50 protein-coding genes, 1 tRNA gene and 2 pseudogenes are annotated in these 48,187 nt (G+C 69.5%); 24 read left to right on the top strand and 29 right to left on the bottom strand.

Features of this window, described 5'->3' with window-relative positions; all coding sequences use genetic code 11:
• Positions 1-831 (top strand): IS110 family RNA-guided transposase (locus ACW9J6_RS33085; protein ID WP_457115101.1); only part of this gene is annotated, 831 nt, incomplete at its 5' end.
• Positions 832-1,265: 434 nt separating this feature from the next.
• Here ACW9J6_RS33085 and ACW9J6_RS33080 read toward each other — a convergent pair.
• On the bottom strand, positions 1,266-1,736 hold the full coding sequence (locus ACW9J6_RS33080; RefSeq protein WP_457120576.1) for a YbaK/EbsC family protein: 471 nt from the start codon (positions 1,734-1,736) through the stop codon (positions 1,266-1,268).
• A gap of 7 nt (positions 1,737-1,743) precedes the next feature.
• Positions 1,744-2,022, bottom strand: a complete 279-nt coding sequence (locus ACW9J6_RS33075) for a hypothetical protein (RefSeq protein WP_457120575.1) — start codon at positions 2,020-2,022, stop codon at positions 1,744-1,746.
• A gap of 395 nt (positions 2,023-2,417) precedes the next feature.
• On the opposite strand from ACW9J6_RS33075, the gene ACW9J6_RS33070 reads away from it, so the two are divergent.
• Positions 2,418-2,654: a hypothetical protein gene (locus ACW9J6_RS33070; RefSeq protein ID WP_457120574.1), complete on the top strand. Its 237-nt coding sequence runs from the start codon at positions 2,418-2,420 to the stop codon at positions 2,652-2,654.
• 40 nt (positions 2,655-2,694) lie between these two features.
• Here ACW9J6_RS33070 and ACW9J6_RS33065 read toward each other — a convergent pair whose 3' ends face one another.
• On the bottom strand, positions 2,695-2,946 hold the full coding sequence (locus ACW9J6_RS33065) for a hypothetical protein (protein WP_457120573.1): 252 nt from the start codon (positions 2,944-2,946) through the stop codon (positions 2,695-2,697).
• Positions 2,947-3,238: 292 nt separating this feature from the next.
• Here ACW9J6_RS33065 and fabI point away from each other — a divergent pair, with 292 nt between their 5' ends.
• Together fabI and ACW9J6_RS33055 are read left to right on the top strand one after the other, a co-directional pair.
• On the top strand, positions 3,239-4,099 hold the full coding sequence (gene fabI / locus ACW9J6_RS33060; RefSeq protein ID WP_457120572.1) for an enoyl-ACP reductase FabI: 861 nt from the start codon (positions 3,239-3,241) through the stop codon (positions 4,097-4,099).
• A gap of 191 nt (positions 4,100-4,290) precedes the next feature.
• A complete protein-coding gene (locus tag ACW9J6_RS33055) occupies positions 4,291-5,496 on the top strand; it encodes a pyrophosphate--fructose-6-phosphate 1-phosphotransferase (RefSeq protein ID WP_457120571.1) in 1,206 nt (401 codons plus the stop codon).
• Positions 5,497-5,604: 108 nt separating this feature from the next.
• Here the strand turns inward: ACW9J6_RS33055 and glcF are convergent, their stop codons facing one another.
• The 6 genes from glcF to ACW9J6_RS33025 all read right to left on the bottom strand — a co-directional run bounded on the left by glcF (position 5,605) and on the right by ACW9J6_RS33025 (position 12,130).
• Positions 5,605-6,948 (bottom strand): glycolate oxidase subunit GlcF, encoded by a 1,344-nt coding sequence (gene glcF, locus ACW9J6_RS33050; protein ID WP_457120570.1) that lies wholly within the window; start codon positions 6,946-6,948, stop codon positions 5,605-5,607.
• 181 nt (positions 6,949-7,129) lie between these two features.
• Positions 7,130-7,717, bottom strand: a complete 588-nt coding sequence (locus tag ACW9J6_RS33045) for a hypothetical protein (protein WP_457120569.1) — start codon at positions 7,715-7,717, stop codon at positions 7,130-7,132.
• Positions 7,718-7,719: 2 nt separating this feature from the next.
• Positions 7,720-8,361, bottom strand: coding sequence for a papain-like cysteine protease family protein (locus ACW9J6_RS33040; RefSeq protein ID WP_457120568.1), 642 nt, complete (start codon positions 8,359-8,361; stop codon positions 7,720-7,722).
• A 208-nt stretch (positions 8,362-8,569) separates the two neighbouring features.
• A complete protein-coding gene (gene glcE / locus ACW9J6_RS33035) occupies positions 8,570-9,760 on the bottom strand; it encodes a glycolate oxidase subunit GlcE (protein ID WP_457120567.1) in 1,191 nt (396 codons plus the stop codon).
• A 544-nt stretch (positions 9,761-10,304) separates the two neighbouring features.
• Positions 10,305-10,643, bottom strand: a complete 339-nt coding sequence (locus ACW9J6_RS33030; RefSeq protein ID WP_457120566.1) for a nucleotidyltransferase domain-containing protein — start codon at positions 10,641-10,643, stop codon at positions 10,305-10,307.
• A gap of 53 nt (positions 10,644-10,696) precedes the next feature.
• On the bottom strand, positions 10,697-12,130 hold the full coding sequence (locus ACW9J6_RS33025) for a lipopolysaccharide biosynthesis protein (protein ID WP_457120565.1): 1,434 nt from the start codon (positions 12,128-12,130) through the stop codon (positions 10,697-10,699).
• Positions 12,131-12,170: 40 nt separating this feature from the next.
• On the opposite strand from ACW9J6_RS33025, the gene ACW9J6_RS33020 reads away from it, so the two are divergent.
• Positions 12,171-13,055 carry a DMT family transporter gene (locus tag ACW9J6_RS33020; protein ID WP_457120564.1) on the top strand — a complete coding sequence of 295 codons (885 nt, stop codon included), beginning with the start codon at positions 12,171-12,173 and terminating at the stop codon, positions 13,053-13,055.
• Positions 13,056-13,136: 81 nt separating this feature from the next.
• Here ACW9J6_RS33020 and ACW9J6_RS33015 read toward each other — a convergent pair whose 3' ends face one another.
• The 3 genes from ACW9J6_RS33015 to ACW9J6_RS33005 all read right to left on the bottom strand — a co-directional run bounded on the left by ACW9J6_RS33015 (position 13,137) and on the right by ACW9J6_RS33005 (position 15,600).
• Positions 13,137-13,388 carry a hypothetical protein gene (locus ACW9J6_RS33015; protein ID WP_457120563.1) on the bottom strand — a complete coding sequence of 84 codons (252 nt, stop codon included), beginning with the start codon at positions 13,386-13,388 and terminating at the stop codon, positions 13,137-13,139.
• Positions 13,389-13,397: 9 nt separating this feature from the next.
• Positions 13,398-14,141, bottom strand: coding sequence for a hypothetical protein (locus tag ACW9J6_RS33010; RefSeq protein WP_457120562.1), 744 nt, complete (start codon positions 14,139-14,141; stop codon positions 13,398-13,400).
• Between the two features lie 484 nt (positions 14,142-14,625).
• A complete protein-coding gene (locus tag ACW9J6_RS33005; protein WP_457120561.1) occupies positions 14,626-15,600 on the bottom strand; it encodes a magnesium transporter CorA family protein in 975 nt (324 codons plus the stop codon).
• Positions 15,601-15,775: 175 nt separating this feature from the next.
• On the opposite strand from ACW9J6_RS33005, the gene groES reads away from it, so the two are divergent.
• Positions 15,776-16,063 carry a co-chaperone GroES gene (gene groES / locus ACW9J6_RS33000; protein ID WP_457120560.1) on the top strand — a complete coding sequence of 96 codons (288 nt, stop codon included), beginning with the start codon at positions 15,776-15,778 and terminating at the stop codon, positions 16,061-16,063.
• 102 nt (positions 16,064-16,165) lie between these two features.
• Complete coding sequence (gene groL / locus ACW9J6_RS32995) at positions 16,166-17,806, top strand: chaperonin GroEL (RefSeq protein ID WP_457120559.1); 1,641 nt, start codon at positions 16,166-16,168, stop codon at positions 17,804-17,806.
• Positions 17,807-17,874: 68 nt separating this feature from the next.
• On the opposite strand, the gene ACW9J6_RS32990 is transcribed toward groL, so the two are convergent.
• Together ACW9J6_RS32990 and ACW9J6_RS32985 are read right to left on the bottom strand one after the other, a co-directional pair.
• Complete coding sequence (locus tag ACW9J6_RS32990; RefSeq protein ID WP_457120558.1) at positions 17,875-18,453, bottom strand: PadR family transcriptional regulator; 579 nt, start codon at positions 18,451-18,453, stop codon at positions 17,875-17,877.
• Between the two features lie 35 nt (positions 18,454-18,488).
• Positions 18,489-19,022, bottom strand: a complete 534-nt coding sequence (locus ACW9J6_RS32985) for a DUF1330 domain-containing protein (RefSeq protein ID WP_457120557.1) — start codon at positions 19,020-19,022, stop codon at positions 18,489-18,491.
• 278 nt (positions 19,023-19,300) lie between these two features.
• Between ACW9J6_RS32985 and ACW9J6_RS32980 the strand changes: the two genes are divergently transcribed.
• Positions 19,301-19,639: a hypothetical protein gene (locus ACW9J6_RS32980; RefSeq protein ID WP_457120556.1), complete on the top strand. Its 339-nt coding sequence runs from the start codon at positions 19,301-19,303 to the stop codon at positions 19,637-19,639.
• Between the two features lie 119 nt (positions 19,640-19,758).
• Here ACW9J6_RS32980 and ACW9J6_RS32975 read toward each other — a convergent pair whose 3' ends face one another.
• On the bottom strand, positions 19,759-20,538 hold the full coding sequence (locus tag ACW9J6_RS32975) for an enoyl-CoA hydratase/isomerase family protein (RefSeq protein WP_457120555.1): 780 nt from the start codon (positions 20,536-20,538) through the stop codon (positions 19,759-19,761).
• Between the two features lie 110 nt (positions 20,539-20,648).
• On the opposite strand from ACW9J6_RS32975, the gene ACW9J6_RS32970 reads away from it, so the two are divergent.
• Together ACW9J6_RS32970 and ACW9J6_RS32965 are read left to right on the top strand one after the other, a co-directional pair.
• Complete coding sequence (locus ACW9J6_RS32970) at positions 20,649-20,939, top strand: hypothetical protein (protein ID WP_457120554.1); 291 nt, start codon at positions 20,649-20,651, stop codon at positions 20,937-20,939.
• Positions 20,940-21,138: 199 nt separating this feature from the next.
• On the top strand, positions 21,139-21,705 hold the full coding sequence (locus ACW9J6_RS32965) for a cysteine hydrolase family protein (protein ID WP_457120553.1): 567 nt from the start codon (positions 21,139-21,141) through the stop codon (positions 21,703-21,705).
• Here ACW9J6_RS32965 and ACW9J6_RS32960 read toward each other — a convergent pair.
• The 7 genes from ACW9J6_RS32960 to ACW9J6_RS32930 form a co-directional block, all read right to left on the bottom strand.
• Complete coding sequence (locus ACW9J6_RS32960; RefSeq protein WP_457120578.1) at positions 21,651-22,031, bottom strand: response regulator; 381 nt, start codon at positions 22,029-22,031, stop codon at positions 21,651-21,653. The two genes, ACW9J6_RS32965 and ACW9J6_RS32960, sit on opposite strands and share 55 nt — an antisense overlap.
• Positions 21,923-24,460: a PAS domain-containing protein gene (locus tag ACW9J6_RS32955; protein WP_457120577.1), complete on the bottom strand. Its 2,538-nt coding sequence runs from the start codon at positions 24,458-24,460 to the stop codon at positions 21,923-21,925. The genes ACW9J6_RS32960 and ACW9J6_RS32955 overlap by 109 nt, the downstream gene beginning before the upstream one ends.
• A 222-nt stretch (positions 24,461-24,682) precedes the next feature.
• Complete coding sequence (locus tag ACW9J6_RS32950) at positions 24,683-24,919, bottom strand: hypothetical protein (protein WP_457120552.1); 237 nt, start codon at positions 24,917-24,919, stop codon at positions 24,683-24,685.
• Positions 24,920-25,028: 109 nt separating this feature from the next.
• Complete coding sequence (locus ACW9J6_RS32945) at positions 25,029-25,493, bottom strand: hypothetical protein (protein ID WP_457120551.1); 465 nt, start codon at positions 25,491-25,493, stop codon at positions 25,029-25,031.
• Positions 25,483-26,385, bottom strand: a complete 903-nt coding sequence (locus ACW9J6_RS32940; protein ID WP_457120550.1) for a ParA family protein — start codon at positions 26,383-26,385, stop codon at positions 25,483-25,485. Before ACW9J6_RS32940 ends, ACW9J6_RS32945 begins: the two co-directional genes overlap by 11 nt.
• A 174-nt stretch (positions 26,386-26,559) precedes the next feature.
• Entirely contained in the window at positions 26,560-27,282 is a 723-nt protein-coding gene (locus ACW9J6_RS32935; RefSeq protein ID WP_457120549.1) for a hypothetical protein, read from the bottom strand.
• A gap of 49 nt (positions 27,283-27,331) precedes the next feature.
• Positions 27,332-27,964: a 2OG-Fe(II) oxygenase gene (locus ACW9J6_RS32930; RefSeq protein WP_457120548.1), complete on the bottom strand. Its 633-nt coding sequence runs from the start codon at positions 27,962-27,964 to the stop codon at positions 27,332-27,334.
• Positions 27,965-28,192: 228 nt separating this feature from the next.
• Here ACW9J6_RS32930 and ACW9J6_RS32925 point away from each other — a divergent pair, with 228 nt between their 5' ends.
• The gene (locus ACW9J6_RS32925; protein WP_457120547.1) at positions 28,193-29,986 is read left to right on the top strand and encodes an ABC transporter ATP-binding protein/permease; all 1,794 of its coding nucleotides are present in this window, start codon (positions 28,193-28,195) and stop codon (positions 29,984-29,986) included.
• Between the two features lie 45 nt (positions 29,987-30,031).
• Positions 30,032-31,468 (top strand): DUF5939 domain-containing protein, encoded by a 1,437-nt coding sequence (locus ACW9J6_RS32920; protein ID WP_457120546.1) that lies wholly within the window; start codon positions 30,032-30,034, stop codon positions 31,466-31,468.
• On the opposite strand, the gene ACW9J6_RS32915 is transcribed toward ACW9J6_RS32920, so the two are convergent.
• The 4 genes from ACW9J6_RS32915 to ACW9J6_RS32900 are packed head-to-tail and all read right to left on the bottom strand — an operon-like array spanning position 31,452 to position 33,796.
• On the bottom strand, positions 31,452-32,168 hold the full coding sequence (locus ACW9J6_RS32915; protein ID WP_457120545.1) for an LrgB family protein: 717 nt from the start codon (positions 32,166-32,168) through the stop codon (positions 31,452-31,454). The two genes, ACW9J6_RS32920 and ACW9J6_RS32915, sit on opposite strands and share 17 nt — an antisense overlap.
• On the bottom strand, positions 32,165-32,551 hold the full coding sequence (locus ACW9J6_RS32910) for a CidA/LrgA family protein (RefSeq protein ID WP_457120544.1): 387 nt from the start codon (positions 32,549-32,551) through the stop codon (positions 32,165-32,167). Before ACW9J6_RS32910 ends, ACW9J6_RS32915 begins: the two co-directional genes overlap by 4 nt.
• 10 nt (positions 32,552-32,561) lie before the next feature.
• A complete protein-coding gene (locus ACW9J6_RS32905; protein WP_457120543.1) occupies positions 32,562-33,317 on the bottom strand; it encodes a glutamine amidotransferase in 756 nt (251 codons plus the stop codon).
• Positions 33,314-33,796, bottom strand: coding sequence for a tellurite resistance TerB family protein (locus tag ACW9J6_RS32900; RefSeq protein WP_457120542.1), 483 nt, complete (start codon positions 33,794-33,796; stop codon positions 33,314-33,316). Before ACW9J6_RS32900 ends, ACW9J6_RS32905 begins: the two co-directional genes overlap by 4 nt.
• A 156-nt stretch (positions 33,797-33,952) precedes the next feature.
• Here ACW9J6_RS32900 and ACW9J6_RS32895 point away from each other — a divergent pair.
• From ACW9J6_RS32895 to ACW9J6_RS32845, 11 genes and pseudogenes are all read left to right on the top strand, one after another.
• Positions 33,953-34,028 (top strand) — tRNA-Thr (locus ACW9J6_RS32895).
• Positions 34,029-34,721: 693 nt separating this feature from the next.
• Positions 34,722-35,042 carry a hypothetical protein gene (locus ACW9J6_RS32890; protein ID WP_457120541.1) on the top strand — a complete coding sequence of 107 codons (321 nt, stop codon included), beginning with the start codon at positions 34,722-34,724 and terminating at the stop codon, positions 35,040-35,042.
• Positions 35,043-35,605: 563 nt separating this feature from the next.
• The gene (locus ACW9J6_RS32885) at positions 35,606-37,198 is read left to right on the top strand and encodes a DUF262 domain-containing protein (protein WP_457120540.1); all 1,593 of its coding nucleotides are present in this window, start codon (positions 35,606-35,608) and stop codon (positions 37,196-37,198) included.
• 60 nt (positions 37,199-37,258) lie between these two features.
• A pseudogene (locus tag ACW9J6_RS32880) lies at positions 37,259-38,045 on the top strand (IS5 family transposase).
• Positions 38,046-38,129: 84 nt separating this feature from the next.
• Positions 38,130-39,122 (top strand): adenosine kinase, encoded by a 993-nt coding sequence (locus ACW9J6_RS32875; protein WP_457120539.1) that lies wholly within the window; start codon positions 38,130-38,132, stop codon positions 39,120-39,122.
• A 9-nt stretch (positions 39,123-39,131) separates the two neighbouring features.
• Positions 39,132-39,974, top strand: a complete 843-nt coding sequence (gene ugpE, locus ACW9J6_RS32870; RefSeq protein WP_457120538.1) for a sn-glycerol-3-phosphate ABC transporter permease UgpE — start codon at positions 39,132-39,134, stop codon at positions 39,972-39,974.
• 21 nt (positions 39,975-39,995) lie between these two features.
• A complete protein-coding gene (locus ACW9J6_RS32865; RefSeq protein ID WP_457120537.1) occupies positions 39,996-41,057 on the top strand; it encodes an ABC transporter ATP-binding protein in 1,062 nt (353 codons plus the stop codon).
• A 131-nt stretch (positions 41,058-41,188) separates the two neighbouring features.
• On the top strand, positions 41,189-41,383 hold the full coding sequence (locus tag ACW9J6_RS32860; RefSeq protein ID WP_457120536.1) for a hypothetical protein: 195 nt from the start codon (positions 41,189-41,191) through the stop codon (positions 41,381-41,383).
• Between the two features lie 194 nt (positions 41,384-41,577).
• A complete protein-coding gene (locus ACW9J6_RS32855; RefSeq protein WP_457120535.1) occupies positions 41,578-42,750 on the top strand; it encodes a CaiB/BaiF CoA transferase family protein in 1,173 nt (390 codons plus the stop codon).
• 55 nt (positions 42,751-42,805) lie between these two features.
• On the top strand, positions 42,806-43,468 hold the full coding sequence (locus tag ACW9J6_RS32850) for a coiled-coil domain-containing protein (protein ID WP_457120534.1): 663 nt from the start codon (positions 42,806-42,808) through the stop codon (positions 43,466-43,468).
• Positions 43,469-43,542: 74 nt separating this feature from the next.
• Positions 43,543-45,222: a thiamine pyrophosphate-binding protein gene (locus ACW9J6_RS32845; RefSeq protein ID WP_457120533.1), complete on the top strand. Its 1,680-nt coding sequence runs from the start codon at positions 43,543-43,545 to the stop codon at positions 45,220-45,222.
• A 295-nt stretch (positions 45,223-45,517) separates the two neighbouring features.
• Here ACW9J6_RS32845 and ACW9J6_RS32840 read toward each other — a convergent pair whose 3' ends face one another.
• Genes ACW9J6_RS32840 through ACW9J6_RS32830 form a run of 3 tightly spaced genes read right to left on the bottom strand, consistent with a single transcriptional unit; the run spans position 45,518 to position 47,550 of the window.
• The gene (locus tag ACW9J6_RS32840; protein ID WP_457120532.1) at positions 45,518-46,684 is read right to left on the bottom strand and encodes a glycosyltransferase family 61 protein; all 1,167 of its coding nucleotides are present in this window, start codon (positions 46,682-46,684) and stop codon (positions 45,518-45,520) included.
• Positions 46,685-46,728: 44 nt separating this feature from the next.
• Positions 46,729-47,256, bottom strand: coding sequence for a hypothetical protein (locus ACW9J6_RS32835; RefSeq protein ID WP_457120531.1), 528 nt, complete (start codon positions 47,254-47,256; stop codon positions 46,729-46,731).
• 6 nt (positions 47,257-47,262) lie between these two features.
• A complete protein-coding gene (locus tag ACW9J6_RS32830) occupies positions 47,263-47,550 on the bottom strand; it encodes a hypothetical protein (RefSeq protein ID WP_457120530.1) in 288 nt (95 codons plus the stop codon).
• Between the two features lie 215 nt (positions 47,551-47,765).
• Between ACW9J6_RS32830 and ACW9J6_RS32825 the strand changes: the two are divergent.
• Positions 47,766-48,187, top strand: a pseudogene (locus ACW9J6_RS32825) (IS5 family transposase); the annotation flags it as partial.

The following is a 48,187-nucleotide window of genomic DNA, read 5'->3' as shown; positions in this document are numbered from 1 at the left end:
ACGCTCGCCCGCTTCTGCCGGGACAACCACGTCACCCTCGTCGCCCTGGAGGCCACCGGCGGCTACGAACAGCAGCCCTTCCGCCTGCTCTGGGCGGACGGCCTGCCCTGCGCCCTCCTCAACCCCCGCCAGGTGCGGCGCTTCGCCGAGGCCATGGGCATCCTCGAGAAGACCGACCAGATCGATGCCGGCGTCATCGCGCGCTTCGCCGAGGTGCGCCGGATCAAACCCCGGCCGCCGGCCAGCCCGGCTCAGGAGCGGCTCAGCGCCCTGGTCACGCGCCTGCATCAACTGGTCGAGGCGCGCACCGTCCAGACCAACCAGGGCCGCCTCGTCACCGAGCCGCAGGTGCGCACCTCGGTCGCCGAGATGGTCGAGCTGATCAACCGCCAGATCGCCGCGTTGGAGGAGGCGATCACCGCCCAGCTCAAGGCCGATCCGCTCTGGGTTGCCCTCGATGCGACCTTCCGCACGATCAAGGGCGTGGCCGACCGCACGATCGCCCGCCTGATGGCCGACCTGCCGGAGATCGGCACCCTCTCGGGCAAAGCCATCGCCAAGCTGGCCGGCTTGGCACCCATCGCCCGCGACAGCGGCCAGAGCAGCGGCCGACGCCCCGTGCGCGGCGGACGGGCCGACGTGCGCGCCATCCTGTTCGTGGTCACCAGCTGCGTGCGGCGCTTCGATCCCGACTTCATCGCCTTCGACCAACGGTTGCGCCAAGCCGGAAAGCCCCCAAAGGTCATCCGCATCGCTCTCGCCCACAAGCTGCTCGTGCGCCTCAACGCCAAGGCCCGTGATGTCCGCGCCCAACTCGCCGCCCAGACTTGACACCCCAGACAGTCGCTCACCCTCGCCCTTCGGGCTCGCTGCGTCCCCGACAAGGGGGACGCAGCCCTCTCCCCGCGCGCGGGGAGAGGAGAAACCCGCGCCTCATCCGGCGAAGTGTGAATGAATTAGCCCGGGTGGGAGACGGGCAGGGGTGAGCGTGGCCCGGGTTCAGCAAGAAGTCTGAACCGTTGAACTGCCAGCGGCACAGTCCCGCCTTCTTGCTGAAGCGTCCGTCCCTCACCCCTACCCCTCTCCCACTCGGGAGAGGGGATCCCGCGCCAGACTTGAAGCGCAAGCATCAAGCATTGAACGCATAGGGTTTTTCGTTGATTGCTTCGCAATAAGAAAAACCGGCTTCGGTCAGGCGTGCAGAGCGAAGCTCCGTCGTGCGGGCTCGGTGATACGCCCACCGCTTTGATCGAACCGAGGGCTTATTAGCCCTCCGCAGCCTGGCAGACATCCACCCACTCCGCCCCGACGAGGTCCGCCATCCGCTCCGGCGGCAGGCGCACGGCGCTGTGGGTCGAGCCGGCGGCCGGGATCACCTCCGCGAAGGCGCGCAGCGACACGTCGCAATAGACCGGCAGCGGATCGGGCAGGCCGAACGGGCAGACGCCGCCGACCGGGTGGCTCGTCACCCGCTCGGTCTCCTCGCCGTCGAGCATGCGGCAGCGTCCGCCGAACGCGTCCTTGAGCTTGCGGTTGTCGAGCCGCGCGTCGCCGCGGGTGACGACGAGCAGCACGCGCTCGCCCACCCGCAGGGCGAGCGTCTTGGCGATCTGCCCGGGTGCGACACCGTGGGCCTCGGCAGCGAGCGCGACGGTCGCGGAACTCGCCTGCGTCTCGATGACCTGCAGGTCGGGGGCGCGCGCGGCCAGGAAGACCCGCACGGAGGCGAGGCTCATGGCTGCCTCAGTGGTGGCGCGGCGGGTAGACCGTGTAGGCGCCGCTGCGGATCCGCTGCGGGAAGCCCTCGGCGAAGCGGGCGGTCGCCTCCTCGCCGTAGGTCTGCACCAGTTCCTTGAAGGCCGCGAACAGGGCCGCCTGGGCCATGCAGTCGCCGTCGATCCCGTCGAGGCAGCCCTCGGCGAAGGCCTCGGAGACGTAGGTCAGCGCAACGCGCTTGGCGTCCTGGTCGCTGGCCTCCTGGTCGGCGAAGGGGGAGGGGAGGAAGGTTTCGGTTTCCGACATCGGCAGCGGTTCAACGATTCCGGGCGGGTTCGGGAGTCACCGAGTCATAGGTGCGGGCGGCGCCCCGGGCCAGCAAGGAATTGCGAAGAGGTTAACGCGGCCGGCGCAAGGCCACCGAATCGTGTGGAGCCGCAACACGTGTTGCAGGCCGGTGACATTCGCGGCCAGGCGCGAGCCCCGCGCAACCCTGTCGCGCCCCCTTTCCGCTGGGCTTCGCGGCCCTTCCGCGCCATGTAGAGGGTGATGGCGACCGCCTTCGGCCTCGGCCCCGGCCGGGCGCCCTCCCCAGAGATGCTCCGGCGGCGAGGGACTCGCGCGCCAGACCCGGCCGGTCCGGACGCGCGCCTCGCGGGCGCGAAGCCGCGACCGTCGGCCCCACCACGAGAGATCGACCGATGTTGCGTTCCAAGCAGAAGCCGAAGCCGCAGGACACTGGCTTCGTCATGTTCGACGTCTACTACGAGGACGGCTCGCGCCGCTCGAACCGCCGCGTGCCCCGCTCCGCCCTGAACGGCCTCGACGGCGACGAGCCGGCCCGCCAGATCATCGAGGAGCAGGACCGCGAGATCGCCGAGAAGTCCGGCCGCCCGCCGCTCGCGATCACCCGGCTGGTGCGCTCGACCGGGCGCTGAGGCGCCCGCCTGGGGCGCGCTTGGGCGCGCCCATCCGCGCTCAGGCGCGCCCATCCGCCGCGAAGACCCAGTCCGACAGGGTCGTCGGGAGGGCGAGATGGCGCAGGTCGAGGCCGGAGGACGGCGTGTAGGTCTGTCCGTGCACGAGATGGTCGAGGGCGACCTCGGCGCTGTCGTAGCAGCCGAGCGGCTCGCGCTCGTAGAACAGGACCACCCGATCCCGCCCCGCCCAGCGGGTCATCGCGATGCGGAACTCACCCTGCGGCGTCTCGCAGAACCAGTAGCCGCTCATGGCGCGGTTCCTCCTTTGTCGTCTTTGTTGAGCGACCAACGCCGCGGGGCCGGAACCGGTCCCCGGCGGCCCGGTCGCGGCGGCTGTGTTGACGAAAGATTTACCGGACGGCCCCCGGAGCGGCAATTCGTCTGAACGGATGAGCCGGACCCGGATCCGTCCGGGACGGCGGCCGGACGCCCGCACGGTCTTCCGTCGCCCGCGGGCGTCGGCTAAGGATGCCGGGCGGAGGTCGCAGCCTCGCGCGTCACGGCCCGGCGGGCGCTCCCGCGGCAGCATGCGTTGGTGAACCATGGCGGATTCGAACCGGGCTGAGGTCCAGGACTACGAGCAGGCTCCCGGCGCCAAGCCCGGCCTGCTCGCCGGCAAGCGGGGCCTCGTGCTCGGGGTGGCCAACAACCGCTCCATCGCCTGGGGCATCGCCAGGAGCGCGCGGCAGCACGGCGCCGACCTCGCCTTCACCTACCAGGGCGAGGCGCTGAAGAAGCGCGTCGAGCCGCTCGCCAAGGAACTCGACGCGGCGGTGGTGGGCCATTGCGACGTCACCGATCCGGCCTCCATCGACGCGGTGTTCGAGGAGGCGGGCCGGCATTTCGGCGGCACCCTTGATTTCGTGGTCCATTGCATCGCCTTCTCGGACAAGGACGAGCTGACGGGCCGCTACGTCGAGACCAGCGAGGCGAACTTCACCAAGTCGCTGCTGATCTCCTGCTACTCGTTCACGGCGATTGCCCAGCGGGCCGAGAAGCTGATGCCGCAGGGCGGCTCGCTGCTGACCCTGACCTATTACGGCGCCGAGAAGTGGATGCCCCATTACAACGTGATGGGCGTCGCCAAGGCCGCGCTGGAGGCCTCCGTGCGCTACCTCGCGGCGGATCTCGGGCCCTCGAAGATCCGCGTCAACGCGATCTCGGCCGGCCCGATCAAGACGCTGGCGGCCTCCGGCATCGGCGATTTCCGCTACATCCTGAAGTGGAACGAGTACAACGCGCCGCTGCGCCGGACCGTGACCATCGAGGAGGTGGGCGAGACCGCCGCCTACCTCGTCTCCGACATGTCGCGGGGCATGACCGGCGAGATCCTGCACGTGGATGCGGGCTACCACGTGGTCGGCATGAAGAACCCGGAAGCCCCGGACATGAGCAAGGAGTGATGCGGTTTCCGGACGATCCGTTCGGAAACCGCATCACCAGCCCGCGCGGCGCTTGAGCGAAGCCGGTTTCCGCATCGCGAAGCGATCGATCGGAAACCGCATGAGTGCCGGAGCCTGATTCGAGGGCTTGGCGGGACGCGTCCCCAGGGTCAGTATCCGGGTCCCGGCGCAACGAGACGCGGAGCCGTGCCATGACCACGCCCAAGGTCGCCATGCTGACCGCCGGGGGCCTCGCGCCCTGCCTCTCGGCCGCGGTCGGCGGGCTGATCGGCCGCTACACCGACCTCGCCCCCGAGATCGCGATCATCGGCTACCGCAGCGGCTATTACGGCCTGCTCAAGGGCGAGAGCCTGGCCGTGACGCCGGCCGTGCGGGCGCAGGCCGGCGCGCTGCTGCGCCACGGCGGCTCGCCGCTCGGCAACAGCCGCGTGAAGCTCACCAACGTCAAGGATTGCGTGAAGCGCGGCCTCGTGCGCGAGGGCGAGGATCCGCTCAAGGTCGCGGCCGAGCAGCTCGCCCGCGACGGCGTCACCATCCTGCACACGATCGGGGGCGACGACACCAACACCACCGCGGCCGACCTCGCCGCCTACCTGGAGCGCAACGGCTACCGGCTCACCGTGGTGGGGCTGCCGAAGACCATCGACAACGACGTGGTGCCGATCCGCCAGACCCTCGGGGCCCTCAGCGCCGCCGAGCAGGGGGCGGTCTTCTTCGAGAACATCGTCAACGAGCAGAGCGCCAACCCGAAGATGCTCCTCGTCCACGAGGTCATGGGGCGCAATTGCGGCTGGCTCACCGCCGCCACCGCCCGGGCCTACCGGGAGCGCCTCGCCCGCCAGCCCTTCCTGCCGGAGTTCAACCTCGCCGCGGCCCACAAGGACATCGACGCGGTCTACGTGCCCGAGGCCCCGATCGACCTCGACCGCGAGGCCGCGCGCCTGCGGGCGCGGCTCGCCGAGAAGGATTGCGTGACGATCTTCCTCAGCGAGGGCGCGGGGCTCGACACGATCGTGGCCGAGATCGAGGGGCGGGGCGAGACGCTCGGCCGCGACGCCTTCGGCCACGTGAAGATCGACACGGTGAATGTCGGGGCGTGGTTCGCCGAGCGCTTCGGCCCGCGGCTCGGCGTCGAGAAGACCCTGGTCCAGAAGTCGGGTCACTTCGCGCGCTCGGCGGCGCCAAACGCCGAGGACCTGCGGCTGATCCAGGGCATGGCCGACCTCGCGGTCGAGAGCGCGCTCGCGGGCGTCTCCGGGGTGATCGGCCACGACGAGGAGCGGGACGGGCGCCTGCGGGCGATCGAGTTCCCGCGCATCCGGGGCGCCAAGCCGTTCGACCCGACCACCCCGTGGTTCACCGACCTCCTCGACGCGATCGGCCAGCCCCGGGGCTGAGCCTCGTTCGATGTCCGACCAATCGCTTCGCGATGCGGACATCGGCTTCGCTCAGACGCCGCGCGGGCTCGTGAGACGAATTCCGGACAGCACCTTCCGGAATTCGTCTCACTCCGCGGCGACCGCCACCGGCGCCCGGTCGGGCAGGCGGTCGAGGGCGATCGGGCGCGGGCCGCCGGTCGCCCAGTCGAGGAGTTCGACCGTGTGCACGATCGGGATCGTGGTGCCCTTCCCGATCTGCGTCGCGCAGCCGATATTGCCGGTGGCGATCAAGTCCGGGCTCACCCGCTCGATGTTGGCGACCTTGCGGGCGCGCAGCGCGCCGGCGAGTTCCGGCTGCAGGATGTTGTAGGTGCCCGCCGAGCCGCAGCAGATGTGGCCCTCCGGCACGTCCTTGACGGTGAAGCCCGCCCGCTTGAGCAGCGCCTTCGGCTCGGTGCGGATGCCCTGGCCGTGCTGCATCGAGCAGGCCGAGTGGTAGGCGACCACGAGGTCGGTCTCGATGACGGGCTCCCCCAGGCCGAGCTGCGTCACGTATTCCGTCACGTCCTTGGCGATGGCGGAGACGCGCCGGGCCTTCTCGGCATAGGCCGGGTCGTCCCGGAACATGAAGCCGTAATCCTTGATCGTGGTGCCGCAGCCCGAGGCGGTGACCACGATCGCGTCGAGGCCCGGCCCGTCCATCTCGGCGATCCAGGCGTCGATCGTGCGCTTGGCCAGCGCGTGGGACGAGTCCTCGCGCCCCATGTGGTGGGTGAGCGCGCCGCAGCAGCCCTCGCCCTTCGCCTGCACCACCTCGATCCCGTGACGGTTGAGGAGGCGGATCGCCGCTTCGTTGAAGTCCGGCCGCAGCACCGACTGGGCGCAGCCGCGCAGCATCGCCACGCGTCCGCGCCGCGCACCCGGGGGCGGGAAGGTGCCCGGCCGGTCGGCCGCGGACCGGCCCGGCAGCGCCTCGGGCGCGAGGTCGAGCATGGCGGCGAGGCGGGCGCCGATCCGGGGCAGGCGGGCGACGAGGCCCCGGAAGGGCCGGCCGAGCGTCGCGCCGAGGAGCGCGAGGCGGAAGCGGTGCGGGTAGGGCAGCACCGCGGCGAGCAGCGACCGCAGCCAGCGGTCCGCCGCCGGGCGCGCGTAGGTCTCCTCGATATAGGCGCGGGCGTGGTCGACGAGGTGCATGTAGTGCACCCCCGACGGGCAGGTCGTCATGCAGGACAGGCAGGAGAGGCAGCGGTCGACGTGCTTGACGACCTCCGGAGCCGCGGGCTTCCCGCCCTCCAGCATGTCCTTGATCAGGTAGATGCGCCCGCGCGGGGAATCGAGCTCGTCGCCGAGCAGCAGGTAGGTCGGGCAGGTGGCGGTGCAGAAGCCGCAATGGACGCAGGTCCGCAGGATCTTCTCCGAGGCCGCCATGGCCGGGTCGGCGAGCTGCGCGGGGGCGAAATTGGTCTGCACGACGGTTCCTCGATCGGGCTTTGCCGGGGCGGCTTCTCAGGGGCCGTCCTCGTTCTAGACCAATTCGACGGCGCGTGGGGCACCGTCGTCGCCGCATCCGCGGGGCGGTCGAGGAGGGTGTGCGGCCCTCCGGCGCGTTCATGCCCCGCTCCTCTCCGCGCTGGGCGCGGCGGGACCGAACTCAGCCACCCATCTGCAGGGAGGGTCCCGGGGCCAATCGTGCCAGGGTGTCCCGCATGACCTCGGCCCGCGCGACCAGCGTGGCGAGGAAGTCGTCGGCAACCTCGATCGTCGCACCGCGCCGGCGCTTCACGTCGAGGTAGGGAATGAAGACGTCCCGGGCGCCGGACAACCAGACCGCCGAGGCGTGCAGCGCCGGCACGTCCAAGATGCGGATCTCGTAGTCCTCTGGACTGGCTTCGGCCAAGCTCGCGGCCAGTTCGGCGGCCTCCATCAGCCGCTGCGCCTCGTCGCCCCGCGACAGGCTGGCGAACCGAGTCTCTCCGTCCCGCTCGCCGACATCCGCCACGGCGACGTGGGCTCGGCCGGCTTCCAGGAGGTAGCGCCAGCCGACCGGCGCGGCCTGCTTCAGACACCCGACGTCATCGATCTGGTCGAGGCCGAGGCGGTAGACGGGGATCGGCTCTGCGAGATTGATGGGCGTGCCACCGACCGCGTCGCCGCCCGGATCGCGCGTCCAGAGATCGCGCAGCGCCCGCGTGACAGTGGCGCGGCCCTTGGGTGGGGCGGGCCTCAGGATCAAGGTCATGGTCACGCTCCCAGGAGGTCCGGATCGTCCTGTTCGGCCGTGGCGACGGCTCCGCCGGCGCCGGACGCTCTCGTTAGGTAGGTGTGAGTCCAATCACCCCCGGACTGGTACAAGGACGGGAATTCATCATACGCCACCTCCCTATCCATCCACCAAGGGTCTCCGATGTCGAGGTAGTCGCGGCCGTCCCGGGTGAAATACCCGAACACGACGACGAAATGTCCGCCGCCGCCGTGCCAGCCGATCCGGCATCCCACCACCGCGCCTTGATCGATGCGCGACCGTACCTCGTTGAAGGACAGTGCCGCGCCGGTCATGTCCTCGATGTTGCCCGTGATCTTGAGCACCCGATCGAGGTACCAGGGCGTGTCGCATTTCCCGGGATCGTCGGCCCCATCGCCACAGCAATCCTGACGACCGAGGGCCGTGCAAGCGAGCGCGCATTGCGATCGGGTCCGGGCAGCGTCGTAGAACCGCTCGACGCTCACGCCGACCGCGGACCAGCACCAATTGTCCTGTTCCTGACGCTCAATCCGGAAGGCCGTCCTGCGTTGCCGTCCCGCGCCGGACCCGCCGAGGGCGGCCGATGCGTTCGCTGACCCAAGGGCGATGGGCGCGGGAGATAGGAACTTCGGTATAGGCATCCAATCCTCACAGCGGCGCGATCCGCGTGCAGATCCAGAGACTGCCGACCCTCGATGGCGCCGCGGATATCGACGCGATAAAAATGGAGCGAGTCCCGTTATTCGTCCAGAGACAAGTCTGATTCACGGAAAAGTCTTTTCCCGCAATCGCCGAAATCCGCCGCGGTGGACCTGTCCGCCGTCTTCCTCTGCGAGAGGTCGCGCTCCCCTACACCCCCGCGTACATCCGTCCCGGGTTGAACAGCCCTGCGGGATCGTGCGCGGCCTTGATGCCCGCCGTGAGCCGCATCAGCGGCTCGGAGAGGGGTTCGAAGACCGGCACGGAGGCCCGCACGGCGTCCGGCGCGCGCACCAGGGTCGCGTGGCCGCCGGCCTCGGCGACGGCGGCCCGGATCACCGCGGCGCCCGCGTCGCCGGACGCGTCCGTGCGCAGCCAGATCAGGCCGCCGCCCCAGTCGTAGAACCACTCGGCCGGCCGCTCCCGCGCGATGGCGGCGGTGACGGAGGGGCCGCGGGTCGGGGCGGTGGAGATCCGCCAGACCGCCCCCTCGCCGGCCGCCGCCGCGAAGGGCGCGACATCGCGCAGGCCGGCCCACTCGGCCGCGGCCGCCTCGTCCGCCAGCTCCTCCGCCGCGCCGAAGCGGCGCAGCAGGCGCCGCAATTCGCCGAGGCGGTACTCCACCGACGCCGAGAAGCCCTCGATGCGCAGGAGGGTCCGCGCCTGCGCCCCCCCGATCCCGGCGGGCCGGTGCGCCGCGCCGGTGATCTCGTAGGGCGAGCCGAGGGCGAGGCTCAGCGCCTCCACCGCCCGCGCGTCGTCGAGCCCGGGAAGCGCCAGGGTCGCGGCGCGCTCCGGCACCGGCAGGACCTTGAAGGTGACCTCCGTGAGGAAGCCCAGCGTGCCCCAGGAGCCCGCCATCAGCTTCACGAGGTCGAGGCCGGTGACGTTCTTCATCACCCGGCCGCCGGACTTCACGGCCTCGCCGCGCCCGTTGATGAAGCGCACGCCGATCAGGCTGTCGCGGGCCGCCCCCGCCGCGATCCGCCGCGGCCCGGAGATGTTGCCGGCCGCCACCGCCCCGATGGTCGGCTCGCCCGCCGAGCCGAGGAGCGCGCGGTGGTCCATGGGCTCGAAGGGGAGCATCTGGCCCCCGGCGGCGAGCCGCGCCTCGACCTCGGCGAGGGGCGTCCCGGCGAGCGCCCGGATCACCAGCTCGGCCGGCTCGTAGAGCGTGATGCCGGTGAGGCCTGCCGCCGAGAGCGTCGCCTCGTCCTGGGCCGGCCGGCCGATGCCCGACCGTGTGCCGCCGCCCACGAGGCGCAGGCGCTCCCCGCGCCGCGCCGCCGCCGCGACGATCTCGGCCGCCTCCGCCTCGGTCCGGGGCTGGTGCACGCTCATGGGTGTTTCGTCCCTGGCGGCCTTGAGCGGCCGGTTCGGGAAGGAATGCGGAAAAGGCATGCTGGGTGCAAGCGGTCGCACTCCGGGCGTCGCACGATCACGGAGGTCGGAATGCCCGCGGGGGCGTGGGCGAGCGGGCGGGAACCCGACTGCCGGGAGCCAGATCGACGCCGAATGAGGTCGCCATGTCGGACAGCAACGCGCCAACCGTCTCTATGAGGGCGGTGATGGCTCCTGCGTCAGGCGAGGAGGGAACGCGGCCCGACGCCGTTGGGTATCGGTAGGTCGTGGCGTAAACGGAAACGTGCTCGATCTCGCGCAGCCTGACCTTGTACGGGTTCTCATCAGAAGGTCCGTCATTCGGTCGATCAGATGCGAGATGCTGCGTTCCGCGTGAACCTGCTCGGCGGTCGACAGGGCTTTGACGACCTTCTCGGCCGCTTGAGCGCACAGATATGCGGCATTCCGCGATCCCGTAGGAGCGAGCAGACCGGCGTCGCTGAGATCGGCTGCGGCGATCCGCAGCAAGCTGGCGATGACGGTTTCAGCCGACATCGAGAAGCCGGCCGTGCCGCGCGAGGTCATACCCGAGCGTGTTCGGAACGCCCCATATTTCGGTGAGGTCGGATTGTCGGGTGACGAGGATGTCCGCGCGCACGCCGCCCTGGCGCTGGAACGCCCACGTAGCGGCGGGGTCCAGCAACGCGTCCGGAGCATCGTCCGACACGACGACGAGCGGGTCCCAGTCGCTGTCCGGCCTCGCGTCCCCCCGAGCGTGGCTGCCGAACAGCCAAACGGCGCGTGGCGCCATCTCCCGTGCGATCCGCTCCACCAGCGGGCGCAGGGGCGAAGGGACGGCGAAGGCGGCCTCGTCGCGAGTCATGCGGCGCTCTCGTGCAGAGCATCAGTGTCGCGCAGCGCGCGACCGCGTGCAACTCACTCCGCCGGCACCGCCCGCCGCAGCCGCGGCGCCACGGCCGTCCGCAGACCCGCGATGTCGAACAGCCAGACGGCGGCCCCGTAGACCAGGGCGCCGGTGGCGACGCTCGCCCCGAGCGAAACCCAGGGGCTCAACGCCCGCAGCGGCAGAACGGCGGCCACCATCAGCCCGGCCGCGGCGAGCGAGGCCCCGATGTCGCGCAGCGGCAGGGTCAGGCGCCGCTCCCCCGCCAAGCCCCGCCAGGCCAGGAACAGGCAGGCGGCGATCAGTCCCAGGGACTGCGCCGCCGCGATGCCGGGGCCGCCGAACGCCGGCGCCAGCGCGAACCCGGCGAGCCCGTTGACCCCCGCGCCGGTCAGCGCCGCGGCGATGACCGGCCGCGTCCGGCGGCGGATCTGGAAGATCGGGTTCAGGGCGAAGTTCATCAGCGCGGCCGCGAACAGGCCGGGCAGAAGGATCACCGTATAGCCGGCAAAATGGCCGCGAAAGGCCTCCGGCACCACGATCGCCTCGATCGCCGGCGCCACGAGCCAGAACCCGGCCGCGCAGGGCAGGAGCAGCGCCACCACCACGGCGGCATTCCGCGCCACCTGCGCCTCGCCGGCCTCCACGCCGTGATGCTCCTCGGCCTGCACGGCGAGCTGGAACAGCAGCAGGTCGAGGGCGGCCCCGAGCGTGCTGAAGATGCGCCCGCCGATATCGGCCGCGAGCGAGAAGTAGCCGGATTCCGCGAACCCGGCGGTCGCCGCCAGGGCGGCCCGGTTGGCGAAGGGCATCAGGTGGTAGATCGCGTTCGCGGCGATGAGCGGCAGGCCGTAGCCGAGGAACAGCCGCAGGGTCTCGCGCCCGCGCGTCCGGGCCTGGGGCGGGTCCGCCAGTGCGCGCCGCACCACGAGGACGGCGAGGAGCTGGCTCAGCCCCCCGGCGAACAGGACCAGCGGCGGGGAGGGGAGGAGCCACGCGGTGGCGGTCATCAGGGCCGCGGCGATGAGGTTCTTCACCAGCACCAGCCGGAAGTAGAGGCCGCCCTCGAACCGCGCCCGGGCGAGCGCCGCCGCGCCGTCGAAGATGCCGATGCCGATCGCCGCCCCGGCGGCCGCGGCGGCGAGCCGGGTCTCGTCGTGGAAGCCCGCCGCGAGGCGACCGCCGCCGAGGCAGAGCAGGGCCGCCCCGGCGAGGCCGAGCGCCACCGCCGCGTAGCCGCGGTTGAGCATCTGGCGGATCCAGGGCTCGTGCCGGCGCACCCGGTCGGAGTAGAAGCGCGTCGCCGACAGGCGCAGCCACTCGAACAGGAGCGTGTTCAGCAGCACGGCCCCCGCCGTGCCCAGCGCGAACCGCCCGAAATCCGCCGGACCGAGGAACTGCGCGATGAGGAGCCCGAGCGCGAAGTTGAGGCCCGCATTGATCACGAAGGCTGCGATGACCGCCATGTCGGGCTGCTTCCGCGGGTGGATCCGGAGGGCAATCTAGGTGCGCGTCGCGAAGATGTCCTTAAGCGCCGTCGCGGCGCCGGGCGGCGCGATGCTGCTCGCGGTCGCCGGCATCGGGCTGCTCTCCCTGATGGACGCGACCATCAAGGGGCTCGCCGCCCGCTACTCCGTGCCGGAGATCGCCTTCCTGCGCTACGCCGTCGGCTCGGCCGCGATGCTGGCCGTCCTGGCGTGGCGCCGGCCGGGCTGGCCGTCCGCGGCGACCTGGCGGGCGAACGGCCTGCGCGCCGTCCTGGTGGTGGCGACCGCGCTCACCTTCTTCACCGGGCTCGGCCGCCTGCCGCTGGCCGAGGCGCTGGCGCTGTCCTTCCTCAGCCCGATCTTCATCGCGCTCTTCGCCGCCCTGCTGCTGCGCGAGCGGGTGCGGCCGCGGGTCTGGGCGGCGCTCCTCGTCGGGCTCGCAGGCGTGGCGGTGGTGGCGGCCGGACAGGTCGGCGGGGTCGGGGCGGGCGGCGATCTCTGGGGCATCGCCGCGGTGCTGGCCTCGGCCCTCACCTACGCCCTCTCGATGGTGCTGCTGCGGGCGCGCGCCCGGCACGATCCCGTGGTGGTCATCGTGGCGATCCAGAATCTCGGCCCCGCCGCGATGCTCGCCGCCCCGGCGGCCTGGACCTGGGTGCCGGTGGCGGGGTCCGACTGGCCGGTCCTGGTGGCCGTCGGGCTCCTCGGCGTCGCGGGCCACCTGGTGCTGAGCCGGGCCTACGCGGGCGCGGAGGCCGCGCGGCTCGCCGTCACCGAGTACAGCGCGCTCCTGTGGGCGGTCGCGCTCGGCTACTTCGCCTTCGGCGAGGTGCCGGGGCTCGCGACCGCGGCGGGGGCGGCGCTGGTCCTGGCGGGATCGGCGCTGGCGGCGGGAGCGCGATGAACCCAGTCCTGTAGCCGCGGCGCGGCGTCGCCGCCAGCGGCGGTCCGCCGCGACCGCGCCCGTCGACCCGGAGGCCGAGGGTCACGGGATCGGAACGGCAGGGTCCCTGAAGCAGGTGCAGAGCCCGTTGTGACAGAAGCAAGCGATCGACGCCGAATGCGGACCGCCGAATCCGCCGCAGGGCGTGCCCTCGGGAGCGACGTTGCAGTCGACGCCGAGTGCCAGTTCGTTGACCTGCCCCCCGGGCCGGGCCGCCCTGAGGCGGCCGATCTCCTGATCCGTGAGGGGAACCCAACCGCGGGCGAGGGCATCTTTCAGTGTCGTCGGCTTCATCCCTGTCTCCTATCTCAAGCCCAGCAGGCTGGCGCCCACGGCGTTGCCGATCTGCTTCGCGGCATGCGAAGCCTCCACGGAACCCGATGGGACGACTCGCGCGAGTCGCTCATCGGGCAGAGCCCGACGTGTCGGCTTGAGCGGACGGCCGTCTCCGGCCAGTTGCGTCGGCCCCATCGTAATTAACAAAGTGTCCTTACGATTGCGGGATGAGCTTAGAAAAGGCCCACCCGCATTGGCCGAAACATCGACGAAGTGCCACGCCGGCGTGACGTTTCCCGATGCCTCGATCAAGAATGAAATCTGATGCTGTACGACTTGTAACTTGCCGCCCGATTTAAAAGGGTCCGACATATTTCGAGTCAGGCTCGCGGGGAAAACTCCAGCAAACAAGCCTTCCTTGATCTTGAGATCTCCGTCGATGAAGAGCTTCCCCTCGTTATCGCAGGATCCCCCAGCGTGGCGGCGCTCCTCGAACAGGTCAGTGAACGTGACGAACCAGGTGATCTCCTGCTCCCGCGTCGCTGTCGAGGCGAGCGATCCCCCGAGACCAAGTTCGAGGGTGCGGCCACCCGCGATGATCTCTCCGTTTGATAATGCCTTCTTAAAACCGGGAAAGAAATTAACCAGACTGAGCCCGGGACTAAGGCCCGTCTTCTCATCAATGTTGATTGTCAACGTGATCTTTGCGGCCCAGTCCCGCAACCATTCGACGTCCTGATGTGGTCGCAATCCATCGTACGCGTAGAACAATGCCTGCCTCAATTCACAATGTACGTGGGTACTTATAGTTTGTACGAACAAACCATTGGCTTCCGCGGGATCGGGACCAGTCTCGATCGGCGGAACCGTTGTCCCGCACGCCGTTAAGCAGAGAGAGGCTGCGTATAAGAGCAGGCGGATTATCTTCATAAAATTTGGCCTGATTGGTTCTTCTCAGGTCATCATGGCGAATCTGATTTTTCAAGCGCCATTCTGAATATCGCAATCAATCTCGATTCCTGTTGCAGTCGTGCAACGAATTTGATTTGGAAGATCTCTCTAGAAGTCGAATTCGCACTTGAAAAGCAAAATTATAAAATCAACGCCCAAAATAGTTCGGTCAGAAAATTATCAATTGAGCAAATTTTTTAAAAATTCATATTCAGAATAACAGCAACGGAAAGGTTTTGGATTGAATTCGGTTGCAATACCAGCTATTTGGCAGCGTTGAAAGCCGAACCCATCGACGATTGTCTTAGAACCATCCCTTGAGCTTGAACCACAGGGCCGGCAGGAGGGCGCTCAGCGCGATCACGGTCAGCCCGTAGGGGTAGCCCCAGGCCCAGTCCAGCTCCGGCATGTGCTTGAAGTTCATGCCATACATCGAGGCGACCAGCGTCGGCGGGATGCCCACGATGGACACCACGGTGAGCACCCGGAAGGTGTTGTTCTGCTCGATGTTGATGAGGCCGAGCGCCGCGTCGAGGAGGAACTGCACCGTCTCGGAGAGGCGGGTCTCGAACTCCTCCAGCGAGGTGATGTCGAGGCGCAGGGTCTCCAGGTGGGAGCGGTCCTCCGGCTCCAGCCAGGATTCCGCCTCGCCGAGCACGTAGGGGACGATCCGGTCGAGGCCGAGGAGCGAGGCGCGCAGCTTCGACAGCGCCTTGCCGCGCCGCCCGATCTCACCGAGGATCTTGCGAAGCGCGAGGTCCCGGCACTTGGGGGCCGATCCCTGGCCCTGGGCGTCGAAGTGGAACACCCGGGTCGAGAGCGCGTCGAGGGCGTCGCTCATCGTCTCCAGGCTGTCGGCGAGGCCGTCGACGAGCTCCGCCATCAGCGCGGCGAGGACCGCGACGCTCGATCCCGGGCCGTCGTGCTCGGCCTGGCGCTGCTTCACCGCCTCGAAGGCGGGGAGGGGCTGGAAGCGGATCGTCACCAGACGCTCGCGGGTGAGCACGAAGCCGAGCGGCGCGAGGCCGAGGTCCCCCGGCCGGAAGGACACCATCGGCGTCGAGAGGTAGAGGGCGTCGCGCCGCCGCCGCAGCCGGCTCGACCGCTCCACCTCGCTGAGTGCCGCCCGGGTCGGGATGTCGAGGCCGGTCGCCTGCTCGGCCAGCGCGATCTCGGTCTCGCCGGGATCGACGAGATCGAGCCAGACGCCGTCGGGCGGCGGCGCCGCGCAGGCCTGGCCCTCGGCGACGAGGCCGTCGGGACCGTGGAGGGTGATCATCCTGGGAAACATCCTGCTGGGCCGGGGAGACGGCGGAGAATGCCTTGACTCTCGTCCGGGCTCCGCATAGGTCAGCCGCGGCTCTGGCACTCATGGTTCAGGAGTGCTAACAGTCGCGCTGGCGCCGCGCCGCCGCACCAAGCGCAAGTCCTTGTGGGAAGCAAGAGGGCAGCACATGCAATTCCGTCCGCTGCACGACCGCGTGGTCGTCCGTCGCATCGAGAGCGAGGAGAAGACCAAGGGCGGCATCATCATCCCGGACACCGCCAAGGAGAAGCCGCAGGAGGGCGAGGTCGTCGCCGTCGGCCCGGGCGCCCGCGACGAGTCCGGCAAGGTGAATCCCCTCGACGTGAAGGCCGGCGACCGGGTGCTGTTCGGCAAGTGGTCGGGCACCGAGGTCAAGATCGACGGCCAGGACCTCCTCATCATGAAGGAGTCCGACATCATGGGCGTGGTGGCGTAAGGCCCCTCCCGGTTCTCCCCGCGATCCCCAGCGCCGCCGCGCCCTCGAGGGCGCCGCGCGGAGGACGCGCTTGATCGACAGATCCTACTGAAGAGGTTCGACATGGCAGCGAAAGACGTTCGTTTCGCCTCCGACGCCCGCGAGAAGATGCTGCGCGGCGTCGACATCCTGGCGGATGCGGTGAAGGTGACGCTCGGCCCCAAGGGCCGCAACGTGGTGATCGAGAAGAGCTTCGGCGCTCCCCGCATCACCAAGGACGGCGTGACGGTCGCGAAAGAGATCGAACTCTCCGACCGTTTCGAGAACATGGGCGCCCAGATGGTGCGCGAAGTGGCCTCGAAGACCAACGACCTCGCCGGTGACGGCACCACCACCGCGACGGTGCTGGCCCAGGCCATCGTCAAGGAAGGCGCCAAGTACGTCGCCGCCGGCATGAACCCGATGGACCTCAAGCGCGGCATCGACCTCGCGGTCACCGCCGTGGTGAAGGACATCCAGGGCCGCTCCAAGAAGGTCTCGGCCTCCGAGGAGATCGCCCAGGTCGGCACCATCTCGTCGAACGGCGACAAGGACATCGGCGCGATGATCGCGCAGGCGATGCAGAAGGTCGGCAACGAGGGCGTGATCACGGTCGAGGAGGCCAAGACCGCCGAGACCGAGCTCGACGTCGTCGAGGGCATGCAGTTCGACCGCGGCTACCTCTCCCCGTACTTCATCACGAATGCGGAGAAGATGATCGCCGAGCTCGAGGATCCCTACATCCTGATCCACGAGAAGAAGCTGTCGTCGCTGCAGGCGATGCTGCCGGTGCTCGAGGCCGTGGTGCAGACCGGCAAGCCGCTGCTGATCGTGGCCGAGGACATCGAGGGCGAGGCGCTGGCGACCCTGGTGGTGAACAAGCTGCGCGGCGGCCTGAAGGTGGCGGCCGTGAAGGCGCCGGGCTTCGGCGACCGCCGCAAGGCGATGCTGGAGGACATCGCGATCCTGACCGCCGGTCAGATGATCGCGGAGGATCTCGGCATCAAGCTCGAGAACGTGACGCTGCCGATGCTCGGCCGGGCCAAGCGCGTGCGGATCGAGAAGGAGAACACCACGATCATCGACGGCGCCGGCGACAAGGCGGACATCGAGGGCCGTGTGGCGCAGATCAAGGCGCAGATCGAGGAGACGACCTCGGACTACGACCGAGAGAAGCTGCAGGAGCGTCTGGCGAAGCTCGCCGGCGGCGTGGCGGTGATCCGGGTCGGCGGCGCGACCGAGGTCGAGGTCAAGGAGAAGAAGGACCGCGTGGACGACGCGCTCCACGCGACCCGCGCGGCCGTGGAAGAGGGCATCGTTCCGGGCGGCGGCACCGCGCTCCTGCGGGCTCGCGACGCCATCAAGGACCTCAAGAGCGACAACGCCGACGTCCAGGCCGGCATCAAGATCGTCCTGAAGTCGCTTGAGGCCCCGATCCGCCAGATCGCCGCCAATGCCGGCGTCGAGGGCTCGATCGTGGTCGGCAAGATCTCCGAGAACAGCTCGCAGACCTTCGGCTTCGACGCCCAGAACGAGACCTACGTCGACCTGATCCAGGCCGGCATCGTCGACCCGGCGAAGGTCGTGCGCACCGCCCTGCAGGACGCCGCCTCGGTGGCCGGCCTGCTGGTGACGACCGAGGCGATGGTCGCCGATGCGCCCAAGAAGGAGAGCGCGGCCCCGGCCATGCCGGGCGGCGGCGGCATGGGTGGCATGGACTTCTAAGTCCAGCCTTCCAGCAACGAAGACCGGAAAGGCCGCCGCGAGGCGGCCTTTCTGCGTTCCGGGACCCGTCAGCTGCGCTCCACCGCCTGGGCCGCGGCGTCGAGGGCCGCCGCGACCGCCTCGGCGGCGGCCGGGTCCACCGGGCCGCGCTGCAGGCGCAGGCGCAGGGCGAGCTTGAGGTTCTCCATCGCCCGTCGGACCGGCGGCGGCACCTCGGAGCGATGCCCGCCCTCCGGCCCCATCCGGGCCGTCATCGCGTCCAGCGCCGCGCGGTTGGCGTCGAGGAACGCCTCGCCCTCCGGCGTGACGTGGTAGCGCTTGCGCCCGCCCTCCTGGGCCTCGACCCGGGCGTAGCCCATGTCCTCCAGCCAGGAGAGGGTCGGGTACATCACGCCGGGGCTGGGGCTGTAGCGCCCGCCCATCCGCTCCTCCACGGCGCGGATCAGTTCGTAGCCGTGCCGCGGCGCCTCGGCCAGCATCGACAGGACGAGGAGGCGCAGCCCCCCGTAGTCGAAGGGCCGCTCGCCGTGGCGGCCGCCGTGGGGGCCGCCGTGGTGGCGGTGGCGGCTGCCGCGGTGATGCTCCGCGTGGCCGTCCTTGCTCTTGAAGAGGCGGGCGAAGCCGCCGCGTCCATGTCTCATCATCATCGTGTGCTCTCGGGTTGGAGTGGGGTCGGGTGTCGTCAGCAGCCGCTGCAGATGCCCTTGAGCCGGCTCAGCGTGGCGTCGTTCTTCTTCACGAACGGCTCGAAGGCCTTCTGGTCGAAGTGGACCCGCCCGTGCCCGCCGCGGCCCCCGGCCTCGCCTGCACCGGGCAGGCCGGCGAGGATCTGGATCGTGGCGGTGGCGGTCCGGTGCAGGGCGGACGCGGCCTCCCTGAAGGCGTCCGACCGCGTCCAGGCCTGCGCCCGCTCGAGGGAGTCGAAGCGCAGCATCACGACGCGCTCGGGCTTGGTGCCCTCCAGTGTCTCGGGGGCGCCGTCGGCGGCGAGACGGCCCGAGACCTCCGGCAGGCCGGCCGTGAGGCGGTCGAGCGCGGCCTTGAGGCTCGCACCGTCCGTCGCCGACGCCACGCTGACCAGGACGTAGGCCGGAGCCCGAGCACCGCCCGGATCGCCTCGCCCGCCGCCGTCGCCGTGCAGGCCGCCGCGGGCCCAGACGGGTGACGGGGCGGTGAGCAGGAGGACGAGGCAGGGGAGTGCGACGCGACGGAGCATGGGCTGGGTCTCCGATGGAGGAGCCTCGGCCGCCGCCCCCGGCCGGGCGCGTCGGACCGTCGCCATGACGATCCCGACCGACGCGACTCTATTCTCGATATATCGAAAGTCAAGATATATCGACAGTCGACGGGACGGGACGGAGCGCGGTGCCGCGCGGGGCGTCTGCCGCAATGTCGCGCGGTTCTGTCCGCCGCTTCACGACCGGTCGTCCCTTCCATAAAAATCATCGGCAGAGATCAGGATGCGGTAACGACTCCCGGCCTAGAGTCGGCCGCATGCGGATCGCTCTCGCCACTGTCCTCCTTCTTGCCGCCCCGGCCTTGCCGCAGGCGCAGACTCTCGAACTCGATCAGCGGCTGAGGAGCTGTCTGGTCGAGCAGGCGCCGGAGGAGGCGAAGAGTTTGGCCAAGGAGGCCGAGAAGCCGGACCTCAAGCATCAGGCCGTCCGGCTGCTCGGGCGGTGCCCCGAGGATACGGGGGCTTGGCTGCATGCCTGCCGGGCGCAGCGGAGCGAGCCGGATTGTCATCGCGGCGCCGATGTGCGTGCGGTGGCCGCCCTCCAGGGTGGCAAGGGCGGCGGCGAGAAGGCGGAGCACGGTTCGGGCGGGCACTGAGTGTCTCTCACAAAACTCCCGATCACCGTCGTCGCTCGCCGTGGCGCCTCCGGTGCAACGGGAGTTTTGTAAGGTGCACTGAGCCCGCTGCCCGCCGCTCCGGACCAGGATGTCGCGCCTCAGCGGCCCTGCCAGTTCGGGGCCCGCTTGCCGAGGAAGGCCTCGATGCCCTCCCGGAAATCCTCGCTCGTGTAGCACATCAGCACGAGGTCCTCGCCCGCCTCCTGGGGGAGGGACTGGATGCGGCGCAGGCCCTCCTTGGTCGCCCGCAGGGTGAGCGGGGCCTGGCCGGCGATGGTGCGGGCGAGGTCCTCCGTGCGGGCCGCGAGCGCCTCGGCATCCGGGACGACCTCGTGCAGGTAGCCCGCCTGTCGCGCCTCCTCGGCCTCGTAGAGGCGCCCGGTGAAGATCATCTCCTTGACCCGCGACGGACCGATCAGGCCGGACAGCCGGGCGAGGCTCGGCAGCGACAGGCAATTGCCCAGCGTCCGGGCGATCGGGAAGCCGATGCGGGACTCCGCCGAGGCGACGCGCAGGTCGCAGCAGGCGGCGATCGCCGCCCCGCCGCCCGTGCAGGCACCCGCGATCGACGCGATGGTCGGCACCCGGCAGGTCTCGATGGTGGAGAGGATCCGGTCGATGCGGCGCTCGTAGTCGAGGGGATCCTGCGGGGTCGAGAAGGCCCGGAACTGACCGATGTCGGTCCCCGCCGCGAAGGCCTTGCCGCCCGCCCCCGACACCACCAGCACCCGCACCGAGGGGTCGCCGCCGATGCGCTCGCAGAAGGCCGCGAGGTCCTCGTACATGCCGAAGGTCAGCGCGTTGCGCGCCTGCGGCCGGTTGAAGGTCGCCCGCGCGATCCCGCCCTCGATTGAGACCAGAAGCTCGTCCGTGCTCATGCCGCATCCTCCCCGATCGCGTCCTGCGACCGGGTTAGCGGCCCGGGCGGCGCCCCACAAGCGCCCCCGAGGGCCGCGCCGTCGCCGGATCCGCGCAGGTCATCCACGAGATGGAGGATGCGAAGCCGCGTCTCTCAGACTATCGTCGCGCATCCTCTGCGATGGAGGCGGCGATGCACCTTCTATCGTTGCCGATCATATCCGGCCTGAGCTTCGTTCTCGGGTGCGCGTTCCTGAGATGTTTCCATGCGAGGGCGTCGTATCTCACGCCGATCCTGATCTGGATCGCGGCGATCCTGGCGAGCGTGGTCCTGATCGCGGCGAGCCTGCGCGTCCAGGTGGATCAGGACGCGCCCGGTGCCGGCTCCCGCCCCGAGATGTCGTTCCTCGACGCACCCTGACGGCGGCCCTCCCAGGCCGCCGGCCCCTCCGGGCCGCTGACCCCTCCGGGCCGCGTGCCCGTCCGGAACCGCGTTCGCGCGGGACCGGCACCGGGGCCTGTCCGGGTGTTGCCGTTCGCGCTACGGGTGCGGAGCGGTCCCTCGACGCGGCGGCGCCGGGCCCGGGCGGGCAGCCCCCTCATCCGCCGCGGAGCCCGGCATGACCCCGACGTCCTCCCGCACCTCCGTGCTGATCCCCATCGACATGCAGCGGGCTTTCGACGCACCGCCCTGGCCGGGCCGCTGGAACCGGGAGGCCGACCGCAACGGATTGCGCCTCCTCGCCGCGTGGCGCGACGCGGGGCTGCCGATCATCCACGTGCGCCACGATTCGGCAGAGCCGGACTCGACCCTGCGGCCCGGCCGGCCCGGGCACCGCTTCCGCGACGGGTTCGAGCCCCGCGACGGCGAGCCGGTCGTCGCCAAGAGCGTCAACTCGGCCTTCATCGGCACCGATCTCGACCTGCGGCTGCGGCGCCTCGGAGCGACGGACCTGGTGGTGTTCGGCCTCACCACGGACATGTGCGTGTCGACGAGCGTCCGCACGGGGGCGAATCTCGGCTGGCGCATCGCGCTGGTGGGGGATGCCTGCGACTGCCTCGACCTGCCGGACGGGGCGGGCGGCGTGATCCCCGCCGCGCAGGTCCACGCGGTCCACTGCGCGACGCTCGCCTACGAGTTCTGCCGGGTGATCGCCACCGAGGAGGCCGTCTCCGCCGCCCGGTGATCGCCGCGGGCGATCATCTCGTGCACCCGGGCCCGCAGCGCCTCGACCGCGAAGGGTTTCGTGAGCACCGCCATCCCGGCCGGCAGGGCGCCGGAGCCCGAAGCCGTGGTCTCGGCGTAGCCGGTGATGAACAGGACCTTCAGGTCCGGGCGCTCCGCGCGCCCCGCCTCCGCCATCTGCCGCCCGCTCATCCCGCCCGGCAGGCCGATATCGGTGATCAGGAGGTCGACCGGCCCCTCGGCCCGCAGGACCGCGAGACCCGCGGCCCCGTCCGCGGCCTCGACGGGCGTGCAGCCCAGATCCTCCAGCACCTCGGCGACGAGCATCCGCACGGTCGGCTCGTCGTCGACCACCAGCACTCGCCCGCCCCGCTCCGCCCGCGCGGCAGCAGGATGCGCACGCGGGTTCCCTCCCCGAGCACCGAGGCGATCCGCACCTCCCCGCCCGATTGCCGGGCGAAGCCGTAGATCATCGAGAGGCCGAGCCCGGTTCCCTCGCCCAGCGGCTTCGTGGTGAAGAACGGATCGAAGGCCTTGGCGGCCACCTCCGGCGACATGCCGGTGCCGGTATCCGCCACGGTGAGGGACAGGTACTCGCCCGGGGACAGGTCCTGCTCGCGCGCCGCCTCGGCGGGGAGGCGCAGGTTGGCGGTCTCGATGCGGATGCGGCCGCCCTCCGGCATCGCGTCGCGGGCATTGATGCAGAGGTTGAGGAGCGCGTTCTCGAGCTGGGGCGGGTCGACCAGGGCCGGCCAGAGGTCCGGCGCTGCCGTGACCGAGAGGGCGACGGCCGGGCCGGCCGTCCGGCTGATCAGCTCCTCCATGCCGGCGACGAGGCCGTTCACGTCGGTCGGCTTCGGGTCGAGGGTCTGGCGCCGCGAGAAGGCGAGGAGCCGGTGAGTCAGCGCCGCGGCCCGCCGGGCGGCCCCCTGGGCGGCCGTCATGTAGCGCGCGACGTCCCCCATCCGGCCCTGGCCGATGCGGGTCTCCATCAGTTCGAGGGAGCCCGAGATCCCGGCGAGCAGGTTGTTGAAGTCGTGGGCGATGCCGCCGGTGAGTTGGCCCACCGCCTCCATCTTCTGCGCCTGCCGCAGGGCCGCCTCGGCCTCGGCCAGGGCCTCCCCCTGCGCCCTGACCTGGGTGACGTCGCGCGCGCTGGCGTAGACGAGGCCGCCGCGCGGTACGGCGTTCCAGGAGAACCAGCGGTAGCGCCCGTCCCGCGTCCGGTAGCGGTTCTCGAAGCCGATCAGCAGATCGCCGCGCCTCAGCGCCGCCGCCGCCGCGGCGGTCTCGGCGCGATCCTCCGGATGCACGAAGTCGAGCAGGGGCCGGGCCCTCAGCTCGGCCTCGCTCCAGCCGAGCGTCGTGGTCCAGGCCGGGTTGAGGCTGAGGAAGGAGCCGTCGTGGCCCGCTACGCAGAGCAGGTCCGTCGAGGCCTGCCAGATCTGGTCCCGCTCGGCGGTCCGCGCCGCGACCTGCGCCTCCAGGGTCTCGTTCAGGTGGCGCAGGGCGGCCTCGGCGGCCCGCAGGTCGGTGACGTCGGTGCCGGAGCCGAACCAGCGGGTGATCGCCCCGCCCTCGTCGCGGATCGGGACGGTCCGGGTCAGGAAGGGCCGGAGGCGGCCGTCACGGCCCTTGAGCGGGAAGGTCATGTCGAAGGGCTCGCCCGTGGCGAGCGAGTGCCGCCAGCGCGCGGTCACCTCCGGCAGGAGCCGCGGGTCGTGCAGCGCCGGCGAGATCCATCCGTCCGGGTGCTCCGGGCTCGTCCCGGTATAGTCGTACCAGCGCTGGTTGTACCAGTAGACGTGACCGTCCGCGCGGGCCATCCAGCACAGGATCGGGATGTTGTCCGCGAGGGTCTGGAACTCGTCCGCCGTCTCGCGCAGCAGGGAGGCGGCGCGGTCGCGCTCGGCCGCGACGGCGCGGCGCTCCTCCACGTCGATCAGCACGCCGGGGAAGCGCAGCGGCGTGCCGTCCGGCCCGTGATCGACGCGCCCGTTCGCCTCCAGCCAGTAGTAGTGCCCGTCCGCGCGCCGCACCCGGTACTGGTGCGCGTAGGCACCCCCGCGCCGGATCGCGTCGGCGATCGCCGCCGTCAGTCCCGGCTTGTCGTCGGGATGCACGGTGGCGACGACCTGCTCGAGGCTCAGGCCCACGCGGCCGAGGGAGGGGTCGAGGCCGAAATTGCGCGCGAAGGCCTCGTCCACCGTGAAGCGGTCGGTGGGGAGGTCCCAGAACCACGTCCCGATGATCGCGCCCGCCGTCAGGGCGAGCCGCACGCGCTCGGCGTTCTCCCGGGCGAGCCGCTCGCTCTCGCGCAGGCGCCGCTCGGTCTCGACCCGCTCGGTGGTCTCGTTGGTGAGGATGAACAGGCCCGCGACGCGGCCCTCGCCGTCGAGCACCCGGGAATAGGAGAAGCTCCAGTAGGTCTGCGCGGCCCCGCGGTCGGTGTCGAGGCGCCAGGGCAGGTCCACGAAGCGCTCGGCCCGCCCCGCCAGGGCCGCCGCGACGATCGGCTCGGCCTGTGCCCAGCCGTCGGCCCAGACCCGGTCGAACCGCTCCCCCATGGCCCAGGCGGCCCGCGGCCCGAGGAGCGGGATGTAGGTGTCGTTGAAGAAGAAGTGGAGCTCCGGCCCCCAGGCCAGGATCATCGATTCGGGCGAGTTCAGCACCAGGCTCAGGGCGGCGCGCAGCGCCTCCGGCCAGGTCAGCGGCGGCCCGAGCGGGTGATCCGACCAGTCGCGCGCGCGGATCATGCGGGCGGCCTCGCCGCCGCCCACGAGGAAGCCCGGAATGGCGCCCGTCACGAACGGGAAGGACTCGGTCACGCCGTGGGGGTTCCGCCCGCGGGTCCGAGAGGAGGGGGCGGGAGCGCTGACTGATGGACCGGCATCGTTCCCGATATCGTCCGGAAAGCCGGCCGACACAAGCCGGATCGCGCCCGGCCGCCCCGCGAGGCGGGGCGGCGGCGCCCGACCTCACCCGCGCGGGATCGGCCGTCCGCGGCAGGCCGCCCGGTATTGCTGCCGGCGCCGGCCGCGCAGCCCCTCGCGGTCGGCGACGGCGGTGCAGGCCGCCTTGCGATCCGCCTTGCCGAGTTCCCGCGTCCCCGTCGCCGGGACGCCGGTGGGGACCGGCGCGCCGACGCTGCCCTGCGCCCAGCAGGCCGGGGCCGAGAGCACCATCAGCGCGCTCAGGATTGTGGCTCTCCACATCGTCGTTCTCCTCCTCCCGATCCCGCCGCGTGGCCGGAGACCGGCGCGCTTCGCGCGAGACAAGCTCGGCCCTAGCAAGTCGGGCGCCAGCGCGGCGCCGCCGGCCCCGTCACGGCGCCGCGGGCCGCCGCCGCCGGGGCGGCACCGCGGCCATCGCGGCGGAGTCGAGGATCCCGGCCCCCGGAAGCCCGGCCGCCGGACTCCCGGCCGCATCTCCCGCCTCCGGCCCCCCGAGCGGCCCCGGCGCCGGGGGCTCCCCCGCCGCCAGCGCGAGGAAGCGCCGCCGCTGCGCGACCGGCCCGGCCGTCCGCAGCCCGGCATTGTGGGGGTCGAAACGCGCCGCGAGGCCGCGGACCTCCGCGTCGGAGAGTCCCTCGACCAGGAGGGCGAGGGGCTGGGACCCGAGGGCGGCCTGCATCTGCCGCAGGCCCTCCAGGGTCATGTCGCGGGCCTTGAGCTGCTTCGTCGCGAGGATTCGGGCGGCCTTGGCCACGTCGGCGCGGATCGCCGGGAAGGCCTCGGGCGCCTCGGCGATCGCGCACAGGATCGCGAGCCCGTCGATCTCAAGCGCCATGCAGCACCTCCTTCACCTCGGCCAGCAGGGGCGCCAGCGTCCCGCCGACGAGGTCGTGATAGCTGTCGTGATACTTGTTGTGGAACGTCGTGTCCCGCCGCGCCAGGGCGGCGGCCAGCGCCGCCGATTGCGGGACGCGGGTCGCGAAGAGACGGAAGGCCGGGGTCTCGGCCGCCGCCCCCTCGTCCAGCATCCGCAGCGTCTCCCGGTGCTGGCGCACGCCCTGCTGGAAGCGCGTGACGAGGACGTGCGGCAGGCGGCGCGGCGGCGGCAGGCCCTCCTCGCCGCCGGGCGTGCCCCAGATCATCCGGTGGAAGCCCCGCAGCCCGTAGGTGGACAGGAAGTCCGGGATGCAGGCGACGATCACGAGGTCGCAGGCCCGGATCGTCACCTCGGTGAGCGGCGAGATGCCCGGCGCGCAGTCGAACAGCACGACGTCGTAGGTCTCGCGCAGGGGCGCGAGGTCCTCGCGGAACAGGTCCCAGAGCCGGTGCTCGATGGCGTGCATCGAGAGCTGGCGGCGGGTGAGCGCGTAGACGATCTCGCGCTCGACCACGCGCAGGTCCGGCCCAGAGGGCAGCAGCGCGATGGGGAGGGGCTCGCCGAGATGCGTCGTGGTGCTGACCGCCTCCCGCACGAAGTCCGGCAGGGCGGCCCCGTCCCGGTCGACGACGCGCAGGCCGAGATAGTGGTCGAGGGTGCGCCCCTCCCGGATCAGCCCGGCCAGGATCGCGTCGCCCGCGAAGCAGAGGGAGGCGGAGGCCTGCGGGTCGAGGTCGACCACGAGGACGCGCGACCCGCTCGCCGCCAGCGCGTCGGCGAGCATCACGACCGTGGTGGTCTTGCCGACGCCGCCCTTCTGGTTGGCGACCGCGACGAGCCTGCCCGTCACGGGCGGGTCCCCGCATCCGGCCGCCGCCCCGCCGCCCGGACGCGCGGGGCGGGGCCACCGGTGGAGGGAGCGTGCGGCGACGGGGCCATGGGGATCTCGCGAATCCCCTCCTTCGATCACCGCCGCAGGCGTGCCGTCAAGACGGCTCCCCGGCCGGACGCGGTGGAAGGGGTCTCAGATCTTGCCGCAGCGCACGTAGACCGAGGCGCCGCGCTCGCTCGACCAGGTCAGGCGGTTGCCGTCCACCGAGAGGCGGACATGCGAGGTCCAGCGCTGGCGGGCGTTGCGGCAGGTCGCCGCCATGGTCCAGGAATGGCCCTCGCGCCGCGTATCGCGGAACGCGCAGGCGGTCCGGCCGGCCTGGGCGCCGTGATCGCGGATCACCGCCCGCAGGTAGCCGAGGCGCCGCGCGCGGCGCGCCGAGCAGGAGGCGGCGGTCGGTCCCCAGACGCCCACGAAGGTCGGCAGGGGCGTCTCCTCCTCCTCGGCCTCCTCCGGCTCGCGGGGCGGCGGCGGGGCCGCCGCGGCGGTGTCGCGGCCGGGCGGCGGGATCACCCGCGCGGGCCGGGCCGGCGGGGCCGCCGCGGCGGGCGTGGGGGCGGGGGCCGCCTCCGGCGCGGCAGTGGTCGGGGCCGTCTCCGCCGGGACGGGGGCCGGCGCGGGGTCGCGGCTCGGCTCGCGCCAGGGCCGGCGGAACTGCGGCACGGAGGAGCGGTAGGGTTTCGAGAGCACGGGCTCGTCGGGGCCGGGGCCTTCGAGGTCGGATTGCGCCGCGGCCGGCCCGAGCATCGCGGCGCCCAGCACGGCGCCGCCCAGGGCGACCGTGGTCAGGAGCAGCGCACCCGACACGATCACGGTCAATCCCGACGCCCTCCCGCCGCGCTGGCCCCTGGTCACCGTCCTCGTCTCCCCCCTCGCGCCCCGCCGCGGATCCCCGCCCGCGCCCTCAGCGCCCGAAGATGCCCTTCAGGAACTGCGCCGTGCGGTTGCGCTTCTTCTTGCGCTCCAGCTCGGCCGCGTCGCGCACCCAGGCGACCTGGATCACCCGGCGCTCGCCCTCGAAGGGGCGGTGGCCGTGCCAGGAATTGTCGGCGCGCAGGAAGGCGAACATCGTGCCCATGGTGGGGGGCACCTCGACCGCGTAGGGCTCGAAGTTCTGCCCGTCGTAGAGCACCCGCAGGCGCCCGCCGGCCGGCGCCTCCCAGGCGTCGTTCATGTAGACGAGGAGCGTCATCACCTTGGAGGGGCCGTCGGTGTGGATCGCCCCGTATTTCGGCTGCGAGCGCTTCATGATCGTGGTGAGGCGCGGGCAGGAGACGAGATCGATGCCGAACTTCTCGCTCATCACGGCCGAGAAGGCGTCGCTCTCCAGTTCGTCGATCAGCGCCTTGAAGCGGCCCTTGAGCTGCACCTCGTCGACCGTGAGGTAGCCGGGCTTGGCGATCTCCGGGAAGTCCCGCCGCAGCTCGTCCACGGCCTCGGGGCGCAGCACGCCCTCGCCGAGGGTGTAGGCGTAGGGCTCGCGCGTGAGGGGCGCCGCCCGCACGGCGTCGACGTTCAGGATCGAGAGGGCCGACATGGTGTCCGCTTCGTCAGGGTGAGGGGGCGGCGCCCGCGGGGCGGGCCGCCGCCGCGCGTTCATCACCCCCGATTGCGGCGAGGCCGGGGCATCCTGGCCGTGGCGGCCGCGCGGGCGCCCGCCGAGGAGCCCGGGGGAGCGGATCGGTCGCGGGCCTCCCTCTTGCGGGGCGGGCCCGCGGGCGACATGAAGGCCAGCCGCCCGCCGTCGCGGCCCCGGGAGACACGCATGCAGCGAATGAAGCAGGCCCTCCTGCAGATCTGGCGCCTCGCCGTTCCGTACTACGTGACGCGCGAGGACACCGAGATCCGCCTGTGGCCGTTCGGAACCTTCCGGATGCAGGAGCGCTGGGTCGCGCTGAGCATGGCCGCATTGGTGATCGGCATCGAGTTCGCGCAGGTCGCGATCAACGTGCGGCTCTCCTACTTCAACCGCGACTGGTTCAACGCGATCCAGAACAAGGATCCGGTGGCGTTCTGGACGCTGCTGTTCTCGGTCTTCTGCTTCTGGGCCGCGATCTACGTGGCGAGCGCGATCATCCAGTACGTGGTGCAGTCGTTCCTGCGGATCCGCTGGCGGGCCTGGCTGACGCGCCACTACGTGGACCGCTGGCTCGGCGACGACGTGCACTATCGGATGGGGCTCGCCGGCGCCCGGGCCGACAACCCCGACCAGCGCATCGCCGACGACATCGACCAGTTCACCCAGACCACCCAGACGCTGGCGATCAGCTTCATCTCGGCGGTGTCGAACCTGATCTCCTTCTCGGTGATCCTGTGGGGCATCTCCTCGGCCTTCACGGTGCCGGGGACCGACTGGCACGTGCCGGGCTTCCTGGTCTGGGGGGCGCTGATCTATTCCGGCCTCGTCACCTGGATCACCCACCTGATCGGGCGGCCGCTGATCCGTCTCAACTTCGAGCAGCAGCGGCGCGAGGCGGATTTCCGCTTCTCCCTGGCGCGCCTGCGCGAATACGGCGAGCAGGTCGCGCTCCTGTCGGGCGGGCCCGCCGAGCGGGCGAGCCTCCGCGAGCGCTTCGGCGCGCTGATCGCCAACTTCTACGCCATCGTCGACCGCCGCAAGAAGCTCGCGGCCTTCACGGTCAGCTACCAGCAGGTCAACGCGGTCATCCCCTACGTGCTGGTCGCGCCCTACTACTTCGCCGGGCAGATCGCACTCGGGATGATGACGCAAACGGCCGGCGCCTTCGCGCGGGTCGAGCAGACGATGTCGTTCTTCATCACCTTCTACGTCACGCTGGCGGACTACAAGGCGCAGGTCGACCGGCTCACCAGTTTCGACGCGGCGATGGACCGGGCGCAGGCGCTGCGGGCGGAGAGCCGGCTCGCCGTGGCGCCGGGGACGGGGGCGGAGCTCGCGGTGCGCGGCCTCGCGCTGGGCCTGCCGGACGGGCGCCGCATCGCGGCCGTGCCCGACCTCGCCCTGCGGCCCGGCGAGACCGTGCTGGTCACCGGACCGTCGGGCTCGGGCAAGTCGACCCTGTTCCGGGCGCTCGCGGGCATCTGGCCCTTCGGCGAGGGCAGCGTGCGCACGCCCGAGGGCGCCCGCCTGATGCTGCTGCCCCAGCGCCCCTACCTGCCGATGGGGACCCTGCGCGAGGCCGCGACCTACCCGGACGCCACCGGCCGCCACGACGACGCGGCGATCCGCGCGGCGCTCACCGCGGCGCGGCTCCCCCACCTCGTCGACCGGCTCGACGAGGATGCACCCTGGGCGCAGACCCTGTCGCTCGGCGAGCAGCAGCGGCTCGCCATCGCGCGGGCGCTGCTCGCCAAGCCCGACTGGCTGTTCCTCGACGAGGCGACCGCCGCCCTCGACGAGCCCACCGAGGCGGCCCTCTACCGGATGCTGCGCCAGGAGCTGCCCGGCACGACGCTGGTCTCGATCGGCCACCGCTCGACCCTGGAGGCGTTCCACCAGCGCCGCCTCGCCATGACGGCGGACGACGCGGGCGTGTTCGTGCCCCGCGACCTGCGGGCGGAGGCGGTGGCGGCGCAGTAGCGGCGGCGCCTGCCCGGCCGCCGGGGGCGCCCTATCTTCCCGGGCATGCGGCAGGACGGCGAACCCCTCTTCGAGGCCCTCCGGCAGGCGGGCGATCCCGGCGCGGTGCGGGCGCTGCAGGATCTGATCGCGCGCGGCGCCGATCGGGACCTCTCGCGCATCAACCCGCTCGCGCTGGCGGCCTCGAGCGGGCTCGGCGAGGAGGCGGTGATCGGCACGCTGCTGCACGCCGCCCGGCTCGGCCTCGTCGAGATGTCCTGGAACATCCTGTGCTCCAGCTGCGGCGGGGTGCTGGGTGCCAATGCCAGCCTGAGGAATGTGCGGCGGGAAGCGTATCGCTGCGCCTTCTGCGCCGTGGACACCGCGCCGGTGCTCGACGACGCCGTGGAGGTGAGCTTCGGGGTGAGCCCGCGCGTCCGGCGCATCGCCGCCCACGACCCGGCCGGGCTGTCCTTCTGGGACTATCACCGGCAGGTCTTCTTCGGCACCGGCGTGGCCTTCCCCGAACCGCCCGAATTCGATGCCCTCGCCCGGGAGGCGGTGCTCGAGGCGGTCGCGCTGGAGCCGGGCGAGCGGCTGATCCTGGCGCTGCAGGTGCCCGAGGCGCCGCTGGTCGTGTTCGACCCGGTCACCCACACGGCCCAGATGCTCGACGTCTCGGGCGCGCCCAGCGCGGAGCGCCAGGATCTCGGCATCGTGTTCGACGCGCCCCGCCCGGCGATCGGGCAGGCGGTCCTGCGGCCCGGGGCGCTGCGCCTGTCGCTGGAGAACCGCGGGGCTGAGCGGGTGCGCCCCGGCATCTTCGTGGCCGGCGCGGCGCTGGCCCGGCTGATCGGCGGGCGGCGGCCCTTCCTGACCGCCAAGCGCCTGCTCAGCAACCAGACCTTCCGGGAGATCTACCGGACCGACACGCTCAGCGTCGACCAGCGGCTGACCATCCTGAGCCTGACCTTCCTGTTCACCGACCTCACCGGCTCGACCGACCTCTACGAGCGCGTCGGCGACCTCGTCGCCTACGACCTCGTGCGCGCCCATTTCGACCTGCTGACGGAGGTGGTGGCCGCCCATGGCGGCGCGGTGGTGAAGACGATCGGCGACGCCGTGATGGCGACCTTCCCGACCCCCGACCGGGGGCTCGCCGCCGCGCTCGCCATGCGGGCCGCGATGGCGCGGCTCAACGCGGGCCGCGGCGGAGAGGCGCTCGTCCTGCGGATCGGCCTGCACGAGAGGCCCTGCCTCGCCGTGCACCTCAACGACCGCCAGGATTACTTCGGCCAGACGGTCAACATCGCGGCGCGAGTGCAGGACCTCGCACCCGCCGACGCGATCCTGGCCACCGGGGCCGTGCTGCGGCACGCGGAGGCGGCGCGCCTCCTGGCGGAGGGCGGGTTCGCCGCAAGCGCGCAGGCCTGCGCGCTGCGCGGCGTCGGCGACCGGGTGCCGGTCTTCGCCCTCGCCGGGCCGCTCAGCGCAGCAGGCTGAGCGCCACGGGCACGATCACCGCGGTGAGGAGCGCGTTGAGGCCCATGGCGATGCCCGCGAAGGTGCCGGCGACCTCGCTCACCTGGAAGGCGCGGGCGGTGCCGATGCCGTGGGCGGCGAGCCCCGCCGCGAAGCCCCGTGCCCGCCAGTCGGTGAAGCCGAGCCGGTCGAACAGCGGCGTGACCAGGATCGCGCCCAGGATGCCGGTGAGGATCACGAGCACGGCGGTCAGGGTCGGGTCGCCGCCCAGCGCCTGGGTGATCCCCATGGCGACGCTGGCGGTGACGGATTTCGGCGCCAGCGCCACCAGCACGTCCCGCGGCACGCCCATCAGCCGCGCCGTGAGAAGCGCGGTGACGATCGCCACCGTGGAGCCGACCGCCAGGGCGGCCAGCATCGGCCCGAGCGCCCGCAGCACCGTCGCCCGGTGCTCGTAGAGCGGGATGGCGAGCGCCACGGTGGCCGGCCCGAGCAGGAAGTGCACGAACTGCGCGCCCTCGAAATAGACCGCGTAGGGCGTGGCGGTGGCATAGAGCACCACCCCGATCATCCAGACCGCGTGCAGGACCGGGTTGGCGAGGGGGTGGCGGCCGGTGGCGAGCGAGACCCGGTCGGCCACGACGTAGGCGAGAAGCGTGACGGTGAGCCAGAGCAGCGGCGAGTGGGCGAGGAAGACCCAGAGGGCGAAACCCTGGCTCATCGGCTCCCTCCGCGCCGCGCCGTGGCGCGGGACATCCACGCGAAGGTGAGGGCCGTGGCGACGAGCGCGGCGAGCGTCGAGACCACCAGGGTGACGGCGAGCGCCAGCCCCTGCGCCTCCAGCACGTCGAGCCGCCCCACCACCCCGACCCCGGCCGGCACGAAGAGCAGCGAGAGATTGGCGAGCAGCCCCTTGCCGGTGGATTCCAGCGTGCCGTCGACGAGGGGCTTGGGCATCAGCCGGGGCGCGCGGTCGCGCAGCGTCATGACGGCGAGGAGGAGCGCCATCCCGATCACCGGCCCCGGCACCGGGAGCCTGAGCCCGCGCGCCAGCACCTCGCCGAGGAGCTGGCACAGGAGGAGCAGCGTGAGGCTGACGATCATGACGGGACGGTCACGGCGCCGCGCCAAGGGCCAGCCAGTGGTCCAGGAAGGCGTCGAGCCAGCGGGCGACCTGCGGATCGTGCATGAAGCGGCCCTCGATCTGGCGGACGCGGTCCTGGGCGCCCGGGAGGGTGAGGCGCTCGGCGGCCCGCACGGTCCAGCGGCACAGCATGGCGTGGGTGACCTCCGGGTGGAACTGCAGCCCGAAGGCGGCGGGCCCGACCCGGATCGCCTGGGTGGGGAAGTCGTCACCGGTGGCGAGCATCTCGCCGCCGGCCGGGCAGGTGAAGCCCTCCCGGTGCCAGTGGTAGACGTGGGAGGGCCAGGCGGCGCCGATCTCCTGCGCGAAGCCGTGCCCGGCCGGTGTGGGCAGCAGCGGATAGTAGCCGATCTCGGCCCGCCCCTCGGGATGGGCGCAGACCGTGGCGCCGCAGGCCTTGGCGAGCATCTGGGCGCCGAGGCAGAGGCCGAGATAGGGTTTCTCCTCGGCGAGCGGCACCCGGATCCAGTCGATCTCCTGCTGGACGAAGTCGTCCCCATCATTGGCGCTCATCGGCCCGCCGAAGATCACCGCGCCGGCATGCGCCGCCATGGTGTCGGGCAGGGGATCGCCGTAGCGGGGGCGGCGGACGTCGAGGGCGTGGCCGCGCTCCTGGAGCAGCCGCCCGACGCGGCCCGGGGTCGAGAGCTCCTGGTGGAGGACGATCAGGACCGGTTTCTTGTCCGGCGCGCTCTTGTCCGGCGCGATCTCGGCGGCTGCGCTCACGCGGGCGCCCCGCCGGCGGGGAGCGAGGCGAGGGCGACCGCGCGGGCGGCGGCGATCTCGGCCTCGTCGAAGCGCAGGAGCTGGCCGAGGCGCCAGACGAGGTCGTCCTCGAACTCGTGCACCGTCCCGTCCGCGGCGGCGACGGCCCAGGCCATGCCGAGGAGGCTCCGCCGCTCGGTCTCGGGCAGGTCGCGCCCGATCTGGGCGACGAGGTCGGCGACGTCCCGGGTGGCGTCGTCGACGTCGATGGCGCGCGCGATCAGCGCCTCGGCCTCGGCGGGGGTTTCGGCGAAGCGCCCGACCAGCAGCCGGGCGAGGCGCTCGCGCTCGATTCCCGCGAGCGTTCCGTCGACCCGCGCCACGTGGACGAGGAGGGCGACCGCCGCGAGGTGTTCCTCGCTCACCGCCGGGCCGGCCCGCGGCGGCGGCGCCCCGAACATGTCGGCGGCGTAGGCGAGGAGACGGGGGATCAGCGGCATGGATTCGCGCGGGCGGGGAGCGGGGGAGGGCGGGAGTATCCGGTGAAGCACTCCCGGTGCCGGGATGCAAGAGGCCGGCCGGTTCCGGCTTGCCAAGGCCGGCGGGCTTGCGTATGACCTGCCCCGGCCGGCGGGCGATTCCCCGCTTGCCACGATGCCGCAATAGCTCAGCTGGTAGAGCACCTCATTCGTAATGAGGGGGTCGGGGGTTCGAATCCCTCTTGCGGCACCACTTAACCCTTTCAAAAGCTTAGAAGTTTTAGCCATTTCGCATAGCCAGCCTGTAAGTTTGACACTTACAAGCCCGTGGTTTGACAACGCGCGTCTTGCGTTTGTCCAACTCCGCTTCGAATCGTTCAGCCACCTCGCGCAACTTCGGAGCAAGGTCAGCTTCTTAGAGGCTGTTTGGATATCCGCTGATTGGGATTCCGCCTGGGCTGGTGCTGTGATTCAAGCTTTGGATGTGGAACGAGCAGAACATTGGCCGCATGAGTGCTCGCTCCTGATTTTTCAGCGAAAAAAATTAAAACATTCATAATATAAACTCATTATATCAATTGTGGCAATATGTGACAGCATCGCAGAGCTTCAGGAGGCAGAATCCAAGTATCTTATATTTCTATCCAGCCGCTACTTATCTACCTCAAAATAACTGTATGCACAATCTGTGAAGCTTGATAATATTAATTTCCATGCGATAAATCATATATTGCGTCGATATATTACATATAAACCCGGAACTTACCTGCCTATTGTCTTGACGGCAAGCATCAATGCCGCCGTTCTAGGCGCGATTTCCTGACTAGATTGACCTTTCTGAATTTGGGGACAGCACGGTCCCACGCTGACATCCGACTTGAAATTGCATAAGCTAACATGCAGGGTTACGCGCGGCCGAGACGCTGCAGGGAGTCAGATGCCGTCGATGCCTGAGAAACCGACATTCGATGAGTTTGCTACTTGGGCTCAACACAATATCGGCTTTGATCCCAATGCAAAATCCTTAAGTACTTGGGTGAATTCGAACATACGAATTTTTCTTACGACTCTCGAGAATCATCCTTTCTATGCAAGCCTTCAGGCTCTCGTAGAAGAATATAAAGCAACTCCAAAACATAATCCGATAAATATCGTAACGCCTAAAATCGATCTCAATGTAAAAAGTGTAAGTTCGATAATTTCAAAAATTTATCGCATCAATGTTGTTGAAAATAAAAACTTCCCAGAGCCAAGTAATAATCAATAGGTAACAGACGAAAATATATTCCGAGTAATTAATGATATAGTCCGCACGACTATCGTGTGTAGACATATTGATGAGCCAGAAAAGATATCAAACTTAATTAGAGATATCTGCCAAAAATTTTCTCTACCATGTCGCATTAATGCGCAGGCAAAAGAACATGGATACTATGCGTATCATATATACGTCAGCCTCAATGTCGAACTTACGAGACGTGATTGGGAAACATTCGAAGAAAATGTACAGTTCGAGATACAGATCACTACAGAGATGCAGTATATGCTTTATGCTTTGACCCACGTTTTCTATGAGGCAGAGCGCGACAAGCTCGATGTGAACCGAGATTCTTGGAAATGGGATTACAAATCAAGCAAATTCTCAGCTTCATACCTAAGTCATTCACTTCATCTTTTAGAAGGCCTGCTTCTTAGGCTGTATGAAGATGTTAGTCCTAGCTTGCGTCAAACCATAGTAGTAGGACACGAACAAGGCACAGGGCCACTACAGGGCGACCCTTATATAGTTGACAACGACGATGCTCCCGAAGAGACGGACGCGATAAGATCATGAGCTCTACGATTAGTTCACCAGCGCCTACTCCTGCGGTGGAACATCTCCCAACTGTGTTTCGTCGGATCCGCACGGGTGAGTACAGAGTGCCCCCGTTTCAACGCGAGTTTATCTGGGATGAACGGCAGGTACTGGAGTTACTTGAGAGCGTATATCTTGGATTTCCTATTGGAAGCACTCTAATCTGGCGGGTCGAGAAAAAGGTTTTCAAGACTATAAAGGGTGTTTCAGCCGGATTTCCGGCGGTCGATGATACATACCCGGCTAGCTTCGTGCTCGATGGAGTTCAAAGATTAAGCTCTTTGAATGGTGTATTTAACAGAGACGAAGTTGCTGATGATAGGAGATTTGACGTTCATTTTGATCTTGAAGGGGAAAAATTTTTAAGCTCACGCGATCTAACAGATAAAATCGTATCTATACCACTAGCAACTGTATTTCGTCCGCGCGCTTTCCTCGATCAACAGCGGCACTTAGCCAGTTTGGAAAGCGGCGATCGATACCTTGAGCGAGCTGTAAAACTGCTGACTGTTTTTCAGGAGTACCTACTTCCGGTAGTCACAATTTACAATCGCAATCCAAATGACGTCGTGAGCATTTTTCAGCGCATCAATTCAACCGGTGTGAGATTGGGTGTCGTGGATTTCATGCGGGCTTTGACATGGTCAGATGACTTCGATCTCTCTGCGGCGTTGTTGGATTTGCAAGATCATTTTGGTCAACTTGGTTTCCGATTTGATGACGAGCTGCTTCTTAAGTCGCTTGGTATGGTGATGGGACTCCGTCCATTACCGGACGTCTTACTTGAACTAAGGGGTAAGTCGGCAATTGATTTAAGGAGAGGAGTTGATTCGTTGCAGAAAAGACTTGATCAAGTTGTCTTATTCGTATCTTCCGAAGTTGGCATCGCAAATAGTGATGCACTTCCGTACGAAGCGCAATGGCTGCTGCTCTTCAGGCTCGTTTGCAGCGGCGTCGAATTAGCGGGAATAAGGGAGTCGCTGCTTACATGGATTCGAACCTCTAGCTTGACCGAATCGCTGCAAGGGCGACCCGATCACGCACTTGTCCGAATGATTGAAGAGGTTAATTCTGATGTATTAAAGACAGGCTCAATAAAATCTGTCCCTGTTCATATCGCATCCGAAGAACTTCTGTTTAAAAGATTTCTAAAAGGGAAAGCGATGTCGGTAGCATTCTTATCACACCTTTCTGACCGAGGCTTGTTTAAGCATGAACCGTTGTTAGAAGTGCCTTACGATAAATTCCTCCCACTATTCGATAGAATGCAGTTATCTAAAATGTCCGGTAGAGACGTATCCTCGGCAAGAACCATAGGTAATGTAGTTTACCTTGGCGATGTCAAACCGGATATTGGTCATTCCGCGATTTCTCTTGCAAGATACTTGCTCAGCTCTAGCACGGATGCTCAAAAATACATACTTGAAAGACAATACATAGATAATGAATTTATGGACCTCGTTGATACCGGTCGTGAGCTTGATGCTATGAAGTTACGTGCGCAAAAAATATTAGATGGAGCGAGCCATGTATCCTGTGAGCCCTTGAAGAGAGGAGTGCAAAAATGAAAAATGGCAAGGTTAACGAATAGAACGGCATGGACGAGCAGAAGGTGGACCGGGCTTTGCATCGCTTGTCCCCTTTTTCCCGATGGTCTCTGGACCGAGACACCCCCGCTGCTGCCCTCGCCGAAACCCTGCCCAAATGGGGGTGGCCGCGGATCGCGAACCGGGCCGCACTGACCTGATTCCTGTTCGTGCTGTGCTTAAGCATCCCCTGGGAGATGCTGCACGCAGATGAACAGCGGCAGCGGGCGAGGTGCTGACGGCGGTTGCGCGACTGGCACGAAGGGGGTGTTTGGGCAGGCCTGCATCAGGTGCTGCAGGAGCGCCTGCGCGCAGCAGGCGAGATCGACCGGAGCCGAGCTTACCTCGACAGCGCGACGCTGCCGGCCCAAAGCTGACGGACCGCGGCAAGGTGGGCACCAAACGCCACCGCGTCATGGAAGCCCGCGGCACGCCGCTAAGCTTCGTCCTGACGGGCGCGAACCAGCACGGCAGCCCGATGCCGGCTCCGACCTTGGATGCCGTTCCAAGCCTTCGCAGCGGTCGGCGGGAGCGGGGATGCCGCCGGCCCGACAAGCTGCGCGTCGACAAGGCCTACGATGCCAAGGCGAGGGGTCAGGAATGCTGCGCCCGCGGGATTGTGCCACGTATCGCACGACGCAGCATCGAGAGCAGCGAGCGGCTTGGCCGTCACTGCTGGGTCGCAGAGCGCACCCACGCGCGGTTCAACCGCTTTCGCCGCGTGCCAATCCGCTACGACCGCCAGGCCAACATCTACCAAGCCGTGAACGCCCTCGCCGCAAGCCTCATCACCCTGCGCCAGATCAGACGATTCTGTTACGCGCTCTAAGACTGCAGAGCTCGGGCCCCACCTTGACCCGTCCGACTCCGGATGCGACAGCCCGATGAGGGATCCCTCCGCTCGGGCCGCCGCATGACCGCTCCCCTCGACCTGCTCGTCCTCGGCAACGCGATCGTGGACATCATCGCCCGCACCGACGAGGCCTTCCTGGTCCGCGAGGGGGTCCACAAGGGCGCCATGCAGCTCATCGACGAGGCGCGGGCCGAGCACCTGTTCGGGGTGATGGGCCCGGCCACCATCGTGTCGGGCGGCTCGGGGGCGAACACCGCGGTCGGCGCCGCCCAGCTCGGGGCGCGCACCGCCTTCGTCGGCAAGGTGCGGGAGGATGAGCTCGGCCGGCTCTTCCGGCACGACCTCACCGCCACCGGGGTCCGGTTCGACGTCACCCCCGCCGCCGAGGGCCCGGCCACCGCGCGCTGCTTCGTGCTGGTGACGCCGGACGGCGAGCGCACCATGAACACGTATCTCGGCGCCTGCCAGGGCCTCACCGCCGCGGACGTGGACGAGGCGACGGCGGCCAGCGCCCGCTTCGTCTACCTCGAAGGCTACCTGTGGGATCCGCCCGCCGCCAAGGACGCCTTCCGCAAGGCCGCACGGGTCGCCCACGGCGCCGGCAACCAGGTCGCGCTCACCCTGTCGGACGCGTTCTGCGTCGACCGCTACCGCGAGGAATTCCTCGGCCTCGTGCGCGACGGCAGCCTCGACATCCTGTTCGCCAACATCCACGAGCTGAAGAGCCTCTACCAGACCGCCGACGCCGACGCGGCGCTCTCCGCCCTGCGTCAGGAGGGCATCCTGGGCGTCGTCACCCGCTCGGCGGAGGGCGCCCTCGTGGTCACCCGGGAGGAGACGCGCGCGGTGCCGGCCTTCCCCATCGGCGACCTCGTCGACACGACCGGTGCGGGCGACCTCTTCGCGGCGGGCTTCCTCGCCGGCCTCGCCCGCGGCCTCGACCACACCGATTGCGCGCGGCTCGGCGGTATCGCGGCCGCGGAGGTGATCCAGCATATCGGGGCGCGGCCGCAGGCCGACCTCAAGGCGCTCGCCGCGCAGGAAGGCCTCTGAGCCGGCGCGATGGTCGAGAACCGCCGCCTCGGCCACCTCGTTCCCCACCTCGTCCTGTGGATCGGGGTCGGGATCGTGGCCTTCCCGGTCTACCTCGCCCTCGTCGCCTCGACCCATGACGGCGCCACGGTGGCCAACGGCCAGATGCCGCTCTGGCCAGGCGCCTACGCCCTCGACAATTACCGGCGGGCGCTCACCGAGACCGGGCTCGCGGGCGCGCCGGTCGGCACCATGCTGGTCAACAGCCTGATCACCGCGCTCCTCATCGCGGCGGGCAAGATCGCGATCTCGCTCCTCTCCGCCTACGCGCTGATCTACTTCCGCTTCCCGCTCCGGCAGGCGGCGTTCTGGCTGATCTTCGTCACCCTGATGCTCCCGGTCGAGGTGCGGATCTACCCGACCTACGCGGTCGCCGCGAACCTGCACCTGCTCGATTCCTATGCCGGCCTCGCCCTGCCGCTGATCGCCTCGGCCACCGCGACGCTGCTCTACCGGCAGTTCTTCCTCACGGTGCCGAACGAACTCGTCGAGGCCTCGCGCATCGACGGGGCCGGGCCGGTGCGGTTCTTCCTCGACACGCTGCTGCCGCTCTCGCGCACCACCACGGCGGCTTTGTTCGTCATCCTGTTCATCTACGGCTGGAACCAGTACCTCTGGCCGGTCCTGGTCACGACCCGCGCCGACATGCAGACCGTGGTGATCGGCCTGCGCCGCATGACCACCATCACCGACCAGCTCGCCGAGTGGCAGATCGTGATGGCGACCGCCATGCTCGCCATGCTGCCGCCCGTGGCCGTGGTGGTGGCGATGCAGCGTCTGTTCGTGCGCGGCCTCGTCGAGACCGAGAAGTAGCCCCCAGCGACGGAACACCGGATGGCGCGCCTCGTCCTCGATCAGGTGGGCAAGACCTACGCGGGCGGCGTCGCGGCCGTGCGCGGCGTCTCGCTCGACGTGCCGGATGGCGCCTTCTGCGTCCTGGTCGGGCCGTCCGGCTGCGGCAAGTCCACGGTGCTGCGGATGATCGCCGGCCTGGAGACGATCAGCGCCGGCACGATCGCCATCGGCGCGCGGGTGGTCAACGCGGTCGAGCCGGCCGAGCGGGACATCGCCATGGTGTTCCAGAACTACGCGCTCTATCCGCACATGCGCGTCTTCGACAATCTCGCCTACGGGCTGCGCAACCGTGGCACCCCGAAGGCGGAGATCCGGGCGCGGGTGGCGGAGGCGGCGCGGCTGCTCGGCCTCGACGCGCTCCTCGACCGCTACCCGCGCCAGCTCTCGGGCGGCCAGCGCCAGCGGGTGGCGATGGGCCGGGCGATCGTGCGCAAGCCGCAGGTCTTCCTGTTCGACGAGCCGCTCTCGAACCTCGACGCCAAGCTTCGGGTGCAGATGCGGGTGGAGATCCGCCGCCTCCAGCGCCAGCTCGGCGTCACCACGGTCTACGTCACCCACGACCAGGTCGAGGCCATGACCATGGCCGACCGCCTCGTGGTGATGAATGGCGGGCTGATCGAGCAGGTCGGCACGCCGCTCGAGATCTACCGGCGGCCCGCGACCCGCTACGTCGCCACCTTCATGGGCTCGCCGCCGATGAACATCCTGCCCGCCGAGGGGGCAGAGGGGGGCCTGCGCCTCGCCGGGCAGATCGTCCCGGGCGCCTGGCCGGGGCTCGTCCCCGGCAGGCCCGTCGAGGTCGGGCTGCGGCCGGAGGCCCTGCGGGTCGCCCCCGAGGGCCTGCCCTTCACGGTCGCCTTCGTGGAGGAGCTCGGCGCGACCCGCCTGCTGCACGGGATGCTGGGGGAGCGCGACGTGGTCGTGCAGGTGCCGGCCGGGCCGGAGCCGGCGGAGGGCGCCGCGCTCCACCTCGCCTTCGACGCGGACGCGCTGCACCTCTTCGACCCGGGGACGGGCCGGCGGATCAACGGGGCGGCGTGACCGGCGCGTCCCGATCCGCGCGGCGTTGACGGAATCCTCGCAATCCCTGACCCAAAGTCACGCCGGACCCTTCCCGGGGCTGCCGGATCCCGTCGCCGGGCGCGGCACCGGATGACGAGCGAGATGCCGCGATGAGCACGATCCAGCCGATTGCCGAGACCGAGGACACCGTCACCCTGCGCCGGGCCGATTACGAGCAGCTTCTGGAGGTGATCGGCGTCCTCAAGGACGCGACCCTCCTCGACGCCCTGCTGGCCCAGGACGGGGAGAACCCCGCCGAGCCGCCGTATGACGAGGAGGTCGAGCCTCTCGCGGCCGGCGCGTAGGGCCGGCGCGCGGGGATTGAGCGGTTCGGTTGCATCGGGCCCGTCACGGGTCCTGGAGCAGCGCCCGATCGCGTTGCCATCGCACGCTGCTCTAGGTTTTTGTTTTTGCCGCATTTTCTGCGACGAACCGGTGTCCACTTCGTCGGAAAATGCTCTAGAAGGCCGCTCTCCCCGTCGCGTCAGAGGCTTCCGCCGTGCACAAGCCGCTCGCGGGCATCAAGGTGCTCGAACTCGCCCGCATCCTCGCCGGACCCTGGATCGGCCAGCTCCTGGCGGATCTCGGGGCCGATGTCGTCAAGGTCGAGCGGCCGGGGGCGGGCGACGATACCCGCAGCTGGGGCCCGCCCTTCGTGGAGGCGGCGGAGGGGGGCACGCTCTCCGCGTCGTATTTCCACTCGGCCAACCGGGGCAAGCGCTCGGTGGCGGCGGATTTCGAGACGGAGGAGGGCCGCGCCGTGGTGCGGCGGCTCGCCGCTCACGCGGACGTGATGATCGAGAACTTCAAGGTCGGTGGCCTCGCGAAGTACGGGCTCGACCCCGCGAGCCTGCGGGCGCTCAACCCGCGCCTGATCATCTGCTCGGTGACGGGCTTCGGCCAGGACGGGCCCTACGCACCGCGGGCCGGCTACGATTTCATGATCCAGGGGCTCGGCGGGATCATGTCGCTCACCGGCGAGCCGGCGGGCGAGCCGGTGAAGAATGCCGTCGCCTTCGCGGACGTGTTCACGGGCGTCTACGGAGCCACCGCGATCTTGGCCGCCCTCCAGGGCCGCCACGCCACGGGCGAGGGCTGCCACATCGATATGGCGCTCCTCGACACCCAGGTCTCGGTGCTCGGCAACCAGGCCCTGGTCTACCTCGTCTCGGGCCAGCTCCCGCCCCGGATGGGCAACGAGCATACCAGCATCGTGCCCTACCAGGTCTTCCCGACCGCGGACGGCCACATCATCGTCGCCTGCGGCAATGACGGGCAGTTCGCGCGGTTCTGCGGCGTGCTCGGCACGGAATGGCACCGCGATCCCGCCTACGCCACCAACCCGGCCCGGGTGACGAACCGGGCCGTGCTGATCCCCCTCATCGCGCACGAGACGCGCCGGCACGCGAAGGCCGACCTGCTCGACCGGCTCACGGCCGTCACCGTGCCGGTCGGGCCGATCAACGACCTCGCGGAGGTCTTCGCCGATCCCCAGGTGGTGCACCGGGGCTTGCGGGTCGACTTGCCGGAGCCGCGGGCGCGGGGCGGCAGCGTGCCGAGCGTGCGCTCGCCCATCGTCATCGACGGGGTGCCGATGGTGGCCGAGCGCGCGTCGCCCCAGGTCGGGGACCACACCGAGAGCGTGCTGGCGGATCCGGCCTGGGGCGGGTGACGCGCTCGGACGCGCAGCCATTGCGATTTCCTAACGTTGCGGCATCATGGTGGACATGGCCGCTGCCAGAGCGGCCGCCCGAGCTGCACCGGCCCGCATGACCGCCGTCGCCTTCGATACGCTCAAGTTCGCCCGCACGCTGCGGGACAGGGCGAAGATGCCGGCCGAGCAGGCCGAAGGTCTCGCCGATGCGTTGTTGGAGGCGATGCAGGGCGATCTGGCGACCAAATCCGACATGGAGGGCCTCAGGGCCGACCTGGGTTCGTTCCGGGCCGAGACCAAGGCCGAATTCGACAGCGTCAGGGCGGCGACCAAGGCGGAGTTCGACGTCGTCAGGGCGGCGACGAAGGCGGAGTTCGATGCCGTCAGGGCGGCGACGAAGGCCGAGATCGATGCTCTGCGGGCGGAGACCAAAACCGACACCCTGCAGCTCAAGGCCGAGGTCGAAGCGCTGCGGAAGGAGATGATCACCGGTCACGACGCACTCCGGAAGGAGATGATCACCAGCCACGACGCACTCCGGAAGGACATGCTCACCGGTCACGGGACGCTGCGGACCGAGATGCGGGCGGACCGGCAGAGCCTGGAGGCCCGGTTCGACGCCAAGATCGAATCCGCGAAGACCGACCTGATCCGCTGGGTGTTCGGGATCGTCGGCTTCCAGACACTGACCACGATCGGTGCCCTGGTGACCTTCATGCGCCTGTTCAAGCCCTGAGGGTTTCGCCCGGCCCCTTTCCGCGAGCCGTCTCCTGTGCGATCCGGCGGGATCGGGACAGGAGATCTCACGCGATGCCTGACAGCGCCACGCCCCGCAGCGGCGGCCGCATCCTCGTCGACCAGCTCCTCGCGCACGGCGTCCGCGACGTCTTCTGCGTGCCGGGCGAGAGCTACCTCGCGGTGCTCGACGCGCTGCACGATGCGGAGATCCGCCTCACGGTCTGCCGGCAGGAGGGCGGGGCCGCCATGATGGCGGAGGCGGCGGGCAAGCTCACCGGCCGGCCGGGGATCTGCTTCGTCACCCGCGGCCCCGGCGCCACCAACGCGGCGCCCGGGCTGCACGTGGCGCGCCAGGATTCGACGCCCCTCATCCTGTTCGTCGGCCAGGTCGAGCGCGGCGCCCGCGAGCGCGAGGCCTTCCAGGAGATCGACTACCGGGCGGTGTTCGGCACGATCGCCAAGTGGGTGACCGAGGTCGAGGACCCGGCGCGGCTGCCGGAGCTGATCTCCCGCGCCTTCCACGTCGCCACGGCGGGACGGCCCGGTCCGGTGGTGGTGGCTCTGCCGGAGGACGTGCTCACCGAGATGGCGGCGGTGCCGGACGCGCTGCCCTTCGCGGTCACCGAGACGCATCCGGCCCTCGCCCAGATGGTGGCCCTCCAGCGGCTGCTCGCCGAGGCCGAGCGGCCCTTCGCGCTCCTCGGGGGCAGCCGCTGGAGCGCGGAGGCGGTGCGCCGCTTCGCCCGTTTCGCCGACCTCCTGCACCTGCCGGTCGCCTGCTCGTTCCGGCGGCAGGGCCTGTTTCCGGCCGATCACCCCTGCTACGCGGGCGATCTCGGCCTCGGGGTCAATCCGCGCCTCCTCGCCCGCATCCGCGACGCGGACCTCCTGCTCCTCGTCGGGGGGCGCCTCGGCGAGATCCCCTCGCAGGGCTACGCGCTCCTCGACATTCCCGGACCCCGCCAGCGCCTCGTCCACGTCCATCCGGACCCGGAGGAGCTCGGCCGCGTCTACCGCCCGCACCTCGCCATCAACGCGACGCCCACCGCCTTCGCGGCGGCGATCGAGACCGTGCAGCCGCCCGCCCGCATCCCCTGGGCGGAGGGGACGGGAGAGGCGCACGTCGCCTATCGCGCCTGGAGCGACCCCGCGGGCGTGACCACGCCCGGGACCCTGCAGATGGGGGGCGTGATAGCCCATCTGCGCGAGGCGCTGCCGCGCGACGCGATCCTGTGCAACGGGGCGGGCAACTTCGCGACCTGGGTGCACCGGTTCTGGCCCTTCCGGGCCTTCGACGGGCAGCTCGCGCCCACCTCCGGCTCGATGGGCTACGGCATCCCGGCGGCGGTGGCCGCCAAGCGCCTGTTGCCGGAGCGCACCGTCGTGGCGGTGTCGGGGGACGGCGACTTCCTGATGAACGGCCAGGACTTCGCGACCGCCGTGCAGTACGACCTGCCGATCCTGGTCATCCTCGTGGACAACGGCATGTACGGCACGATCCGGATGCACCAGGAGCGGGCGTATCCGGGCCGGGTCTCGGGCACGAGCCTGCGCAACCCCGACTTCGCCGCCTACGCCACCGCCTTCGGTGGTTACGGCGAGCGGGTGACCCGCACCGAGGATTTCCCGGCGGCGCTCGCCCGCGCCCGCGCCTCGGGCCTGCCGGCGATCCTGCACTGCCCGATCGACCCGGAGGCCATCACGCCCACGACGACGCTGACCGCCCTGCGCGAGGGCAGCGGCCGGCGCTGAGGGTGCGGCCTCGCCGAGCACATCGTCCGACGAGGTCAGCCTCCGGTTCGACGCAAGGCCCTCGACGACGCAGCGCCCCGGACAGGTCGCGAGCGGGCCGGCTTCATCGGACTGGTCAATCGGGCGTGAAGGCCCCGCCCGGAAGGGGATCGATTCGGGTTTCTTCCGTCCGGTCCGGATCGACGTCGCCGCCCTGGAGCAGTATCCGGTCACGTTGCAATCGGACACTGCTCTAGGTCTTTGATTGTTTCGCATTTCCTGCGATGAACCGTTATCCACTTCGTCTAAAAATGCTCTAGATTTGCGTGCTCTTCCACAGATCCAGCAAGCCACCAAAAAAAGACAAATAATTTCTTCGTGTCAATCGCGGAGGAAGGGGCGGGATCGGTGACTGATGCCACGTCGCCCGTCCATCCAGCTCGTCCCATCTCTCCGACACCTCGGGATGCGCCATCCGCAGGATCAACTCGTCCGCGATTCGGGCAGGTTCGGCAAAGCTGAAGGTCTCCCGCACGTCGGAGCGGTCGTGGATTACCCGACGCGGGTGATAGTACCGTGCATTGTTCTTCTTGATGGCATCCACCAAAACGTAAGTCGCATTGATTCTCGAGAATGGAGTTATGACAATCAACGAACGGCCCGGAGGAGCAAACAGGGCTGTATGCAGCGCCGACCCGATGCAGGAGATCACCGTGCGACGCCGCGCGAAGAGGCGGACCTGCTCGTCGAAGCTCAGTGTTTCCGGGTGGACGACGTCGACGCCGGCGCGGCTCAGCGCCTCGGCCATGTCCTCCTCGTTCTCGACCCGCTGCACGTACGCGGCCACGCGCGCCTTCGACAGGTAGACCGGCCGATCGTCCGCATCGACCGGAACGCCTTCGAGCGAGGTCCGGCCGATCACCTCCCCGAGGGCGGCCATTCGGGGATGAGCCCAGGCGAGTTCCCGGAGGGCGGGTGCGATCACGGTGACGCGCCGCACCCGAACCGGGCGGTCGAAGACCGTCAGATCGGCGAGCCGCAGCCCGAGGCGCTCGAGGATGGTTGCGACGAAAGCGGGGCTGCTCAGGCGCCCGTGCGCCTCGACAGGGCCGTGACACAGGATCGGCATTCGCGCCCCAGCGGCGTCCAGCAGGGGCCAGAACCTGGCCAGCGTGTTGATGATGAAATGTCCGTAGTGGGGATTGATCTGGCCGACATACAGGTAGTGTTCCTCGGGGGCTTCCTCGACCGGGTCCGGCATGTCCGCGGGCCAGTCGACGATCTGATGGGGGAGATGCCGCTCCGGACCCACATAGTCCACGCTCTCCTCGACGATCCGACGGTCGGCGTCGAACACGCCCCAGGCCCCACCCTGCGCGAGGGGCAGGTAGCGCGCGTTCCGGACGGTCCGCAGGCGCGGCGGCTCCGTCAGGATCCGCGCTTCACCCCACAGGTCGGAGATCCTCCTCAACGCTCGCTGCATGCCCGGTCAGCCCTCGGCGCTCGTGTCCCGACCTGCGGTCACCCTCAACCCGCCCCGAGGTCGTCGTTGGTCGGGTCCGTCCGGCGCGCGACGACCGTGTAGAAGGGCGGTTCCCCGGGACGCGGCCGAGGGCGGTGCACGGCCGATTCCCCGAAGCCGAGGATGGCCAGCATCTCCCGTACGATCGCCGGAGGGAGACGCCACCACGCATACCACCCGGACGGCCGGTCCGCCCGGGGTACGAGGAAGGCCGGCAGATGGCGGGGGCGGGTGACGGCGTCCCGCCACCACCGGCGCGGGGCGGCGAGGTCCGTGACGATGACGGTCTCGCGGGTGAACCGAGCGGCCGCGTGGAGGGCCCGGAATGGATCCCTCAGGCGGGACAGCGCGCCGTCGAGCACCGCGACCTCGGCAGGGCCGACGACGTCCGGAATGGCGTAGGCCGTCCCGAGTGCGAGCCGTACGCGCGATCCGAGGGCGCGGTGGCTGAGCCAGTAGGCCTGCCGGATCGCGCCGAGGTGCTGGTCGAACGCCTCGTGCGTCGCGGCCGTGTCGAGCAGCGGGAACGGCACGACGTCTCATGCGCGGCTGCGGGTTCCGTCGAGGCAGACCACGTCCGCCCCCCGCTTCTCCATCTCGAAGCAGAGGAAGCCGCTGGATACGCCGAGATGCAGGACGCGCTTGCGGCTCACGTCCACGAAGCCGAGGCAGTCCTCGACGCGGCCGCGCAGGTCCCGGTGTCCGGCCATGATCCCGTACCCGGGCAGATCGACGGTGTGGGTGAAGTAGCAGCCCTTCGGATCGTCGACGTGCTCCGGCGTGCAGAACACCGCGCCCGGCAGGTGGAAGGACGTGGACGGGTTCACCGCGGTGCTGAACTCCCGGCCTCGCGACGGCGCCGGCCTCGTTGCGGCGTATTGAACGGTTCAGAACCGCTCGTCGAGGGAATCCTGCGTCACGCCCGAAGATCTGGGCAGGCATCACGGCTCGGGCAGAGCGCGGCCTGCCCTAGGAGGTGTGGACTCTTGGGGTTCCCTTGGCGAGTCCTGCGTGATTCAAGGCTGCTTTTTGGAGGGCAGCCTTGGGCGTTCTGGATCGTCTCGTTCTCAGCGATACCCAATGGGAGCGCATGGCTCCCCTGATCATCGGCCGGCCGGATCAGCGCGGCTCGACGGGTCGCGACAACCGCATGTTCGTGGAAGGTGTGCTCTGGATCGTGCGCACCGGCGCGCCGTGGCGCGACCTGCCCGAGGCGTTCGGCGAGTGGAACAGCGTGTTCCGCCGCTTCAGCCGCTGGAGCCAGAAAGGCGTGTGGTGGCGCCTCTTCGAGGCCATGGCCGACGATCTCGACTTCGAGTACCTGATCGTCGACTCCACCATCGTACGCGCTCACCAACATGCGGCGGGCGCGAAAAAAGGGGGTCTGATCATCCCGCCCCATCCGATCAGGCGCTCGGCCGGTCCCGCGGCGGCCTGAGCACCAAGATCCACTTGGTCGTCCGC

Source organism: Methylobacterium sp. JK268, assembly GCF_054052225.1.
Note: the sequence above shows the minus strand (reverse complement) of the source record. Positions and strands in the feature narration are given on the sequence as shown.

Coding starts and splice junctions, on each gene's coding strand:
- ACW9J6_RS32945 (WP_457120551.1), bottom strand. CDS start 25,493: ATGGCGCTTGAGATCGACGGGCTCGCGATCCTGTGCGCGATCGCCGAG.
- ACW9J6_RS32865 (WP_457120537.1), top strand. CDS start 39,996: ATGGCGCGCCTCGTCCTCGATCAGGTGGGCAAGACCTACGCGGGCGGC.
- ugpE (WP_457120538.1), top strand. CDS start 39,132: ATGGTCGAGAACCGCCGCCTCGGCCACCTCGTTCCCCACCTCGTCCTG.
- groES (WP_457120560.1), top strand. CDS start 15,776: ATGCAATTCCGTCCGCTGCACGACCGCGTGGTCGTCCGTCGCATCGAG.
- ACW9J6_RS32885 (WP_457120540.1), top strand. CDS start 35,606: ATGAGCTCTACGATTAGTTCACCAGCGCCTACTCCTGCGGTGGAACAT.
- ACW9J6_RS33065 (WP_457120573.1), bottom strand. CDS start 2,946: ATGAGCGGCTACTGGTTCTGCGAGACGCCGCAGGGTGAGTTCCGCATC.
- ACW9J6_RS32840 (WP_457120532.1), bottom strand. CDS start 46,684: ATGCAGCGAGCGTTGAGGAGGATCTCCGACCTGTGGGGTGAAGCGCGG.
- ACW9J6_RS32850 (WP_457120534.1), top strand. CDS start 42,806: ATGGCCGCTGCCAGAGCGGCCGCCCGAGCTGCACCGGCCCGCATGACC.
- ACW9J6_RS32875 (WP_457120539.1), top strand. CDS start 38,130: ATGACCGCTCCCCTCGACCTGCTCGTCCTCGGCAACGCGATCGTGGAC.
- ACW9J6_RS32975 (WP_457120555.1), bottom strand. CDS start 20,538: ATGAGCACGGACGAGCTTCTGGTCTCAATCGAGGGCGGGATCGCGCGG.
- glcE (WP_457120567.1), bottom strand. CDS start 9,760: ATGAGCGTGCACCAGCCCCGGACCGAGGCGGAGGCGGCCGAGATCGTC.
- ACW9J6_RS33045 (WP_457120569.1), bottom strand. CDS start 7,717: ATGACCTTGATCCTGAGGCCCGCCCCACCCAAGGGCCGCGCCACTGTC.
- ACW9J6_RS32915 (WP_457120545.1), bottom strand. CDS start 32,168: ATGAGCCAGGGTTTCGCCCTCTGGGTCTTCCTCGCCCACTCGCCGCTG.
- fabI (WP_457120572.1), top strand. CDS start 3,239: ATGGCGGATTCGAACCGGGCTGAGGTCCAGGACTACGAGCAGGCTCCC.
- ACW9J6_RS33040 (WP_457120568.1), bottom strand. CDS start 8,361: ATGCCTATACCGAAGTTCCTATCTCCCGCGCCCATCGCCCTTGGGTCA.
- ACW9J6_RS33055 (WP_457120571.1), top strand. CDS start 4,291: ATGACCACGCCCAAGGTCGCCATGCTGACCGCCGGGGGCCTCGCGCCC.
- ACW9J6_RS32900 (WP_457120542.1), bottom strand. CDS start 33,796: ATGCCGCTGATCCCCCGTCTCCTCGCCTACGCCGCCGACATGTTCGGG.
- ACW9J6_RS32965 (WP_457120553.1), top strand. CDS start 21,139: ATGACCCCGACGTCCTCCCGCACCTCCGTGCTGATCCCCATCGACATG.
- ACW9J6_RS32925 (WP_457120547.1), top strand. CDS start 28,193: ATGCAGCGAATGAAGCAGGCCCTCCTGCAGATCTGGCGCCTCGCCGTT.
- ACW9J6_RS32980 (WP_457120556.1), top strand. CDS start 19,301: ATGCGGATCGCTCTCGCCACTGTCCTCCTTCTTGCCGCCCCGGCCTTG.
- ACW9J6_RS33070 (WP_457120574.1), top strand. CDS start 2,418: ATGTTGCGTTCCAAGCAGAAGCCGAAGCCGCAGGACACTGGCTTCGTC.
- ACW9J6_RS32845 (WP_457120533.1), top strand. CDS start 43,543: ATGCCTGACAGCGCCACGCCCCGCAGCGGCGGCCGCATCCTCGTCGAC.
- ACW9J6_RS32970 (WP_457120554.1), top strand. CDS start 20,649: ATGGAGGATGCGAAGCCGCGTCTCTCAGACTATCGTCGCGCATCCTCT.
- groL (WP_457120559.1), top strand. CDS start 16,166: ATGGCAGCGAAAGACGTTCGTTTCGCCTCCGACGCCCGCGAGAAGATG.
- ACW9J6_RS32860 (WP_457120536.1), top strand. CDS start 41,189: ATGAGCACGATCCAGCCGATTGCCGAGACCGAGGACACCGTCACCCTG.
- ACW9J6_RS32950 (WP_457120552.1), bottom strand. CDS start 24,919: ATGTGGAGAGCCACAATCCTGAGCGCGCTGATGGTGCTCTCGGCCCCG.
- ACW9J6_RS32960 (WP_457120578.1), bottom strand. CDS start 22,031: ATGCTCGTCGCCGAGGTGCTGGAGGATCTGGGCTGCACGCCCGTCGAG.
- ACW9J6_RS32930 (WP_457120548.1), bottom strand. CDS start 27,964: ATGTCGGCCCTCTCGATCCTGAACGTCGACGCCGTGCGGGCGGCGCCC.
- ACW9J6_RS33075 (WP_457120575.1), bottom strand. CDS start 2,022: ATGTCGGAAACCGAAACCTTCCTCCCCTCCCCCTTCGCCGACCAGGAG.
- ACW9J6_RS33030 (WP_457120566.1), bottom strand. CDS start 10,643: ATGACTCGCGACGAGGCCGCCTTCGCCGTCCCTTCGCCCCTGCGCCCG.
- ACW9J6_RS33025 (WP_457120565.1), bottom strand. CDS start 12,130: ATGGCGGTCATCGCAGCCTTCGTGATCAATGCGGGCCTCAACTTCGCG.
- ACW9J6_RS33080 (WP_457120576.1), bottom strand. CDS start 1,736: ATGAGCCTCGCCTCCGTGCGGGTCTTCCTGGCCGCGCGCGCCCCCGAC.
- ACW9J6_RS32920 (WP_457120546.1), top strand. CDS start 30,032: ATGCGGCAGGACGGCGAACCCCTCTTCGAGGCCCTCCGGCAGGCGGGC.
- ACW9J6_RS32890 (WP_457120541.1), top strand. CDS start 34,722: ATGCCTGAGAAACCGACATTCGATGAGTTTGCTACTTGGGCTCAACAC.
- ACW9J6_RS32910 (WP_457120544.1), bottom strand. CDS start 32,551: ATGATCGTCAGCCTCACGCTGCTCCTCCTGTGCCAGCTCCTCGGCGAG.
- ACW9J6_RS32955 (WP_457120577.1), bottom strand. CDS start 24,460: ATGATCCGCGCGCGCGACTGGTCGGATCACCCGCTCGGGCCGCCGCTG.
- ACW9J6_RS32985 (WP_457120557.1), bottom strand. CDS start 19,022: ATGCTCCGTCGCGTCGCACTCCCCTGCCTCGTCCTCCTGCTCACCGCC.
- ACW9J6_RS32990 (WP_457120558.1), bottom strand. CDS start 18,453: ATGATGATGAGACATGGACGCGGCGGCTTCGCCCGCCTCTTCAAGAGC.
- ACW9J6_RS33005 (WP_457120561.1), bottom strand. CDS start 15,600: ATGATCACCCTCCACGGTCCCGACGGCCTCGTCGCCGAGGGCCAGGCC.
- ACW9J6_RS33015 (WP_457120563.1), bottom strand. CDS start 13,388: ATGAAGCCGACGACACTGAAAGATGCCCTCGCCCGCGGTTGGGTTCCC.